Source organism: Lysobacter sp. HDW10, from assembly GCF_011300685.1.
GTDB lineage: Bacteria > Pseudomonadota > Gammaproteobacteria > Xanthomonadales > Xanthomonadaceae > Solilutibacter.
On record NZ_CP049864.1, the window covers coordinates 2,069,616 to 2,127,286 of the forward strand.

57 protein-coding genes and 1 tRNA gene (2 of these 58 cut by a window edge) are annotated in these 57,671 nt (G+C 56.9%); 19 read left to right on the top strand and 39 right to left on the bottom strand.

Translation table 11 applies throughout. The features are described 5' to 3' along the window. Nucleotides 1-380 carry the 5' end (the start) of a fumarate hydratase gene (locus G7069_RS10035; protein WP_240912580.1) on the bottom strand. The gene continues 1,144 nt to the left of window position 1, outside the view, so 380 of the gene's 1,524 nt are visible here — the first part of the coding sequence; the start codon lies at nt 378-380; its stop codon lies beyond the left edge, outside the window. Nucleotides 381-481: 101 nt separating this feature from the next. Here G7069_RS10035 and G7069_RS10040 point away from each other — a divergent pair, with 101 nt between their 5' ends. After that, nucleotides 482-2,335 carry an ABC transporter ATP-binding protein gene (locus G7069_RS10040; RefSeq protein WP_240912581.1) on the top strand — a complete coding sequence of 618 codons (1,854 nt, stop codon included), beginning with the start codon at nt 482-484 and terminating at the stop codon, nt 2,333-2,335. 118 nt (nt 2,336-2,453) lie between these two features. Continuing rightward, entirely contained in the window at nt 2,454-3,266 is an 813-nt protein-coding gene (locus G7069_RS10045) for a ferredoxin--NADP reductase (protein ID WP_166297153.1), read from the top strand. A gap of 3 nt (nt 3,267-3,269) precedes the next feature. Here G7069_RS10045 and G7069_RS10050 read toward each other — a convergent pair whose 3' ends face one another. Then, nucleotides 3,270-3,761, bottom strand: a complete 492-nt coding sequence (locus G7069_RS10050) for a glutathione peroxidase (RefSeq protein ID WP_166297155.1) — start codon at nt 3,759-3,761, stop codon at nt 3,270-3,272. A 12-nt stretch (nt 3,762-3,773) separates the two neighbouring features. Further along, nucleotides 3,774-4,202: a CBS domain-containing protein gene (locus tag G7069_RS10055; RefSeq protein WP_166297157.1), complete on the bottom strand. Its 429-nt coding sequence runs from the start codon at nt 4,200-4,202 to the stop codon at nt 3,774-3,776. 133 nt (nt 4,203-4,335) lie between these two features. Here G7069_RS10055 and G7069_RS10060 point away from each other — a divergent pair, with 133 nt between their 5' ends. Further along, on the top strand, nt 4,336-6,546 hold the full coding sequence (locus tag G7069_RS10060; RefSeq protein ID WP_166297159.1) for a M3 family metallopeptidase: 2,211 nt from the start codon (nt 4,336-4,338) through the stop codon (nt 6,544-6,546). Nucleotides 6,547-6,553: 7 nt separating this feature from the next. Next, nucleotides 6,554-6,958: a CrcB family protein gene (locus G7069_RS10065; RefSeq protein WP_166297161.1), complete on the top strand. Its 405-nt coding sequence runs from the start codon at nt 6,554-6,556 to the stop codon at nt 6,956-6,958. Nucleotides 6,959-6,977: 19 nt separating this feature from the next. Here G7069_RS10065 and G7069_RS10070 read toward each other — a convergent pair whose 3' ends face one another. From G7069_RS10070 to rlmE, 13 genes are all read right to left on the bottom strand, one after another. Next, nucleotides 6,978-8,402: an XVIPCD domain-containing protein gene (locus G7069_RS10070; RefSeq protein ID WP_166297163.1), complete on the bottom strand. Its 1,425-nt coding sequence runs from the start codon at nt 8,400-8,402 to the stop codon at nt 6,978-6,980. A 150-nt stretch (nt 8,403-8,552) separates the two neighbouring features. Then, nucleotides 8,553-8,628, bottom strand: a tRNA-Thr gene (locus tag G7069_RS10075). A 67-nt stretch (nt 8,629-8,695) separates the two neighbouring features. Then, entirely contained in the window at nt 8,696-11,329 is a 2,634-nt protein-coding gene (locus tag G7069_RS10080) for a M1 family metallopeptidase (protein WP_166297165.1), read from the bottom strand. Between the two features lie 79 nt (nt 11,330-11,408). Continuing rightward, complete coding sequence (locus G7069_RS10085) at nt 11,409-12,701, bottom strand: adenylosuccinate synthase (protein WP_166297167.1); 1,293 nt, start codon at nt 12,699-12,701, stop codon at nt 11,409-11,411. Between the two features lie 80 nt (nt 12,702-12,781). Next, nucleotides 12,782-13,651: a protease modulator HflC gene (hflC, locus tag G7069_RS10090; protein ID WP_166297169.1), complete on the bottom strand. Its 870-nt coding sequence runs from the start codon at nt 13,649-13,651 to the stop codon at nt 12,782-12,784. After that, nucleotides 13,648-14,733, bottom strand: coding sequence for an FtsH protease activity modulator HflK (hflK, locus tag G7069_RS10095; RefSeq protein WP_166297171.1), 1,086 nt, complete (start codon nt 14,731-14,733; stop codon nt 13,648-13,650). The genes hflC and hflK overlap by 4 nt, the downstream gene beginning before the upstream one ends. Nucleotides 14,734-14,795: 62 nt before the next feature. Then, nucleotides 14,796-16,097 (bottom strand): ribosome rescue GTPase HflX, encoded by a 1,302-nt coding sequence (gene hflX, locus G7069_RS10100; protein ID WP_166297174.1) that lies wholly within the window; start codon nt 16,095-16,097, stop codon nt 14,796-14,798. A gap of 59 nt (nt 16,098-16,156) precedes the next feature. Then, nucleotides 16,157-16,447: an RNA chaperone Hfq gene (gene hfq / locus G7069_RS10105; protein ID WP_166297176.1), complete on the bottom strand. Its 291-nt coding sequence runs from the start codon at nt 16,445-16,447 to the stop codon at nt 16,157-16,159. A 90-nt stretch (nt 16,448-16,537) separates the two neighbouring features. Continuing rightward, a complete protein-coding gene (gene miaA / locus G7069_RS10110; RefSeq protein WP_166297178.1) occupies nt 16,538-17,488 on the bottom strand; it encodes a tRNA (adenosine(37)-N6)-dimethylallyltransferase MiaA in 951 nt (316 codons plus the stop codon). 3 nt (nt 17,489-17,491) lie between these two features. Beyond that, entirely contained in the window at nt 17,492-18,979 is a 1,488-nt protein-coding gene (gene putP, locus G7069_RS10115; RefSeq protein ID WP_166297180.1) for a sodium/proline symporter PutP, read from the bottom strand. Nucleotides 18,980-19,033: 54 nt separating this feature from the next. Continuing rightward, nucleotides 19,034-19,933 (bottom strand): dihydropteroate synthase, encoded by a 900-nt coding sequence (folP, locus tag G7069_RS10120; protein WP_166297182.1) that lies wholly within the window; start codon nt 19,931-19,933, stop codon nt 19,034-19,036. Nucleotides 19,934-19,947: 14 nt separating this feature from the next. Next, nucleotides 19,948-21,852, bottom strand: a complete 1,905-nt coding sequence (gene ftsH, locus G7069_RS10125; RefSeq protein ID WP_166297184.1) for an ATP-dependent zinc metalloprotease FtsH — start codon at nt 21,850-21,852, stop codon at nt 19,948-19,950. A gap of 29 nt (nt 21,853-21,881) precedes the next feature. After that, complete coding sequence (gene rlmE / locus G7069_RS10130) at nt 21,882-22,511, bottom strand: 23S rRNA (uridine(2552)-2'-O)-methyltransferase RlmE (protein ID WP_166297725.1); 630 nt, start codon at nt 22,509-22,511, stop codon at nt 21,882-21,884. Between the two features lie 66 nt (nt 22,512-22,577). Here rlmE and yhbY point away from each other — a divergent pair, with 66 nt between their 5' ends. Beyond that, nucleotides 22,578-22,883, top strand: coding sequence for a ribosome assembly RNA-binding protein YhbY (yhbY, locus tag G7069_RS10135; protein WP_166297727.1), 306 nt, complete (start codon nt 22,578-22,580; stop codon nt 22,881-22,883). Further along, nucleotides 22,883-23,260: an Mth938-like domain-containing protein gene (locus G7069_RS10140; protein WP_166297186.1), complete on the top strand. Its 378-nt coding sequence runs from the start codon at nt 22,883-22,885 to the stop codon at nt 23,258-23,260. Before yhbY ends, G7069_RS10140 begins: the two co-directional genes overlap by 1 nt. Here the strand turns inward: G7069_RS10140 and G7069_RS10145 are convergent, their stop codons facing one another. From G7069_RS10145 to surE, 4 genes are read right to left on the bottom strand one after another with little or no spacing between them, the layout of a single operon-like run. Beyond that, nucleotides 23,261-24,130: a peptidoglycan DD-metalloendopeptidase family protein gene (locus tag G7069_RS10145; protein WP_166297188.1), complete on the bottom strand. Its 870-nt coding sequence runs from the start codon at nt 24,128-24,130 to the stop codon at nt 23,261-23,263. A 5-nt stretch (nt 24,131-24,135) separates the two neighbouring features. Then, nucleotides 24,136-24,741, bottom strand: a complete 606-nt coding sequence (locus G7069_RS10150) for a YqaA family protein (protein ID WP_166297190.1) — start codon at nt 24,739-24,741, stop codon at nt 24,136-24,138. Next, nucleotides 24,738-25,415, bottom strand: coding sequence for a protein-L-isoaspartate(D-aspartate) O-methyltransferase (locus G7069_RS10155; RefSeq protein ID WP_166297192.1), 678 nt, complete (start codon nt 25,413-25,415; stop codon nt 24,738-24,740). The genes G7069_RS10150 and G7069_RS10155 overlap by 4 nt, the downstream gene beginning before the upstream one ends. After that, a complete protein-coding gene (gene surE, locus G7069_RS10160; protein ID WP_166297194.1) occupies nt 25,412-26,197 on the bottom strand; it encodes a 5'/3'-nucleotidase SurE in 786 nt (261 codons plus the stop codon). The genes G7069_RS10155 and surE overlap by 4 nt, the downstream gene beginning before the upstream one ends. 72 nt (nt 26,198-26,269) lie before the next feature. Here surE and G7069_RS10165 point away from each other — a divergent pair, with 72 nt between their 5' ends. Continuing rightward, entirely contained in the window at nt 26,270-26,791 is a 522-nt protein-coding gene (locus G7069_RS10165; RefSeq protein WP_166297196.1) for a Smr/MutS family protein, read from the top strand. Nucleotides 26,792-26,795: 4 nt separating this feature from the next. Here the strand turns inward: G7069_RS10165 and truD are convergent, their stop codons facing one another. The 7 genes from truD to G7069_RS10200 are packed head-to-tail and all read right to left on the bottom strand — an operon-like array spanning nt 26,796 to nt 33,243. Further along, the gene (truD, locus tag G7069_RS10170) at nt 26,796-27,794 is read right to left on the bottom strand and encodes a tRNA pseudouridine(13) synthase TruD (protein ID WP_240912676.1); all 999 of its coding nucleotides are present in this window, start codon (nt 27,792-27,794) and stop codon (nt 26,796-26,798) included. A 28-nt stretch (nt 27,795-27,822) separates the two neighbouring features. Next, nucleotides 27,823-28,311, bottom strand: a complete 489-nt coding sequence (gene ispF / locus G7069_RS10175) for a 2-C-methyl-D-erythritol 2,4-cyclodiphosphate synthase (protein WP_166297201.1) — start codon at nt 28,309-28,311, stop codon at nt 27,823-27,825. Beyond that, entirely contained in the window at nt 28,308-29,009 is a 702-nt protein-coding gene (ispD, locus tag G7069_RS10180) for a 2-C-methyl-D-erythritol 4-phosphate cytidylyltransferase (RefSeq protein ID WP_166297203.1), read from the bottom strand. The genes ispF and ispD overlap by 4 nt, the downstream gene beginning before the upstream one ends. Continuing rightward, the gene (ftsB, locus tag G7069_RS10185; RefSeq protein WP_166297205.1) at nt 29,006-29,359 is read right to left on the bottom strand and encodes a cell division protein FtsB; all 354 of its coding nucleotides are present in this window, start codon (nt 29,357-29,359) and stop codon (nt 29,006-29,008) included. The genes ispD and ftsB overlap by 4 nt, the downstream gene beginning before the upstream one ends. 9 nt (nt 29,360-29,368) lie before the next feature. Then, nucleotides 29,369-30,652 (bottom strand): phosphopyruvate hydratase, encoded by a 1,284-nt coding sequence (gene eno, locus G7069_RS10190; protein WP_166297207.1) that lies wholly within the window; start codon nt 30,650-30,652, stop codon nt 29,369-29,371. 51 nt (nt 30,653-30,703) lie between these two features. Then, complete coding sequence (kdsA, locus tag G7069_RS10195; RefSeq protein WP_166297209.1) at nt 30,704-31,528, bottom strand: 3-deoxy-8-phosphooctulonate synthase; 825 nt, start codon at nt 31,526-31,528, stop codon at nt 30,704-30,706. Between the two features lie 29 nt (nt 31,529-31,557). Next, nucleotides 31,558-33,243: a CTP synthase gene (locus tag G7069_RS10200; protein WP_166297211.1), complete on the bottom strand. Its 1,686-nt coding sequence runs from the start codon at nt 33,241-33,243 to the stop codon at nt 31,558-31,560. Between the two features lie 291 nt (nt 33,244-33,534). Here G7069_RS10200 and G7069_RS10205 point away from each other — a divergent pair, with 291 nt between their 5' ends. From G7069_RS10205 to G7069_RS10220, 4 genes are read left to right on the top strand one after another with little or no spacing between them, the layout of a single operon-like run. Then, nucleotides 33,535-33,882, top strand: a complete 348-nt coding sequence (locus G7069_RS10205; protein ID WP_166297213.1) for a metalloregulator ArsR/SmtB family transcription factor — start codon at nt 33,535-33,537, stop codon at nt 33,880-33,882. Between the two features lie 38 nt (nt 33,883-33,920). Continuing rightward, on the top strand, nt 33,921-34,334 hold the full coding sequence (gene arsC, locus G7069_RS10210; RefSeq protein WP_166297215.1) for an arsenate reductase (glutaredoxin): 414 nt from the start codon (nt 33,921-33,923) through the stop codon (nt 34,332-34,334). Then, on the top strand, nt 34,331-35,056 hold the full coding sequence (gene arsH, locus G7069_RS10215; RefSeq protein WP_205758719.1) for an arsenical resistance protein ArsH: 726 nt from the start codon (nt 34,331-34,333) through the stop codon (nt 35,054-35,056). Before arsC ends, arsH begins: the two co-directional genes overlap by 4 nt. Nucleotides 35,057-35,074: 18 nt before the next feature. Further along, nucleotides 35,075-36,382, top strand: coding sequence for an arsenic transporter (locus G7069_RS10220; RefSeq protein WP_166297217.1), 1,308 nt, complete (start codon nt 35,075-35,077; stop codon nt 36,380-36,382). A gap of 20 nt (nt 36,383-36,402) precedes the next feature. Here the strand turns inward: G7069_RS10220 and G7069_RS10225 are convergent, their stop codons facing one another. Then, nucleotides 36,403-36,672, bottom strand: coding sequence for a hypothetical protein (locus tag G7069_RS10225; protein WP_166297219.1), 270 nt, complete (start codon nt 36,670-36,672; stop codon nt 36,403-36,405). 100 nt (nt 36,673-36,772) lie between these two features. Between G7069_RS10225 and parE the strand changes: the two genes are divergently transcribed. Continuing rightward, on the top strand, nt 36,773-38,662 hold the full coding sequence (parE, locus tag G7069_RS10230) for a DNA topoisomerase IV subunit B (protein WP_166297221.1): 1,890 nt from the start codon (nt 36,773-36,775) through the stop codon (nt 38,660-38,662). 6 nt (nt 38,663-38,668) lie between these two features. Next, on the top strand, nt 38,669-39,331 hold the full coding sequence (locus tag G7069_RS10235; RefSeq protein WP_166297223.1) for a methyltransferase domain-containing protein: 663 nt from the start codon (nt 38,669-38,671) through the stop codon (nt 39,329-39,331). A gap of 21 nt (nt 39,332-39,352) precedes the next feature. On the opposite strand, the gene G7069_RS10240 is transcribed toward G7069_RS10235, so the two are convergent. Next, the gene (locus G7069_RS10240) at nt 39,353-39,895 is read right to left on the bottom strand and encodes a peroxiredoxin (RefSeq protein WP_166297225.1); all 543 of its coding nucleotides are present in this window, start codon (nt 39,893-39,895) and stop codon (nt 39,353-39,355) included. A 140-nt stretch (nt 39,896-40,035) separates the two neighbouring features. Between G7069_RS10240 and G7069_RS10245 the strand changes: the two genes are divergently transcribed. After that, nucleotides 40,036-41,967 carry a prolyl oligopeptidase family serine peptidase gene (locus G7069_RS10245; RefSeq protein WP_166297227.1) on the top strand — a complete coding sequence of 644 codons (1,932 nt, stop codon included), beginning with the start codon at nt 40,036-40,038 and terminating at the stop codon, nt 41,965-41,967. Between the two features lie 51 nt (nt 41,968-42,018). Here G7069_RS10245 and hutG read toward each other — a convergent pair whose 3' ends face one another. The 4 genes from hutG to G7069_RS10265 all read right to left on the bottom strand — a co-directional run bounded on the left by hutG (nt 42,019) and on the right by G7069_RS10265 (nt 46,089). Next, the gene (gene hutG / locus G7069_RS10250; RefSeq protein ID WP_205758721.1) at nt 42,019-42,795 is read right to left on the bottom strand and encodes an N-formylglutamate deformylase; all 777 of its coding nucleotides are present in this window, start codon (nt 42,793-42,795) and stop codon (nt 42,019-42,021) included. Between the two features lie 22 nt (nt 42,796-42,817). Beyond that, nucleotides 42,818-44,077 (bottom strand): FAD-dependent oxidoreductase, encoded by a 1,260-nt coding sequence (locus G7069_RS10255; protein WP_166297229.1) that lies wholly within the window; start codon nt 44,075-44,077, stop codon nt 42,818-42,820. A gap of 23 nt (nt 44,078-44,100) precedes the next feature. Then, on the bottom strand, nt 44,101-45,519 hold the full coding sequence (locus G7069_RS10260; RefSeq protein WP_166297231.1) for a DUF418 domain-containing protein: 1,419 nt from the start codon (nt 45,517-45,519) through the stop codon (nt 44,101-44,103). Nucleotides 45,520-45,609: 90 nt separating this feature from the next. Further along, nucleotides 45,610-46,089, bottom strand: a complete 480-nt coding sequence (locus G7069_RS10265; RefSeq protein ID WP_166297233.1) for a peptidylprolyl isomerase — start codon at nt 46,087-46,089, stop codon at nt 45,610-45,612. 109 nt (nt 46,090-46,198) lie between these two features. On the opposite strand from G7069_RS10265, the gene G7069_RS10270 reads away from it, so the two are divergent. From G7069_RS10270 to G7069_RS10280, 3 genes are all read left to right on the top strand, one after another. Next, nucleotides 46,199-46,735: a C40 family peptidase gene (locus G7069_RS10270; protein WP_166297235.1), complete on the top strand. Its 537-nt coding sequence runs from the start codon at nt 46,199-46,201 to the stop codon at nt 46,733-46,735. A gap of 158 nt (nt 46,736-46,893) precedes the next feature. Next, entirely contained in the window at nt 46,894-47,520 is a 627-nt protein-coding gene (locus tag G7069_RS10780; protein ID WP_166297237.1) for a C40 family peptidase, read from the top strand. A gap of 213 nt (nt 47,521-47,733) precedes the next feature. Next, the gene (locus G7069_RS10280; protein WP_166297239.1) at nt 47,734-48,417 is read left to right on the top strand and encodes a transposase; all 684 of its coding nucleotides are present in this window, start codon (nt 47,734-47,736) and stop codon (nt 48,415-48,417) included. Between the two features lie 98 nt (nt 48,418-48,515). On the opposite strand, the gene G7069_RS10285 is transcribed toward G7069_RS10280, so the two are convergent. After that, a complete protein-coding gene (locus tag G7069_RS10285; protein ID WP_166297241.1) occupies nt 48,516-48,995 on the bottom strand; it encodes an acyl-CoA thioesterase in 480 nt (159 codons plus the stop codon). A 73-nt stretch (nt 48,996-49,068) separates the two neighbouring features. Here G7069_RS10285 and G7069_RS10290 point away from each other — a divergent pair, with 73 nt between their 5' ends. Further along, the gene (locus tag G7069_RS10290; RefSeq protein WP_205758722.1) at nt 49,069-49,488 is read left to right on the top strand and encodes a hypothetical protein; all 420 of its coding nucleotides are present in this window, start codon (nt 49,069-49,071) and stop codon (nt 49,486-49,488) included. Next, nucleotides 49,488-49,976 (top strand): 8-oxo-dGTP diphosphatase, encoded by a 489-nt coding sequence (locus tag G7069_RS10295; RefSeq protein ID WP_166297245.1) that lies wholly within the window; start codon nt 49,488-49,490, stop codon nt 49,974-49,976. Before G7069_RS10290 ends, G7069_RS10295 begins: the two co-directional genes overlap by 1 nt. Nucleotides 49,977-49,978: 2 nt before the next feature. On the opposite strand, the gene G7069_RS10300 is transcribed toward G7069_RS10295, so the two are convergent. The 5 genes from G7069_RS10300 to G7069_RS10320 form a co-directional block, all read right to left on the bottom strand. Further along, nucleotides 49,979-53,122, bottom strand: a complete 3,144-nt coding sequence (locus G7069_RS10300; protein WP_166297247.1) for an error-prone DNA polymerase — start codon at nt 53,120-53,122, stop codon at nt 49,979-49,981. Then, on the bottom strand, nt 53,106-54,545 hold the full coding sequence (locus G7069_RS10305; RefSeq protein WP_166297249.1) for a DNA polymerase Y family protein: 1,440 nt from the start codon (nt 54,543-54,545) through the stop codon (nt 53,106-53,108). The genes G7069_RS10300 and G7069_RS10305 overlap by 17 nt, the downstream gene beginning before the upstream one ends. 8 nt (nt 54,546-54,553) lie before the next feature. Further along, nucleotides 54,554-55,159 (bottom strand): translesion DNA synthesis-associated protein ImuA, encoded by a 606-nt coding sequence (imuA, locus tag G7069_RS10310; RefSeq protein ID WP_166297251.1) that lies wholly within the window; start codon nt 55,157-55,159, stop codon nt 54,554-54,556. A 3-nt stretch (nt 55,160-55,162) separates the two neighbouring features. Beyond that, nucleotides 55,163-55,795, bottom strand: coding sequence for a transcriptional repressor LexA (gene lexA, locus G7069_RS10315; RefSeq protein WP_166297253.1), 633 nt, complete (start codon nt 55,793-55,795; stop codon nt 55,163-55,165). A 191-nt stretch (nt 55,796-55,986) separates the two neighbouring features. After that, nucleotides 55,987-57,671 carry the 3' portion of a CusA/CzcA family heavy metal efflux RND transporter gene (locus tag G7069_RS10320; protein WP_166297255.1) on the bottom strand. The gene runs 1,429 nt beyond the window's last position, so the window shows 1,685 of its 3,114 coding nt (coding positions 1,430-3,114); the start codon falls outside the window, past its right edge; it ends in the stop codon at nt 55,987-55,989.

A 57,671-nucleotide genomic window follows, 5' to 3' on the forward strand; every position in this document is an offset into this window, starting at 1 on the left:
CCTGTGTTTTTGCGCTTGCCTGCCGGATCGGCGAGGACGGAAGCACGCAGCTTGTTGTCTTCGTTGTTATAGGCGCGTCGCACGCCTTCGTTTGCCATGTCTTCCACACCCATTGTGGCGTCAGGCCACGAGACATTCATCCCAATCTCGAGAAACACGGTGACGATGCCAGTGTCTTGGCAAATCGGGCGGTGGCCTTCGGCGCACATGCGCGAGTTAATAAGGATTTGCGCCATCGCGTCTTTCGCCGCAACGGACTCTTCGCGCTCATAGGCTGCGGCCAGACTCTTGATGTAATCCACCGGGTGGTAATAGCTGATGTACTGCAGTGCATCGGCCACCGATTGGATGAAATCTTCCTGCTTGATCTGGGTACTCACAACGCGTCTCGACGAGTTAGCTGAAACCGCTATTTTAGACGATGCACCCGCAAGAAGACCTGCTCACCCCAGCATGACGATGGCTTCTTCAGAATGCCTCGATGCCACCGCCGATGCCCCAACAGCAGCTTGATTTCCGCCAGCGCCTCGGCGCCATGCGCAATATCCCGCCCTTCCTGCGCGAAATCTGGGCCACCAGCCGGCCGCTGACGCTCCTGAGCATCGGCATTCGGCTCATTCGCGCTTTCTTGCCGATTGCAACGCTCTATATCGGCAAGCTGATCATCGATGAGGCGATTCGTCTGATTGGTGCGGGTGTCCCGCATGAGCTCATGGAAGCTTGGCATGCCGGTCATCTCAATCACCTGCTCACACTCTTAGGGTTGGAGCTTGCACTCGCGATTGGTTCCGATCTCTTGGGTCGTTTGGTGTCTTACGCCGACACGCTGCTCTCAGAGCGCTTCACGAATGCAACGTCGATTCGACTGATGGAACACGCCGCGACTTTGGATCTAGAGGATTTCGAAGACGCGGACTTGCAGGACAAGTTGGACCGTGCACGCCGACAAACGATGGGGCGCATGAGTTTGCTCTCGCAGTTGTTCGGGCAGGCGCAAGACATCATTACGGTGATCAGTTTTGCAGCCGGTTTGATTGCCTATGCCCCTTGGCTGATGTTGTTGCTCGCGGTTGCATTGATTCCCGCATTTGTCGGCGAGTCGCATTTCAATGCGCTGAACTACTCCTTGAATTTTCAATGGACGCCGGAGCGGCGACAGCTTGAATATTTGCGTCAAACCAGTGCCAGTGTTGAAACAGCCAAAGAAGTCAAAATCTTTGGCCTGCATCATTTCTTCATCGATCGTTTCCGCGTTCTCTCTGACAAGTTCTATGCGGCAAATCGCAAGTTGGCGGGGCAGCGTGCGCTGTGGGGCACCCTACTCTCTGCCTTGGGCACGCTCGGCTATTACGTGGCTTATGGCTATATCGCATGGCGCACCGTTCGCGGTGATTTCAGCGTCGGTGACTTGACCTTCCTGGCTGGCAGTTTCCGTCGTTTGCGTCAATTGCTGGAAAGCTTGTTGACGGGCTTCTCGCAAGTGGCAAGTCAGGCGTTGTACTTGGATGACCTTTACTCGTTCTTTGAAATTCAACCTGAAATTGTTTCAAGGCCCGACGCGATGGCTGTCCCGAAGCCTATTCGTAAGGGTTTTGTGTTTGACAATGTGGGCTTCAGATACGAAGGCGCTGAGAACTGGGCACTTCGACATCTGAGCTTCGAATTGCATGCAGGTGAAGTGCTCGCCTTAGTCGGCGAAAACGGTGCGGGCAAAACCACCTTGGTGAAATTGCTGGCACGCCTCTACGACCCGGATGAAGGCGTGATCTTGTTGGATGGTCGTGATTTGCGTGACTATGATTTGGATGAGCTGCGCGCCAATATCGGCGTGATCTTCCAGGACTTCGTGCGCTACCACCTGACGGCCGCAGAGAACATTGGTGTCGGCCAGATTTCGGAAATGCACAATCAAGCGCGCATTGAAGAATCGGCGCGACGCGGGATGGCCGATGAAGTGATCGCTTCACTGCCTAAAGGCTATGCACAAATCATCGGACGTCGCTTCAAGCAAGGCATGGATTTGTCAGGCGGCCAGTGGCAGAAAATCGCGATCGCACGTGCCTACATGCGCGATGCACAGGTCATGATTCTGGATGAACCCACCGCTGCACTGGACGCACGTGCGGAGTTCGAGGTATTTGAGCGCTTCAAAGAGCTCAGCGCGGAAAAGACCGCCGTGTTGATCAGCCACCGATTTTCCAGCGTCCGTATGGCCGACCGCATCTTGGTGCTCGCTGACGGGCATGTGGAAGCCTCCGGGACACATGACCAACTCATGGCGCAAGGCGGACGCTACGCCGAGCTCTTCGAACTCCAAGCCCAAGGCTACCGCTAACAATTAACGGTGACAGGTACCGTTAATTTCAAATAACGGTACCTGTCACCGCTATTGGGAATTCTTGGGGGGCGCTTTTTAGTAAAATGGGCGGATTGCGTCTTTTACGTTGTTACCCATGTCTGAATCGCCGTATTTCACCGAAACCATTCTCGAGGTTCATCACTGGACCGATGCCTACTTCAGTTTCACGACCACGCGTGATCCGGGGCAGCGCTTTGAGAATGGCCAGTTCGTGATGATCGGTCTGATGACCGAGACGGCCGACGGTCGCAGCAAGCCGCTGGTGCGCGCCTATTCAGTGGCGAGTGCCAATTGGGATGAACGACTGCACTTCTTCAGCATCAAAGTGCAAGACGGTCCGCTCACTTCCAAACTTCAGCATCTGAAGGTGGGCGACACTTTGTTGGTCAGTCGCAAACCGACCGGCACGTTGTTGATTTCAGATTTGCATCCCGGTCGCAATCTTTTCTTATTGGGCACGGGCACGGGCTTGGCGCCGTGGCTGTCAGTGGCGCAAGACCCGGAAACCTATGAGCGTTTTGAAAACGTCATCGTGTGTCACGGCGTCCGTGGTGCGGAAGATCTAGCCTACCGTGAGTTCTTTGAAGACACCTTGCCGAACCACGAGTTCCTCGGCGACCTCGTGCGCGACAAGCTGCACTACTTCCCAGCGGTGTCGCGCGAAGCGTTTGAGTTCAAGGGGCAAAATCATCACGGTCGAATCACAGACATGCTGGCCGATGGTCGCATGACGCAATTCTTAGGCCTCGACCCTCTGGACGCGAAGCATGACCGCGCCATGATCTGTGGCAGCCCTGCGATGCTGCAAGACTTCAGAGACTTGTTGGATGCACGTGGCTTTGCCGCGGCGCCCCGCATCGGAACGCCCGGCGAATACGTGTTCGAACGCGCGTTCGTAGAGAAGTAAACCCTAGCGCGCAGAAGCCAACGCAGCTTCGATATCTTGCGCCAATGACTCAGGTTTATCGGTCGGCGCGTAGCGATGCAACACGTCACCGTCGCGACCAATGAGGAACTTGCTGAAGTTCCATTTGATCGCATCAATACCCAGAAAGCCGCTCTTTTGTGCCTTCATCCATGCCCACAGCGGATGCGTGTTGGCGCCGTTGACTTCAATCTTGGAAAACATCGGGAAGTCCACGGCGTATTCGAGTTGACAGAACGAAGCGATCTCCGCTTCGTTCCCGGGCTCTTGATGCCCGAATTGATCGCATGGGAAACCCAGCACGAAGAAACCACGATCGCGATAGGTTTCCCATAACTTCTGCAGGCCTTCGTACTGCGGCGTAAATCCGCACTTGCTCGCCACATTCACAACAAGCACGACGTTGCCTTCGTAGCCAGACAATTCGTGTGCATTGCCCTTGATGTCGGTGGCTGAGAAATCCGTGAACTTAGCCATGCAGTGATCCTCTTACTTTTGCGCAGGTGCCTCGCTGACTTTCTTGACGAGTTCAGCCGTGGCTTGGTGCTTGTCCGCTTTGGCGAGATCCGCCAAGGACAACATACCCTTCAGCGTACCTTGTTCGCAGACCACCGGAATACGTCGCACGCTTTCCGCTTCCATCTGGCAGACGGCGTCTTTCAGCGGCATGTTGAAGCAAATGCTGTTCACCGGCGAACTCATAAACGCTTCGACGCTGGTATTGGCGACATCGACGCCCTTGGATACCGCGCGCACGGTAATGTCGCGATCGGTGATGACGCCTACGGGCTCGTTCTGATCGTTGACCACCGGAATCTGACCGCAATCGTTTTCCAGCATTAGCAGGGCCGCGCCCTTCAACGAGGTGCTGACATTGCATGCGGCCGGATTCTTGGTCATGACGTCTTCTACATTCATCGCCTCTACTCCTTGAAACATTTGGGGGGATGTCGACCAGCCTGAGCGTCGGGCAGTGTCATACGCGTGAAATGTCGACGCGGCGTCCACCGTGAATGGGTTAGGCTTCAAGATTCGTTCATGGGGTTCAACAATGCGAATCAATCAGTTTGCGAAATCACCGCTCGCCGTGGCACTCACGGTCGGTTTGGGTCTCTCTGTTGCGGGCTGCGCCAGTAGTCCGGCGGTTTCCGAAGCCCCCACCGAAACAGGCACAACCGATATGTCCAACCAAACCGCCAGCAATCCGTTCTTCGAGACCAGTCCGCTCGAGTACGAATACCCACAATTCGACAAGATCAAAGTCACCCATTTCGGTCCTGCGTTTGATCGCGGTATGGCCGATCAAAAGGCCGAGTGGGACAAAATTGCGAACAACCCAGACGCGCCGACCTTCGAAAACACCATTCTCGAAATGGAAAAATCGGGTCAGCTCTTGAAGCGTGCGCGTTACGTGTTCAGCAATCTCACGAGTGCCGATTCCAATGACGCGATCAACGCGCTGGATTCCGAATACGCGCCAAAGTTTGAAGCGCATAGCGATAGCAAGTTCTTGAACGACACCTTGTTCAAGCGCATCGATGACCTCTATAGCCGTCGTAAGAGCTTGGGTCTCGACCCACAAAGCATTCGACTGATCGAACGCTACGATCTCGACTTCGTGCGTGCCGGCGCGAAGCTTTCGCCTGCGCAGAAGGAACGCATCAAGGCCATCAATGGTCAAGTCGCAGCGCTGCAAACCAAGTTGCCACAAAACGTATTGGCCGAAGCCAATGATTCGGCAGTGATCGTCGATTCTGCAGACGAACTGAAAGGTCTTGATGCAGCAGCGATCAAAGTGCTTGCCGAAAATGCAAAGGCCAACGGCGCCGAAGGCAAATACCGGATCGCGCTGTTGAACACCACGCAGCAACCGATTCTGACCAATCTCGACAACCGCGCATTGCGTGAACGCATTTTCAAAGCGTCGCTGGCGCGCGGCAGCCGCGGCAACCAGTTTGACAACACAGCACCGTTCTCTGAATTGGTGAAGCTGCGTGCAGAGAAGGCCAAGCTGTTGGGCTACCCGAACTACGCCTCGTACTCGATGGCGAAGGAAACGGCGAAGACGCCCGCAGCCGTCAATGCAATGCTCGACAAAATTGCAGGGCCTGCTGTCGCCAAAGCAAAAGAAGAAGGCAAATTGCTGCAGGGTTTGATTGACCAAGCGCAGAAGGCGAAGGGCGAGCCGACCTTCAAGCTCGAACCATGGGACTGGATGTTCTACAGCGAAAAACTGCGCAAAGAAAAGTACGCGTTTGACGAAGGCCAACTCAAGCCCTATCTCGAGTGGAGCAATGTGCTTGAGAACGGCGTGTTCTTCGCAGCACATGAGCTTTATGGCATCACGCTGAAGCGTCGTACCGATCTGCCTGTGTATCACCCCGATGTGCGTACGTATGACGCGTACAACGCAGACGGCAGCAAGTTCGCCATTGTCATCGTTGACCCATTTGCACGCCCTTCCAAACAAGGCGGCGCTTGGATGTCGACCTATGTGGACCAAAACGCCCTGCTGGGTCAGCACACCGTGGCCGCATTGCACCTCAATGTGACGAAACCGGCGGCCGGCGAACCGGGTCTGATGTCTTGGGATGACGTGACAACCGCCTTCCACGAATTCGGTCACGTCTTACACGGCATTTTCTCTGACGTGAAGTACCCCTACTTCTCGGGCACCGACGTGCCGCGCGACTTCGTTGAGTTCCCGTCGCAAGTGAACGAAATGTGGGCAGAAGATCCGCGCGTGATCGCCAACTACGCCAAGCATTGGCAAACCGGTGAAGTGATGCCGCGTGCCTTGCTCGACAAAGTGGCGAAGGCCTCCAAGTTCAACGCAGGCTTCGGCATGACGGAAATCATGGGCGCCACCTTGCTTGATCAACGCTGGCACCAAGTGTCGGCAGACAAGTTGCCGAATGCTGCAGGCGTGATGGCGTTTGAAGCCAAAGCACTGAAGGATGTCGGCTTGGATTACACGCCGGTGCCGCCGCGTTACCGCACGCCCTACTTCAAACACATCATGGAAGGCTATGCAGCGGGCTACTACGCTTACACCTGGTCTGAAGTCTTTGATGCGGACACGGTGGAGTGGATGCACAAGAATGGCGGTCTCACGCGCGCCAATGGCGATCGCTTCCGCAACATGCTGTTGTCCAAGGGCGGTAGTGAAGATGCCTTGGTGCTATTCAAAAACTTCTACGGCGGCGAACCGGACATCCGTCCGTTGCTTGAACGCCATGACCTCGTGAAGGCCAAGAAGTAAGCACTCGTTGGACGCGTCACATTTGAAGTTAGCCCTGTGCGTCGCCGCTGGCGGCGCACTGGGTGCTTTGGCGCGTTATGCGTTTGCCATCGCAGCGACGTCACTCATGGGCGCGCAACGCGCCTATTTGGGCACATTGGCACTCAATGTCATTGGCTGCTTCGTTGCAGGTTTCGTGGTGGTCCTGATCACGCGGTGGTTTTCTGATCCTGCTGTCCCGCGCGCATTTCTCTTAATCGGCGTCATGGGCGGCTTCACCACGTTCTCTGCCTTCGGCTTGGAAACCGTGCAATTGATTCAAGCTGGCCTGTGGAGAACCGCCGCCGCATATGTGCTGGCAAGTATCGTCTTGGGCATCGCCGCGGCAGCAGCAGCCATGGCGTTGGCGTTTCGTTTTAGCACCGCGAATTGACTGCGATCGAATCGAACACTCAACGCTGAACCTGAGGTGTGGCTTGCAATTGCGGATCCATGAACTGACGTTCAATCCCCACAGCCACACTGTTGATGATCGATGTGCTGCGCTCCAAAGTTTGCGCCGTTGCTTGTGCGCGATCGACATAAAAGCGCCGGCTTGCCGGTGAATTCGGCGCCCCATCAAATGCGATGAGGCCACCGCGATCCTGTGTGACTTGCAACTCTGCCACGTGTTTAAAACCACTCACGCGTGCCTCAGCCACAATGGCGCGCGCCAACCGCTCCGCATCGGTCTCGGTCATGGACCCTAATTGACTGCCTACTTCTCCCGCCAGGTGCGCCTGTACTTGATGCAGAAGTCGAACGCTGTCGGTATCTGACAGGTCACAATTCGGTATGGGCACCTGTGTCTCTTTGACATGAACCGGAGGCGTCGGGACGTCGGTCCGTTTCACGGGAACTGGAATCACCGGCGCACTGATAGGCTCCGGATTGATCTGGATGGGCACATGATTGGCCATCTTGGCGATGTACTTTGCGTTGAGTGACTTCAATGCCGCATTCGGCACGGATGCGATGTCATCGACCATCTTGTCGACCGATTTCAAGATCGCGCTTTCATCCACGCTCGAAAGCAGGTCATCGATGCGTTTACTCGCGCCCTTCCCCACGATGGAATCGAGCGCAGATTGCATCGATTTGAATATCGGTATGTCTTGTAGATCGTCGAGAAGCGATGGCTCATCGTCTTTCGGCTTCTTAGTTGAAGCCGTTTCGGACGGCGCTGGCTTGGCCGGCTTCTGAACTTCGGCGACCGGATCCGGCGTACGCACAATCGTGCGACCGTCAAAGAGTCCTGCCCATGCTTCCTTTTTGCTTAAGCCTTCTTTACGCAACTGCGCGTAGTCGGCGCGCATGTCTTGCAGAAACGACCGTGTGACATCGAGATCGACTTGCGCCTTGTTGGATGTGCCCTTGCCATAGTGAGACGCGCCCGACTTGTAAGGGTCTGGCATGCCAGCCCACTCTTTAGAGAGTTCGTGCTGTGCAGCCTTTAATGAATTCTTGCCTTCGTTTTGAATGTAGGCCGCGATGCCAGGGCGTTTCTCCGTCAACAAATACTCGGAGAAGATGCGGTCTTGCAGTTCAGGTGTCAGCTTCTCAGAGCCTTTCAGTTTCAATGCATCGACGGCGTGCTTGGTTGTATCGGGTGTGAGCTGATACAGACCGACAGCAAACACGGATTCAGGGTTCGACTTTGGCAACTTCTGCAGTGCCATCACTTCTTTAAGTGTGAGCGACGAAAAGTCTATGTCGCGCGCAGCAGGCACGATACTGCGGATCCCTTGTGCATCTGTTTGTGTGCCGCGATTGAATGCGTTGTAGGCCTTAGGACCTGATTCTGCACGAACAAACAAGGCTTGGATGTCTGGTGTCATGTGGACGGTCCTTCACGCTGGCCAAAGCTCCGTGGGATGGAGCCAACATGGCCATACTGAGGCGTTCCACTTTGTCGGACTATCGGGATTCCCTGATTCTGCCCACCACAAAAACAATCAGGCCACCCGAAGGTGGCCTGATGTCGTTTCTGGTGCCGGAAATAGGAATCGAACCTACGACCTACGCATTACGAATGCGCCGCTCTACCAACTGAGCTATTCCGGCGAGCCGATAATCTTAATCCAGCTCGCTTTTTTGGTCAATTGGACGACCTTTCCGGACCCAATTCGCCTTACTTTTGCTTTGACAACCAGCGTTCAATTTGCGGACGCATGCGTTCACGCGCCTTGATGCGTGTTTCAATGCTGGTCACGGCATTTTCGGCGTCCTTACGTGAGCCCTCGGCAATGTACTTGCTGGCGAAATCACGAATCTTGGCCACCATTTCCGGCTTGCTTGAACCGCTGGCAATGCCCGGGAAGTAACGCGGCGCGGATGTCGAATCCACCAACTTGCTGACGGCTTCGCGGTTTTGCACGGCCCAATCAAAGGTCATGTCGGGATGCTCACCCGCCACGCCACGGATCATGCTGGCACTCATCGTCGCACCCGGCTCTTCGGTCAACGCCAAGGCCAACGCACGCTTAGCCAATGCTTCGTCCTTCGCGCCAGACAACATGGCGTACAACTGGCTCTTCACCAACGGATTGGTTTCGGCCTTCGCCATGGCATGCATCTTGTCCCATGTGGCCGCATCGGCGTTGTATGCCACGATGCCGAACACGGTGCGACGCAGGGCCGGGGTCAGCGGCTTGGTGTCTTGGGCGGCATAACGCGCACGCGCTTCGGCGATCACGTCTTTGTCTTCCAAACCAGCCAGTGCGCCGACGACTGTGCGACGCAAGCCCTTCACGGCATCGCTGTCACCCGGACGATCTTCGAAACCGAGCTTTGCATAGGTCGGCTTGACGCGCTTGATGGCGAATGCACGGTACTTGGCTTGTGCGGCTTTGTCGCCCGTGAAGTAGACGTCGAGGCTCGACAGCACGCCAATCACTTGCGATTGGATGGTCGGGTCGGCGCTGCTATCGATCGACAATGCGAGGTCAAGGTAGTCCGACACCGGTTGCTTGCCGTTGACGCCGAAGGCCCACGCATCGACCAAGATGCCGAACTGATCGACCGGCTTGATCGACTTGAACGACTTGTTCACCACGGCAAATTGCGCCGGTGCGTACAAGGTGCGGAAGTAGCCGGTTTGGCCCGCGTTGACGACCACCGGACCACAACCGTCGACGGTGATGCTGCCCTTGCCGTCGACAACCGTGGTACGCGCCACGGCATTGCCTGGCACCTGTGCCATCACCGGCACGCGCCACTTCAATGCGGTCTTGTCGGGCATGTCACGGCTGTACTCACCTTGCGTCAAGTCGACCGTGGTCTTGCCTGCTTCGCACTTGGCGTTGGAGACGGTGATCATCGGCACGCCGGGTTGCGTGGTGAAGTCTTGTGCAATTGCGGTGATCGGATTGGTGCCGTCAGCGTCCATTGCGGCCCACAAATCAGCCGAAGCCGTGTTGCCGTAGGCATGCTTTTTCATGTAACGACGCACGCCGTCACGCCATTCGTTTTCGCCCTTGAATGCTTCGAGCATGGTGATAACCGCTTCACCCTTCGAATAGGTGATGGCATCAAATGCTTGGCTGGCTTGCTCAACCGTTTCGATGTGTTGCACGACCGGGTGGGTGGTGGACAGCGAGTCGCGGCCCATGGCGCCTTCGCGCGCACCGACGGCGTCAAAGGTTGTGTTCCATTCCGGATGCATTTCACGCGTTGCGCGGCTTTCCATCCACGATGCAAAACCTTCGTTCAACCACAGGTCGTCCCACCACTGCATGGTGACGAGGTTGCCGAACCATTGGTGGGCAATTTCGTGCGCTGCGGTCGAGAAGATACGACGCTTGTCGTTGTCGGTCGACACCTGCGGATTCACCAGCAAGGAATATTCAAAGGTGAAGATCCCACCCCAGTTTTCCATGGCACTGAAGAATTGGCTTTGACCCGGTGCAGCCACGTTGTCGAGTTTCGGCAGCGGGTAATCCACGCCAAAGTAATCGTTGTAACGCTTCACAACTTCAGCAGATCCGTCCAATGCATATTGCGCTTGGTCGACCATGCCCTTTTGCGTGACAACACCGATTTCGGTCTTACCCGACATCTTGGTGCGACGATCGAAGTCACCCACTGCGAAGAACAACAAATAGGTGGACATCTTCGGCGAGCGTTGGAACACGACTTTCTTCAAGCCGTTACCCGTCTTGGTGCTGCTGGTTTCCGGCATATTGCCGACGACCATTTGGTCTTCCGGCACGATGGCGGTGAGATCAAAGGTGGCTTTGAAATTCGGTTCATCCCACGACGGAATGAACGCACGCGCGTCCGAGTTTTCGAACTGTGTATAGAGGGCGCGCTTCGAGCCTTCTTTGGTGGTGTAGTCCAACGCGAACAAGCCATTGGCTTGCGTGTTGATCACACCTGAATAATTGATATTGAGCGTGTATTGGCCCGGTGCCAGCGCTTTGTCGAACGCAAAGCTGGCGGTTTGATTGTCTGCATCGACCGAAACCTTCGCTGCAATGGGCTTGCCTTTGGCAGGCACGAGCGAGGCATTCGCGATCTTCAAGCGCAAGGCTTGCAGTGTGATCGTGTTGGTCGGTTGCGACACTTCAACAGTGATGGCCACTTTGCCGTCGAAGGTCATGTCCTTCGCGTGCGGCGTGATCTCAACCGCGTAATGGGTCGGCGAAACGCCACGCGGCAATTGCGTGGTGACGCCTTGTGACTGGGCTGCGGCGGTTTGCGCCGAGGCATGTGGTGCGGCAGTGACGAGCGCGAGGGCGATCGCCGTAGCGAGAGTGAGACGCATTGGAGCTCCTGATCAATGCCTAAATTGGCAGCTGAACAAGATAATGGGGCGCAATGGCCTTACGCCCCACTCCCAGAAGTCATGCAAATGGGTCTTGCAAGATGATGTTTGCGTCGCGATCAGGGCCCGTTGAGACGATGGACAGCGGGCAACCGGCCAGCTCTTCCAAGGCACGTAGATAGGCACGCGCCGCGGGCGGCAATTTATCCCATTCAGTGATGCCCGCGGTGGACTCTTGCCAACCCGGGAACTCCAGATATACCGGCGTGATGTTGTCCCAACCTGCGGCGTCAAGCGGCGCGTATTCAGTGCGCTTGCCACGGTATTCATAGGCGACGCACATCTTCAGCGTTTCCATGCCGTCAAGGATGTCGAGCTTGGTGATACACAGGCCGCTGATGCCGTTGATGGCCACGGCGCGCTTCAAGGCGACGATGTCCATCCAACCGCAGCGACGCGGACGTCCTGTGGTCGCGCCATATTCTTGGCCGCGGTCGCGGATGCCTTGACCGATTTCGTCGTGCAGTTCGGTCGGGAACGGACCGCCACCGACGCGCGTCGCGTAGGCCTTGGCAATGCCAAGCACATAATCAATATCGCCTGCACCGACACCTGTGCCTGCGTACGCGCCACCCACTGTGGTGTTCGACGACGTGACATACGGATAGGTGCCGTGGTCGATGTCCAACAACGAACCTTGCGCACCTTCAAACAAGACTTTGCGACCTTGTTTGCGCAAGTCATGCAGGATGCCGGCGACGTCGGCCTTCATCGGCTCAACGTATTCACCGAATGCGAGGGCTTCGTCCAAGGTCTGTTGGAAGTCGATCGCGTCGACTTTCAGATATTGGGTCAGCACGAAGTTGTGGTAGTCCAAGGCCGCGCGCAACTTTTCTGCGAGTTCGTCGGGGTAATGCAAATCGGCGACGCGAATGCCACGACGTGCGACTTTGTCTTCGTACGCGGGGCCAATGCCACGACCCGTTGTGCCGATGGCTTTGCCACCCGCTTGTTTTTCACGGGCTTGGTCGAGTGCAATGTGATACGGCATGATCAGCGGCGTCGCCGGGCTGATTTTCAAGCGCGAACGCACGTCGACACCGTTGGCTTCGAGTTCGGCGATTTCTTTCTTCAGCGCGCCCGGATGCAGCACCACACCATTGCCGATGAGACACAGTGCATCGTCGCGCAGCACGCCGGACGGAATCAGATGGAGGACGGTCTTTTTGCCGCCGATGACCAGGGTATGCCCGGCGTTGTGCCCGCCTTGGAAGCGAACGACGGCGCCGATGTCCTGCGTCAGCAAATCGACGATCTTGCCCTTGCCTTCGTCGCCCCACTGCGCACCCAGAACTACTACCGACTGACCCATTTTCGAACTCCAGACATGAGAAAAGCCGAGGTCTGCCCCGGCTTTTCGACATTTTACGCAGGTTCTGGCGGGTCTGCCAGTTACTTTTCAGACTTCATGTACTTCAAGAACGGATCGTCCTTGTCGAGCACGATGAGGGCGTTGCCGTCGGCGAATGAGGCCTTGTAGGCCGACAGGCTGCGATCGAAGGCAAAGAAGCTGTTGTCCTTGGCTGCGGCGTCACCGTACAGGCGTGCGGCTTCAGCATCGCCCTCACCCCGCATCTTCTGTGCATCACGTTCAGCATCCGCCAAAATCACGGCGCGATCGCGGTCAGCACTGGCGCGAATGGTCTGGGCTTGCTCCTCACCTTCTGCACGCAAGGCGCTGGCGACTTGTTGACGCTGCGCCCGCATCCGGCTGTAGACGTCTTGAATCACCTTGCTGTCCGTCGGCAGTTCAATTTGCTTGATGCGGATATCGACAATGCGCACGCCCATCGTCCTTGAGCCCGCATTGATGTTCTTTAGCTGATCGCTGGTGACCTTGGTGCGATCGCCAGACACCACTTCTTGCAAGGTGCGGCTATTGATCTCGTTGCGCAGCGCGTCTTTGATGATCGGCGCCAAACGTTCAACAGCCACGCTTTCTTGACCACCGGTGGCGCGATAGAACGCGCGCACATCTTCAATCATGCCGACGGCGAAGAAGTCGACGCTGACGTCCTTACGTTCAGAGGTCAGATAACGTTCGGGCTCGGCTTCGAGCACGTGCAAACGACGGTCGAAAATGCGCGCGCTTTCGATGAACGGCACTTTGAAATGCAAGCCCGGACCGATATCGGTGCGCGCCAGTCGTCCCAAATTCAGCACGATCGCTGTCTGGCCTTCGTTCACCACATAAACGCTGGAGAGCAAAAGCAAAATGAAAGCAGCGACGGCCGCAATACGTGTGGACCATACGGAATTCATCGGCCGGTCTCTCCTCGGTCGAGCGTGCGGCCTTGGCGCGCAGGTCGAATAGTTTCAGTGCTGGTGGGTTCGGTTGCCACGACAGCGGCAGGTGCCGTCGTTTGCGTCGGCGCGGCGGATGTCGCTGCGGCGGTCGGCAAACTGAAGTTCAAAATCTGCTTGCTGTCTGCGCCCACCACCTTGCGGTTGTTGGCCAACACGCCTTGCATGGTTTCCAGCCACATGCGTGTGCGGGTGGCTTCAGGTGCGACCTTGTACTGCGTGACGAGCGCGTTGAATCGATCCGCGTCACCGCTGGCGCGCGCGATTTCTGTGGTCTTGTAACCTTCGGCGATCGTGCGTGTACGAGCAGCCGCACCGCGTGCTTCAGGCACGACTTTCGCCGCGTAGGCGCGCGCTTCACTGATCAAGCGATCTTTATCTTGCTGTGCACTGTTGACGTCGTCGAAGGCCGGCTTGACCTCTTCAGGCGGACGCGCGTTTGGCAAGTTCAATTCGGTGACAACCAAACCGGTGCGATACGCGTCGAGCGAACGCTGCAGGTTTGCACGTGACGTCACAGCCAAAGCATTGCGTGCGCCTAGCACGGTATCGAGATCGGAATGACCGACTTGTTCACGCACGGCACTCAATGCGGCTTGTTTCAACATGTCGACGGCATCACGGGTGCCGAACACATAGCGTTCGGGATTCGAAATGCGGTACTGAACGTTGATTTCCACCGTCACGATATTTTCGTCGCGCGTTAGGATCGGCACGGATTCGCTATAGGTATTAATAGCCGTCGCGTTCACTTTGGTGACGCGTTCGAAGGGCCACGGCAATTTGAGATTGGGGCCAGGTTGCATGGTGCGCACGTACTGACCGAAACGGACGACGACGCCACGTTGTTGTTCAGTCACCAGAACGACTGAAGACATCAACAGGGCCAAAACAACAGCAATGCCGACCCAGCGACCGATACCGGCGGGGTCTCCCCCCTGCAGTCGATTGAACAAGCCGGAGAATGGATTGCCCCCCGAACCTTTGTTGCGCTTAGGTTTGTCGTTGTTGCTATCCCTACCCGGGAGATTCCATGCCATGCAGGCGATTCCTATTTGAGCGTTGCAACACCTGTTGCAAGCCTAGTTTACGGATGTCCCAGTTAAATGGGGTCTTCTTCGTCCAAAGGCAAGAGCGGAATCAGCATTTCCGCGCCGGAAGCCGCCAATTTGCGTGCATCGACCTCGTCTAAATCGACATCGATCACGCGCTGGCCATGTTCATCCATGTGTTCGCGCGTGATGGCATCCAGGGCATGTAAGCGCGCGTAGAGCTTGCCCTCGCGCGGCGCCAATTGAATTCTGCCGGTGACGCGGCGCGCACCTAGAACTTCACCGATCATCCAGTTCAGGCCCGATAAGCCTTCGCCGGTTTTTGCGGAGAGCCAAACGCTGGAACGCGCGGTGTCTGAGCGTTGGGTGTCTGCGCGCGCGCCTTCGATTTGGTCGATCTTGTTGTACACAAGGATTTGCGGAATATCACCCGCGCCGATTTCTTTCAAAACTTCATCGACTTGCCGAATGCGGATGGCGCGTTCGCTGTCTGCCGCATCAATCACGTGGAGCAACAAATCCGCTTCTCGCGCCTCTGACAACGTTGATCGGAAAGCCGCAACCAATTCGTGTGGCAGGTCGCGCACAAAGCCGACGGTGTCCGCAAGAATGACTGGGCCGGATGGAATCGTGATTCGTCGCACCGTAGGGTCAAGCGTCGCGAATAATTGATCGGCTGCATAGGCTTCTGCACCGGTCAATGCATTGAACAAGGTGGATTTGCCTGCGTTTGTGTAGCCCACCAACGCAATACGTGGCATCTCACTACGCACGCGTGCGCGACGCAGTTGGCCACGTTGCACTTCGACCTTGTCGAGCTTGCGTTGTAATTGTTCCAGTCGTGTTTGCAGCAATCGACGGTCGGTTTCCAACTGGGTTTCACCGGGACCGCGCAAGCCGATTGAACCACCGCGTTGACGTTCCAAGTGGGTCCAGCCGCGCACGAGTCGCGTCGACATATGTTTGAGCTGCGCCAGTTCCACCTGCAATTTGCCTTCATGCGATTGCGCACGCTCGGCAAAGATATCGAGGATCAAACCGGTACGATCCACCACGCGACGTTTGAACTCACGTTCAAGATTTCGTTCTTGGCCTGGCGACAACGCGAAGTTGACGAGAATCAAATCTGCGTCTGTGGCATCGGCCATGGCCTTGAACTCGTCGAGCTTGCCGCTGCCGATCAAGATGGCCGGATTCGGGCGATCGATACGTGCACGACCTTCGGCCACGACCGTAGCGCCTGCCGAACGTGCAAGTTCATTGAATTCGTGAATAACTGCGTCATCCGCGACAGAACCCCTTTGCGGATGAATCAGAAGTGCGCGTTCACCACCGCGCGAGCGTTCAAACAACGAGGCAACTCCAGCTAGTCATGCCCATCATTTTAGCGGCTTTAAGGCCGGTGCCGGCCTTAGTTGCCGTCGTCGATGGCTTGGCCTTCAGCTTCGTTTTCCAAATCGTCCGTTTCATCACTGAGGCGCACATTGCGCGACGGAACGACCGTGGAAATGGCGTGCTTGTAGACCATTTGATTGGTCACGCCGCGTAAGAGCACGACAAATTGGTCGAACGATTCAATCGTGCCCTGCAATTTGATGCCGTTGACCAAAAAGATCGATACGGGCACGCGTTCACGACGTAATGCGTTCAAGAAAGGATCTTGCAAAGACTGCGGCTTGCTGCCTGGTGCTGCTTTCGTCATGGATTGTCCCCGATTTATTGTTCTTACTTTTATGACCGCTGACGGGGCGGTTTGCAGAGTGTAGCCCAGAAACCCGCTGCTTCGCGGTTCTTAGTCCTGTTCCATGAAGTGGCGCACGTATTCCAGCAGCGCAGCCTGCTGCGTGAGCGGGTCGAAAACACGCATGTCGTGTTCGCGCTTCAGCCAAGTGAGCTGACGCTTGGCGAGACTGCGCGTGGCATAAATGGCGGCCATGCGGAATGCATCAAAGCTCAACGCGTCGTCCAGATAGGCCCAGGCTTGGCGATAGCCGACTGCGCGCATGGCCGGCAAAGACAAGGGATCTGGGTGCGCGGCGATCTCTGGAAGTGCACGCAAGCGTTCCACTTCGGCGAGGAACCCCTGTTCAAGCATTTGATCGAAACGCGCGCTGATGCGTTCGCGCAAAACGTCTTTGCTTTCCGGCATCAATGCGATTTTTAGAAACGCTGTGTCGGTGGCAGGCGCCACCGTTTCCTTTTGCAAGGCGCTGATCGTTTGGCCCGTGAGCGCGTGCACTTCAAGCGCACGCGAAATGCGCTGCGGATCGGTGGCATGGATACGCGCCGCTGCTTCTGGATCGATCACCGCCAAGCGCGCATGTAAGGCGGGCCACCCAAGTGCCTTGGCTTCTGCTTCAATGCCTGCGCGCACTGTGGCGTCTGCGCTCGGCATGGGCGCGAGTCCTTCGATGATGGCGCGTGCATAGAGGCTGGTACCGCCGGCCAAAATCGGCAAGCGGCCGCGACTGCGGATATCCGCCATGGCGTTCAGTGCATCTTCGACAAACTCGGCCGCCGAATAAGGTACCCACGGGTCGCGAATGTCGATGAGGTGATGCGGTACCCGCGCCTGTTCCTCAGCACTCGGCTTTGCGGCGCCGATATCCAATCCGCGATACACCAAGGCCGAATCGACGCTGATGATTTCACCGTTGAACTGTTCCGCCAAAGTCAGTGCAATGGCGGTTTTGCCGGACGCAGTGGGTCCGGTGATCAACAGTGCGCGTTGCTTACCGGTCACGCTTTATTTCACGCGCGCGAGTTCGGCGCTGACGTCATCGTGTGTCTTCAGTACGCGCGCGCTGGGTGAAGGCGACAGCAGACTGCCAACAACCACGGCAATGGTGGCGACAATCACGCCGGGCACCATTTCGTACAACTGGCTACCCGATAGGTTCTTCCACAGAATGACTGTGGCAGCGCCGAACAGCATGCCGGCGAGTGCGCCGACCCAAGTCATGCGCCGCCAATACAGCGACAACACAACGACCGGCCCGAAAGCTGCACCGAAGCCTGCCCACGCATAACTCACCAAGCCCAAGACTTTGCGATCGGGATCGCGCGCGAGATAAATGGCGAACAAAGCCACCGCCAAGACTGCCAAGCGGCCGAACCACACGAGCTCTTTCTGGGTCGCGCTGGGACGCACAAAGCCACGGTAGAAATCTTCAGTCAGTGCGCTCGAACACACCAACAACTGGCAGGACAAGGTACTCATGATCGCCGCAAGAATGGCGGACAGGAGCACCCCCGCAATCCAGGGGTTGAATAACAATTGACTCAGGGCGATGAAAACGCGTTCGTGATTCTCAGTCACCTGCCCCGCTTGATCCGGATGTTGCGCGAAATAGGCATTCGCCATGAAGCCGACCATCACAGCACCTAACAAGCACAAGATCATCCAGGTCATGCCGATGCGGCGCGCTGCAGGAATGGTTTCCACGCTTTCGGCAGCCATGAAGCGGGCCAAGATATGCGGCTGCCCGAAGTAGCCCAAGCCCCAAGCCAAAGACGAAATCACGGCAATCGTGCCACCGGTGCCGATCCAATCGAGCTTCTGCGGCGACACCTGTTGAATCAATTCGAAACTGGCCGCCGGCCCACCCACACTGATCACCACGATGACAGGCGTGAGCACCAGCGCAAGAATCATCAAGCTGGCTTGCACCGTGTCTGTCCAACTGACCGCCAAGAAGCCACCGACCAAGGTGTACAAGACGGTCACCGCTGCGCCCCACCACAGTGCTTGCGCATAGGGGATGTGGAATACGCTTTCAAACAAACGTGCACCGGCGACGATGCCGCTGGCGGCATAAATCGCGAAGAACACCAAGATGACGATCGCAGCAAGCACGCGTAGTAGCTTCCCGCCTTCGCCGAATCGGGTCGTGAAATAGTCGGGCAAGGTCAGCGCGTCTTCCGTGCGTTCGGTATACAAGCGCAAAGGTGCGGCCACAAAGCGCCAGTTGAACCAAGCGCCGATGACCAAACCAATCGCAATCCAGCTCTCAGAGAGGCCGGTGAGATACAGCGCGCCGGGCAAACCCATCAGCAACCAGCCACTCATGTCCGAAGCGCCTGCCGACAACGCGGTCACGAATCCACCCAGTGATCGTCCGCCCAGGATGTAGTCGTCAAAGTTCTGCGTACGCCGCCAAGCAATGAAGCCAATCACGACCATGGCCAATAGATAGAGGCTGAAGGTGATCAGCAGTGGCGTGTTTGCAGACATGCGGTGGCTCCCAGACAACAAGCCATGAGAGTACGCGGGGAGGTATCTGTCGCGCTAGTCTTCCGGCCAAACGATCTCGGGGGCTGGACGCTTGCCGTCGCGCGGCGTGGGGATCGCACGCACTGCTTCCAAGACCTTCAGTGCATCGACGGTGGCGCCGACGTCATGCACACGCACAATGCGCGCGCCATTGGACGCGGCAATCAAATGTGCGGCAACCGAGCCATGGATGCGTTCAGCGGGCACCGTTCTATCGGTCAGTTCACCGATGCTGCGCTTGCGCGATAGGCCCGCGAGCACAGGGACGCCAAGCTCAGTGAAACGACGCAAGCCTGCCAACAACTGCAGGTTGTGTTGCAAGGTTTTACCGAAACCAAATCCGGGGTCGACGACGATGTGCTGTTTGTCGATGCCGGCCATTTCACAGGCAAAAATGCGTTCCGCTAAGAACCGATGCACCTCACCGACGACATCGTCGTATTCGGGGTTCGGGTCCATCGCATGCGGTGCACCCAGGCTGTGCATGATCACCACGGGCACCTTGAGTTCGGCCGCTGCATCTAAGGCGCCCGGCTGTCGCAGTGCATAGACGTCGTTGATCATGGATGCGCCGGCCTTCACCGCCGCCTGCATCACTTCGGGTTTGAAGGTGTCAATGCTGATCGGAATGTCGACACGTGTGCGCAGCCCTTCAATCACCGGAATGACGCGTGCGAGTTCGTCTTCTAGCGTGACCGGTGTGGCATTGGGCCGCGTGGACTCGCCGCCAATATCTAGAATCGCGGCACCCTGCTCCGCCAGTTCTATCGCGTGGGCAATCGCGGCATCTACCGTGTTGTATTGCCCGCCGTCAGAGAACGAATCGGGCGTGACATTGACGATGCCCATCACCCGTGTACGGTCAAGTTTGACCGTGAAGTCGCCGCAGCGAAGTTGGGGTGTGGTGTCGAACATCGACCAGCCTCAAATCAATTGATGCTGTCGATGCTCGTTTGCGGCCCACCAATGGTCAAGCCTTCGCTCGGCGGCGGCTCTGAAGGCGGCGGTGCGTCTTTCTTGACCCAGCCGACCGGCGGCTTCGGTGTACGGCCCGCCATGATGTCTTTCACCTGCTCGGCGTCGATGGTTTCCCATTCGAGCAGCGCTTTGGCCATCGCGTCGACGATCGCGCGCTTGTCTTCCAGGATCTGCTGCGCACGCGCATATTGCGCGTCAAGGATTCGACGAATTTCCGAGTCAACCTTTTGCTGTGTCGCTTCGGAAATGGTCTTGCTCGACATGCCCCACGTGCCGTCTTGCGCATCGGCGTACACCATGATGCCCATTTCTTCCGACATGCCGTACTTAACAACCATGTCACGCGCCAAAGCCGTCGCGCGTTCGAAATCGTTCGAAGCGCCCGTCGAGACTTCGCCCATAAACAAGTCTTCAGCGATCCGTCCACCGAACAAGATGGCGATTTCTTCCAACATCTTGTCTTTGTAGCCACTGATGCGATCGAACTCAGGCAACTGCCAGGTGAGGCCCAAAGCCCAACCGCGCGGCATGATCGTCACCTTGTGCACCGGGTCGGCTTTCGGCAGCGACATGGCGACCACCGCATGGCCCGATTCGTGATACGCCGTGTTGCGGCGTTCTTCTTCACGCATCACCATGCTGCGACGCTCCGGACCCATAAAGATCTTGTCTTTCGCGTCTTCGAAGTCGAGCATGTCGACACTGTTCTTGTTGCGACGTGCAGCAAACAGTGCCGCTTCGTTTACAAGGTTGGCCAAATCGGCGCCCGAGAAACCCGGGGTACCGCGCGCCAACACTTCCGGACGCACGTCGTCCGACAACGGCACCTTGCGCATATGCACGCGCAGAATTTGTTCGCGGCCCTTGATGTCGGGCAAACCGACCATGACTTGGCGGTCGAAACGGCCCGGACGCAGCAATGCGCGATCGAGCACGTCCGGTCGGTTGGTTGCAGCAATGACGATCACGCCTTCGCCGCCCTCAAAGCCGTCCATTTCAACCAACATTTGGTTCAAGGTTTGTTCGCGCTCGTCGTTGCCGCCACCCATGCCGGCGCCACGATGGCGACCCACGGCATCGATTTCGTCGATGAAAATAATGCAGGGCGAATTCTTCTTCGCTTGTTCGAACATGTCGCGCACACGCGAGGCGCCCACGCCGACAAACATTTCGACGAAGTCGGAACCTGAGATGCTAAAGAACGGGACTTTGGCTTCGCCCGCAATGGCTTTGGCGAGCAATGTCTTACCGGTACCCGGCGGGCCCACCATCAACACACCACGCGGAATCTTGCCGCCCAGTTTTTGGAAACGCGTCGGATCGCGCAAGAACTCGACGAGTTCTGACACTTCTTCTTTCGCTTCGTCACAGCCAGCCACATCGGCGAAGGTGACCTTGGTTTGGTCTTCGCTCAACAATTTGGCTTTGGAACGACCGAAACTCATCGCGCCCTTTGCCCCACCCGATTGCATTTGTCGCATCAGGTAGAACCAGATACCGATGAACAGCACCATGGGCAACAGGTTGAACAACAGGCTCAGCAAAATGCTGCGGCCCGAAGACGCGGCTTGTTGTTCGATCGCGACTTTGTGATTCAACAAATCGTTGATCAGGTCTTTGTCGCCCGGATTTTGAGTGACGGTTTTCGAGCCGTCTTTCAAGGTCGCCGTGATCGTACCGCGATCATCGCTGATGACGACCTTGCTGACCTTGTCGGCCTGCACTTGCTGCACGAATTGGTCATAGCTGACATTGCCCGTGCTACCTGCGCTCTTCGGGCCCAAACCCTGGAACACAAGCATCAGCACAATCGCTACACCCACCCAAATCAGCAAATTCTTGACCAAATCGTTCATTCCATTCTCCGCGCAGTTGCGCGCTAAATTCACTTTACTGCTTTTTTCCCTTGCGCCAGCGCATACACCTCATTCGAGCGTTTGCGTGATGCTTCGGGTTTACGAATTGATACTTTCTTGTAACGGCTGCGCAATTCTTTGACGTAGGCATCAAACCCCACGCCTTGAAAGAGCTTGATCAGGAAGTCGCCGTTGTTTTTCAGGTGCAGATCGGCAAATTCCATCGCAAGTTCAGACAAGTGCATGGCACGGGCTTGGTCCACGGCATCCACACCACTCATATTGGGGGCCATATCCGAAAGCACAAGGTCCACCTGATCGGCGCCCAGCATCCGTTCAAGCTCGGCAGCGACGGAATCTTCACGAAAATCGCCAAGCAAGAACTCAACACCCGCCAAGGTGGGCATATCGAGGATGTCTGAAGCGATCACACGGCCGCTGTCGCCCATGGCTTGACGCACCCATTGCGACCAGCCGCCGGGCGCTGCGCCCAAATCGACCACCACCATGCCGGGGCGGAGCAATTTGTCGCGAGCGACCAGTTCTTCGAGTTTGTATGCGGCGCGCGAACGCAATCCTTCCGCCTTCGCTTTTTTGACGAAAGGGTCGGAAAAGTGTTCTTGGAGCCAGCGGGTACTGCTTTTGCTACGCGAGGCCACGGTTTTTCTCGGCCAAATGACGACCTTCATGATACCTTGCCGTCATTGAACACAGCTTACGAAACGATGGCCGACACCCTGTCCAACTCGCAAATCCGCTTCCTACGCGGCATGGCCCATGACCTCAAGCCTCTGATGCAAATCGGGAATAAGGGGCTCACCCCCGCTTTTTCAGCCGAACTGGATGCCGCACTTGAGCACCACGAATTGGTCAAAGTGAAAGTGGGTGGCGACGACCGCGAAGCGCGCGATCAGGTGATTCACGCCATGGCGGACGCCCTGCGCGCCCATTTGGTGCAGCGCATTGGTCACACGGCCGTGCTGTATCGCCCTTCCAAGGACAAGCGGACGATTGTCTTGCCTCGCGCGTAATGGATCTGATTCGCGAAGAAGCACCTGATTTCCACTTCGTTTTACGCGGTGCGAACGGGCACGAGGCGCGAATTAACGAAGAAACTTTGCATGCGAGTTTCATCGTCACCCGAGATCAACTGATCCGAGACTGGCCGGCACGTGCGCTCGCAGATTTGAACGCCGAAACACTCGAGCCTCTATTTGCCCTGAAACCCGAAGTCATTATTTTGGGCTGTGGCGATGCACAAGCCTTTCCGCATCCGAGCGTTTTGGCCGCATGTTTATCGCGCGGGATCGGATTGGAAACCATGGTGAACGCCGCAGCAGCGCGCACGTTCAACGTCTTGGCGAGTGAAGGCCGCAATGCGATTGCGGCCCTGTTGCTGTCGAACTGATTAGCGCTTCGGCAGGTATTGCTGCGGGTCGACGGGCTTACCGTCGTAGCGAATTTCAAAGTGCAGCATGTTGCGCGACGCCGCGGTACGACCCAATTCGGCAATTTGTTGGCCCGCACTGACCTTTTGACCTTCTGATACCAAGCGCTTGCGGTTGTGGCCATAGGCCGACAGCCATTCGCCGTTGTGCTTGATGATGATGAGCTCGCCATACCCCACGAGGCCGGCACCGGAATAGACCACCGTGCCATCTGATGCCGCGCGTACCGGTTGACCGGACGTGCCTGCGATATCGATGCCTTGGCGGGTGGGCTCGCCGGCTTTATAGGTGCTCAGCAGATTGCCTTCCGTCGGCCAGCGCCATGACACATTGCCCGCGGTCGGCACAGTGGCCACCGCTGCCGTGGGAGCGGCCGTCGTGGTCGGACGCGTCGTCGTGCTGCCAGGCGTGGTGGGTGATGTCACAACCGGCGGAGACACCACGCGGGTGGTTGCCACCGCAGGCGCAGGCGCGTTCTTGCCGGTGCTCGGATAAAGCTTCAAGCGTTGGCCCGGATAAATCGTGTAAGGCGGCGGAATGTTGTTCCACAAAGCCAGATCGAGCGGCGTAATCGAATTCGTCGTGGCGAGGTGATACACGGTATTGCCTTTTTCGACCATCACCGTTGCGCCGTACTTTGGCTGAGAGACGCGCTCAGACATCGGCACATAGCCACTGCTGCTACCGCTTGATTTGCCACTTGAAGCGACCGGTGTACCCGAACCGTTGCGTTGGACCACTTCCGTGCTGGTACATGCGCCGAGCCACAACGCCACACTGGCGACAGCGACAACGGCGACATTCGAGCGCGACACGTTGGCAAAATTCATACGATTTAATTCCTTAAAAACAGAAAGCCGATCAAGAGCAAAACCAGCACCAAGACAAACCAACCAATGGGTTCAATCCATTTGTGCAACAAGCGTTCTGCACGTTCACCGCCTAAACGAATGGCCAAGGCCAACAACAACACACGTTTCGCACGCCCCACAACCATCGCTGCAAGGTACTGAAGCCAAGGCACACCGACGATGCCGGACGCCCATGTAAAGACCTTCATCGGAATCGGCATGAAGCCGCCCGCCACCAAGAACCAAAACACAGCCCAAGGCGATTCGTGCATTTTGGCTTGAATCGTCTGAATGCCGCCTTCAATTTTGTCGAGCATGTGCATCGCGGCAAACGCAGGCTTCACCAGTTCCCACGCATGTTGGCCAAGCCAATAGCCGACGATGGCACCCAGCATCGAACCGAACAAACTCACCAGCGCGTAGAAAAAAGCGCGTTTCGGGCGCGCCAAAGCCATCGGTGCCAGCATCACTTCCGGCATCACCGGGAAGAAGATGGCCTCGATGAAACTTAAGCCTGCCAAGATCCAAGTCGCGTTTTTGTGCTTCGCCCAGCGCAGGGCCTTCTCGTAGATCGGCTTGAAAATTTTCATTGATCTACGACACCCGGCAGCAATGGCACAAACATCACAGGTTCCATTTCTTTGATGTCCAAACTGCCATCTGCGAGCTTACGAATACGTACGAGCGCCTGTGTCGCGCCACCCCCGACAGGGGCTACCAAAGTGCCACCGGGTGCCAATTGATCGATGAGGCCTTCGACGATGGCTTGGGCGCCTGCGGTCACCATGATGGCGTCGAAGGGGCCTTCTTCCGCCCAACCGATATGGCCATCGTCGTGTTTGCTGCGCAATGTGATGCCTTGTGCACGGAAGCGTTTGCGCGCTGTACGCAGCAACTCACCGATGCGTTCGACGGTATGCACTTGCATGCCGAGTGCCGCGAGCACGGCGGCTTGATACCCCGAACCCGTGCCGATTTCCAGAACATGCTTGGGCACCGTGTCGCCTTCCAAGATCAGTTCGGTCATGCGCGCCACCACCCAAGGTTGAGAAATCGTTTGACCAAAACCAATGGGGAGCGCGGAATCTTCGTAAGCGCGTGAGGCGAGTACTTCATCAATAAACAAATGCCTCGGCACGCTGCCGATGGCCTGCAACACATAAGGGTTACGAATGCCCTGCTCTCTCAAGCGTTCGACCAAACGATCACGGACACGCTGCGATGTGAAGCCGACACCGCTTGAATGCAAAGTCCGACCGATCACGCTGCGTCCTTGCGCTTGGGGTCCAAGCCCACGACCCAGTTCGCCACTTGTTCAAGCGCATGGAAACGGGTGAGATCGACTTGAATCGGACTGACGGACACCGCGCCGCGATTGACGCAATCAAAATCCGTGCCCGGACCGGAGTCTTGCGCGGCACCGGCAGGACCAATCCAGTAGAAATGACGGCCACGCGGATCGGGTGCGGCAATGCAGGCTTCGGCGCGATGACGATTGCCCAAACGCGTGGCTTCAAACGCCGTGATTTCATCCCACGGCAAGTCCGGCACGTTTACGTTGAGAATCGTGTCGGCAGGCAGTGGGTCTGCCACCAGTTTGGCCACAATGTCGACCGCGGCGCGAGCTGCCGTTTCGTAGTGCTGTGGTGCATGGTTGCGATTGACGCATGACACCGCCACGGCTGGCAGCCCCAAAAAGCGTCCTTCCATGGCAGCCGACACCGTGCCTGAATAGATCACGTCGTCGCCTAGATTTGCGGCATTGTTGATGCCGGACACCACGATATCGGGCTCTTCTTCGCCTGCAAACATGCCGGTCAAGGCCAGATGGACGCAGTCGGTCGGTGTACCGTGCACGCGCCAATGGCGTTCATCCATTTGAACGACGCGAATCGGCAGATCCAGCGTCAAGGAATTGCTCGCACCGCTGCGATCCCGGTCGGGTGCGACGACAAAGACATCATGCCCCGCTTCGCGCAACGCACGGGCTAAGACCTTGATGCCCGGCGCGTCTACGCCATCGTCGTTACTGACCAGAATCTTCATCTACGGTGTTTTTCTGCTTAAAGCACCATGATACCGAAAGCGTTTGTTCGACTCATCCATTAGTCTTATTGAATGTCGGAGAAAGACGATCACCATCTGTTCTTAGAGGCGATTGGCGACGTGCGTCGAATGGATGCCCCGCCCGAAGCGCCTTCGAAGCCCAAGCCGCGCGCGGGTGCCGGCATGCGTGAACGCGATGAACAGGCAGCATTGAGCGAATTCAAGCAAGTCATGTTGCAAGGCGCACTGGATCCGGGCGACGTCTCTTCGTATCGACGCAATGAGGTGAATCCGCAAGTCTTGGCGCGCTTGAAGCGCGGCGAGTATGCCGTGCAGGATGAACTGGATCTACACGGGCTTCGTTTGGAAGAAGCGAGTCAATTGTTGCGTGTGTTTTTACGCCATGTGCTCTCTGAAGGCATTGCCTGCGTGCGCATCATTCATGGCAAAGGTCGAAACTCCGAAGGCGTACCTGTGATCAAGAATCTTGTCGATCAACATCTGCGTCATCGGCGCGATGTGCTGGCGTTTCATTCTGCGCCGACCGCGCAAGGCGGTACGGGTGCCGTGTTGGTGTTGCTGAAAAAGCGCTAAGCGTTCACGCCTTGCGCATAGGGTCGATCACTTCGCCGAGTGCATGCAACACGGTGGTGGCGTAGCTGCCAGGATCGAGTGCGAATTGCAGGGTGAGCGTGGTGCCTTCTTGCGTCGCATGCAGATCACGGACGCGCAAGCGCAAACTTCTCCGTTCTTGCTTCATGCCTGCCGCTTCTAGCCCTGTGCGCAGTGCGTCATTGTCGGTCGACATCAACACCTCAGTTTCCAAAGATTGGGCGTCGGCTTGCGTGCGCAAGTCGCCACGCCCCCAGAGTGGGCCTGTTGGATGAATATCGCCAGATTCAAGGCGTGCATGGATACTTTCGTCGTCTTCGACGGGACCAAAAATACTTTGAGAGCCGTCCAACATGAAGACATCGCCCGCGAGCGCTGCGCGCCACGTACCGGCTTCGACACGTTGCGCAAGGACTTGGTTGAACATGTCGGAACGTGCGGCAGAGAGCAATAGACTGCGTGTTTCGCGGGCTACGCGCTTGCCCGCAAACATGTCGCGCGCCTGCGCAACATTGTCACCGAAACGACCGAATCGTTGTTCACCGTAGTAGTTCGGCACACCATGCTGCGCGATGTCTGACACGCGCGCTCGGATCGCCTCCGGATCACCCGCCACGTCACGCAGCACCAAGGTAAATCGATTGCCTTTCAACGCACCGGTCGACAACTTGCGGTTGTGCCAAACGGCTTCGATCACTTCAATGGCATCGGTATTGAGCGTGGCTATGTCAGGTGACTTGCGCTTCGGCAACCACACGGTGAGACGCTGTGTCGTAACCGCATGTTTGTCTTTCAAGCCCGCGTAGCCAATCGCGCTCGTGGGAACGCCGGCCCACGTCGCCACGTGTTCGATCAATGCGTGTGTGCTGAGGCCGCGCTTACGCAGCGTGAGCAGCAAATGTTCGCCGCTACCGAATGCATCGAATGACGACACTTCCTCAACGATGAAATCATCCAACTCGTTTCGGATCGATGCCTGCGTAATCACAGGCGCTGCGCTTCGGGGCAATACCTCAGGCACGGCGAACCAAGAGACAGCCCGCTTGTGCCGCAATGCCTTCTTTGCGCCCGGTGAAGCCGAGCTTTTCAGTGGTCGTCGCTTTGACGCTGACGTCTTCGATGTCGGCCTGCAAACCCGCTGCAATCGAGGTTCGAATCGCCAAAAGATGCGGCGAGACTTTCGGTTGTTCGCAAATGACCGTGATATCGCAATTGCCTAAACGCCAACCGCGTTCGTGCATCAGCGCGTGTGCATGTTTCAAGAAATCCATGCTGTTGGCGTCTTTCCAGCGCATGTCTGACGGCGGGAAGTGCACACCGATATCGCCCATCGCCAACGCGCCAAAAATCGCGTCACACAATGCATGCAGCACCACATCACCGTCACTATGTGCTTCAACGCCCGCGCTGTGTTCAATTCGTACGCCGCCGAGCATGACGTGGTTACCTTCCGTGAACGCGTGCACGTCAAAACCGCTGCCAATGCGAATATCGGTACTCATGATCGGATTGACCTCTTTGCCAACTGCGCTTCGAACCACGCCAGATCGGGTTGCGTTGTGATTTTCAAATTGTCCGCGCGCCCTGCCACCAGCTTGGGGTGGTGACCCGCCAACTCCATGGCCATCGATTCGTCAGTGATTTCAACACCGGCGTCAAACGCGCTTTGGAGTGCAGCCATCAAGGGGCCTTTTGCAAAGCATTGCGGCGTCATCGCGCGCCAGTACTGTGCTCTAGGCACTGTCTGCTCGACTTCCATCGCTCCATTGGATTGCTTCAAAGTGTCACTGACGGATGCAGCCAGAAGCGCACCCGAAGGCGCCTTGTTCGCTGCATCGAGCAACGCTGAAATGTCTGAGACCTGCACGTTGGGGCGTGCCGCATCGTGAACCAACACGAGCGCCGACGCATCAAGCGTGTCTGGCAATGCATGTAAGCCGTTCAACACCGAGTGCGCGCGCGATGCGCCGCCGACGCAGCGAATAATTGGCTTTTCAAACACCGTCTCGGGCAACTCGGGGCACGCGTCTTCGGCAAGGATCACCACCAAGCCTTCGACAGACGCGTGCACGGCAAGCGCCTCGAGGGTATGCATCAGAATCGACTTGCCTTCAATCTCAACAAACTGCTTGGCAATGGGCCCGCCGAAGCGTTGGCCGCTGCCAGCGGCCGGTACCACGCACCAGGTCGCGGTACTCAAGGGGCCTCGTCCGCTGCCGCCGTTGGTGCAGGCGGTGGTGCATCGGCGGCGGGCGCGGGTTTGTCATTGATCACGCGATAGAAGGTTTCACCCGGCTTGATCATGCCGAGCTCGTCGCGCGCACGTTCCTCAACCGCAGCACCGCCAGAAGCCGGATCGGTGAGATCTTTGACTTCGGCGGCGAGTGCATCGTTGCGTTGCTTGCGCGCTTCGTTGTCTTTTTCTTGCGCGACGACTTTAGCCTTCAACTCGGCGACGTCCTGTCGCCCACCCGTGCCGAACCACCACCGGTATTGCAGAAGTATGAGCAGCAATACCAGCAGCAATGTCGCGATACGGACAGCCTTCATGTAGTCGGATCAGCGCTTCAAAGACACAAACGCAGAACGGCCTGCGTACTTCGCGGCCGCTCCCAATTGCTCTTCAATGCGGAGCAATTGGTTGTACTTGGCGACGCGATCACTGCGGCACAACGAGCCCGTCTTAATTTGCGTTGCCGTGGTTGCGACTGCGATGTCCGAGATCGTGGTGTCTTCGGTTTCACCCGAACGGTGCGAGACGACGGCCGCGTAGTTGGCAGCGTGCGCCATGGCGATGGCCTCAAGCGTTTCAGACAAGGTGCCGATTTGGTTGACCTTGATGAGAATCGCGTTGGCGACGTGCTGATCAATGCCTTCTTTGAAGATCGACGGATTGGTCACGAACAAATCGTCGCCCACCAATTGAACTTTGTCGCCGAGACGTTCGGTCAGCATTTTCCAACCCGCCCAATCGTCTTCGGCCATACCGTCTTCAATCGTGATGATCGGATATTGCTTGCACCAATCGGCCAAGAAGTCGGTGAACTGCTCGCTGGTCAGACGCTTGCCTTCGCCGCTCAGGTTGTACTTGCCGCTTTCAAAAAACTCGCTGGAGGCCACATCGAGGCCCAACAGAATGTCTTCACCTGCGGTGTAACCGGCTTTACCGATGGCTTCGAGAATGGTGTCGAGGGCTTCTGCGTTGCTGCGCAAGTCAGGCGCGAAACCGCCTTCATCACCGACTGCAGTAGAAAGACCACGCGACTTCAAGACCGACTTCAGCTCATGAAACACTTCGGTGCCTGCGCACAATGCGTCGGAGAACTTGTCGAAGCCCACCGGCAGAATCATGAACTCTTGCAAGTCGACGTTGTTATCTGCGTGTGCGCCGCCGTTGATGATGTTCATCATCGGGACCGGCAGTTCCGGCGCATTGCCGTCCGCCAAGTATTGCCACAAGGGCAATTTGCGCGATGCCGCAGCAGCGTGCGCAACAGCCATCGACACACCAAGCAAGGCATTTGCGCCGAGACGGCCTTTGTTTTCCGTACCGTCCAAATCGATCAAGCGTGCGTCGACACCTTTTTGGTCGAATGCGTCCATGCCTTGCACGGCATTGGCAATCGTGGTGTTGACGTTTTCTACTGCTTTGCGAACACCCTTGCCCAGGTAGCGGGTCTTGTCACCGTCACGCAGTTCAACGGCCTCTTTCGCGCCTGTGGACGCGCCCGAAGGCACCGCTGCGCGGCCAAAGCTGCCATCGGCGAGGGTCACTTCCGCTTCGAGCGTGGGATTGCCACGTGAGTCGAGGATTTCGCGGGCGTGGATTTTTTCGATTTGCACTTCAAGCACTCCAGAGGGTGATTTCAATTTTTTTAAACACAGTTCGATGACTTACAGCGCACGACCATCGCGTTTGACTGCTTCGTCAATGGTCATCAGCGTTTCCAGCAAGCGCTTCATTTCGCCGAGCGGCCATGCATTCGGGCCATCCGACAAGGCTTTGGACGGATCCGGATGGGTTTCCATAAAGATGCCCGCAATGCCCACGGCCATGGCCGCACGTGACAGCACCGGCACGAACTCGCGCTGGCCGCCACTGCTATTGCCCTGCCCGCCCGGCAACTGCACCGAGTGCGTGGCGTCGAACACGACCGGACACCCTGTATCGCGCATCACGGCCAATGAACGCATGTCACTGACCAAGTTGTTATACCCGAAGCTCGCACCGCGCTCGCAGACCATGATGTCTTGATTGCCGGTCGACTTGGCCTTCTCGACCACCGGTTTCATGTCCCACGGCGAGAGGAACTGGCCTTTCTTGATGTTGACGGGCTTGCCCACCGCACACACTTTGGTGATGAAATCGGTTTGGCGTACCAAGAAGGCCGGCGTTTGTAGCACGTCGACCACCGAGGCCACTTCGTCCATCGGCGTGTATTCGTGCACGTCGGTCAGCAAAGGCACATTGAGCTGACGTTTCACTTCAGCGAGTACACGCAAGCCTTCTTCCATGCCCGGGCCGCGAAAACTGTTCACGGAGGTTCGGTTCGCTTTGTCGAAGCTGGATTTGAAGATGAAAGGAATCCCCAAGCTTTGGGTGATTTCTTTCAAAGTGCCTGCGGTATCGACCTGCAATTGTTCGGATTCGACAACACACGGGCCCGCAATGAGAAAAAACGGCTTGTCCAGCCCAACTTCAAAACCGCAAAGATTCATTCAAATATCCTTTTCGCGAGCTGCAGCGATTACGCCGCAGCTTCGTTGAGCAACTGACCGCCGGCTTTCTTTTCACGCGCGGCGCGGATGAAGCCGACAAACAAGGGGTGTCCCTTCCGTGGCGTCGACAAGAACTCAGGATGCGCTTGGCAAGCCACAAACCAAGGATGGTTCGGCCATTCGATCATTTCGACCAAGGTGTCGTCCATGGACTTGGCCGAGAACACCAAGCCTGCCGCTTCCAGGGGTGAGCGGTAGTGATTGTTGAATTCGTAGCGATGGCGATGACGCTCGCCGACGACGTCTGCACCATACATTTGATGTGCGCGCGTGCCCGGCTTGATGCGTTGATCTTGCAGGCCTAGGCGCATGGTGCCGCCCAAGTCACTGGCTTCATCGCGGCGTTCTACGTCACCGGATGATGTGCGCCATTCTGTAATCAGGCCGATGACCGGATGCGGGGTGTTTTTATCGTTCTCGGTGCTGTTCGCGTTTTCGAGACCTGCCAAATTGCGCGCTGCATCGACGATGGCCGCTTGCATGCCGTAGCAAATCCCGAAATACGGCAAGTTATTTTCTCGCGCATATTGCGCGGTGGACACTTTGCCGGCAAAGCCGCGGTCGCCGAAGCCACCGGGCACAAGCACACCTTCGACGTCTTTCAACATGGCTGCTGCACCATGGCGCTCAATGTCTTCTGACTCGAGCCACTTGATATTGACGCGTGTCCGTTGACGGATGCCGCCATGCTTCAGCGCTTCAGCCACCGATTTATACGCGTCTTTATGGTCGACATACTTGCCGACCATCGCAATCGTGACTTCATCAATCGGGTTTTGCGACGCGTCGACGACAGCGTCCCATTCCGACAGATCCGCATCTTTCGACGCCGCCGCATCCAAACGCAGTTGTTCAACCACCAATTGGTCGAGACCTTGGTCACGCAGCCATGCAGGAATCTTGTAAATGTTGTCCAAGTCGATGGCCGTGATGACAGCGCGCTCAGGCACATTGGTGAACAAGGCAATCTTGCGCTTCTCGCCTTCCGGCAAGGGCTGCTCTGAGCGGCAAATCAGCACGTCGGGCTGAATACCGATCGATCTCAATTCTTTCACCGAGTGTTGCGTCGGTTTGGTTTTGAGCTCGCCTGCTGCCGCAATGTAGGGCACCAAAGTGAGGTGCATGAACATGGCATTGGCCGCGCCGCGTTCCGTACGAATTTGGCGAATGGCTTCCAAGAAGGGCAAGGATTCAATGTCGCCGACCGTGCCGCCGATTTCCACCAAGGCCACGTCGAAACCCTGGGTCGCGACGTCGATGCGCAATTTGATTTCGTCGGTGATGTGCGGGATGACCTGCACGGTGCCACCCAGATATTCGCCGCGGCGCTCCTTGCGGATGACAGCGTCGTAGATCTTGCCGGTGGTGATCGAGTTCTTGCCGGACAAACGCGTCGAGACGAAACGCTCGTAGTGACCGAGGTCGAGGTCGGTTTCAGCGCCGTCGTCGGTGACATACACCTCACCGTGCTGGAACGGACTCATGGTGCCGGGATCGACGTTGATGTACGGATCCAACTTCATCATCGTGACGCGTAGGCCACGGGCTTCAAGGATGGCGGCAAGCGAAGCTGCGGTGATGCCTTTGCCCAGCGAGGAAACCACACCGCCGGTCACGAAAATTAAAGGGGTCTTGGCAGCAGCGGGGGGAGTCATGAGGGCGTCGGCTCGCTGGAAACCCGTATTTTACCGATTCGTACCGGGAGTTGCTCGCCTTTCTGCAAAGGCAATAGAAAAGTCCGTCAACACCGCGTGAGCCACATCATGAAAGCGGGCTACTAAAAGCGGAGACGATTCGCCGACGTGTTGGCTTGCCTTCGTGCATGTGGTGATCGCGAGGACTAAACCACGGAAGATTTGTTGCTTGTCGTGTCCTGAGCTAACGCAACAGATAACAAACGCCCATCTACTATTGCATTCTACAAATATCTTTGTAGAATTGCATTTATGAACGATGATGCTGCCATATCCGCTTTATCCGCCCTTGCGCACGCAGACCGGCTGACCGCCTTCCGACTTTTAGTGAAGGCGGGTCCCAAAGGTGTTGCATCGGGCGACATTGCCGAGCGTCTCTCGATTCCGCCGACGCGAATGAGTTTTCACTTGGCCACGCTAGAACGGGCTGCGCTTGTGCGTTCGTGGCGTGACGGTCGGCGGGTGCTCTATGCGGCCAGCTACGAAAATATGCGCCAGCTCCTGGCCTTTCTCACCGCGGACTGCTGCTCAGGGAACCCTGAAATCTGCGGCGACCTCATCAAACTCGCGCCCGTCTGCACTTCGGATGCTTGCCCATGAGTAATCGCACGTCCGCACATGTCCAATGTGGCCCAACCATGACCGTCACCATTTACCACAACCCTTCCTGCGGCACGTCCCGCAACACACTAGAAATGATCCGACAGTCGGGCGAAACACCCGAAGTCATAGAGTACCTGCAGGTGCCGCCGACTCGGGCAAAGCTCGCGGAGTTGATCGCCGACATGGGCATGGTCCCGCGCGACCTGTTACGTCAGAAGGGCACGCCCTACGTTGAGCTTGGATTGGAGAATCAGGCGTTGACCGACGACCAGCTCTTGGACGCGATGATGGCGCATCCCATCCTCATCAACAGGCCGATCGTCGTGACCGAAAAGGGCACGGCACTGTGCAGACCTTCGGAGAAAGTTCTGGACCTCCTAGCCAAACCAATCGCGACGTTTATGAAGGAAGACGGCGAAGTCGTGGGGACATTCGGGACCTTCGCGTGAACGAAAATCTGTTGAACGATTTGCCGAATATCGACTCGGCCCAACTCCATCCTATCGATACCGGCATCCTAGCCGCGCCTAGCGATCCGACCCATCCACCGCGCATCTTGGTGCTCTACGGCTCCATACGTGAACGCTCTTACTCGCGTTTTCTCGCGCAGGAGGCGGCGCGGTTGTTGCATTGGTATGGCTGCGAAGTGCAAATTTTTGACCCACGCGACCTACCGCTTCCCGATGGCGCGGCTCCGGATCATCCCAAAGTTCATGAACTGCGCGAGCTGGCCAATTGGTCTGAGGGCATGGTGTGGGTGAGCCCGGAGCGCCATGGAGCAATGACCGGGACTATGAAGGCGCAAATCGATTGGATTCCGCTGACGGAAGGCGCGAAGCGGCCAACCCAAGGCAAGACTTTGGCCGTCATGCAAGTTTCCGGCGGCTCGCAGAGCTTCAACGCGGTCAACCAACTCCGTGTCCTCGGCCGCTGGATGCGCATGGTGACAATCCCCAACCAATCATCCGTCGCCAAGGCGTTCCAAGAGTTTGACGAGGCCGGCCGCATGAAATCTTCGTCCTACTACCAGCGCTTGGTCGATGTCTGCGAAGAACTGGTCAAGTTCACGTGGCTCGTGCGCGGTCGATCCGCTTATCTCACGGATCGATATTCCGAACGTGTGGAGAGCGCCGAGGCGCTTTCCGCACGCGTCAACCAGCGCTCAATCTAAAGTTTTCCGGCGCGTGCAATGCTAGCCCTCGCGATCTTTGTCGTCACTCTCATATTCGTCGTTTGGCAACCGCGCGGCTTGGGAATAGGCTCGTCCGCGATCACCGGCGCGGCTGTCGCACTTGCGACAGGTGTGGTTGGCTGGAATGACATCGGCACGGTATGGGGGATCGTGTGGGACGCCACGTTTACCTTCGTCGCCTTGATCGTGATTTCACTGATTCTCGATGAGGCTGGGTTCTTTGAATGGGCTGCGCTGCACGTCGCGCGCTGGGGCGGCGGCAATGGTCGAAAACTTTTTCCGCTGGTAGTGCTGCTAGGCGCAGCGATAGCGGCCGTGTTCGCCAACGACGGTGCCGCGCTGTTGCTGACGCCCATTGTCCTGGCGATTCTATTGCGCCTCGATTTCCCGCCTGCGGGTGCTTTGGCGTTCACAATCACCTGCGGCTTCATCGCCGACTCCGCAAGCCTGCCGCTGGTGGTATCCAACCTGGTAAACATTGTCACCGCTCATTACTTCGGCGTTCCGTTCGACCGCTATGCCGCGATTATGGTGCCAGTCAATCTTGTGTCGGTCGCCGCAACTCTACTGGTGCTCTGGCTTTGGTTCCGTCGCGATATTCCGGCCAGCTACACAGTAGGCGCGTTGGAGCAGCCCCGAGACGCGATCAGCGATCCAATCGTGTTCCGTGCGGCATTTCCGCTGCTGGCGTTGTTGCTGATCGCCTACTTCGTCACCGGCCCGCTTGGCATCCCTATCGCACTGGTGACAGGCGCGGCAGCGTTGATCTTGATGACAATCGCGGGGCGCTGGCTGACTGGCGGCCGAGGCGCGACAGTCGCACTTGGCAAGGTGTTACGCGGCGCGCCATGGCAGATCGTGTTGTTCTCGCTCGGTATGTACCTGATCGTTTACGGCCTTGGAAATGCTTGGCTCACAGTGGTTGCTACCCGCGTTCTCACTTGGTTGGCTGCGCAAGGTACGTTCGTTGCCACGATCGGGACCGGCTTTGGTGTCGCCGCGCTCGCATCAGTGATGAACAACATGCCTTCGACTCTCGTAGGGGCCTTGGCCATCGACGCGGTCAACGTTCCACCGCTTACACGGGAGCTGATGATCTATGCAAACGTGGTGGGCAATGATCTCGGCCCTAAGTTCACGCCCATTGGATCGCTGGCGACGCTGTTGTGGTTGCACGTGCTCGCAGGTAAAGGCCAGCGGATTACTTGGGGCCAATACATGAAGGTCGGGCTCATTCTCACTCCGCCCATTTTGCTAGCCACCTTAATAGCGTTGTGGCTCTGGCTTCCAATTGTGACCTCTTGATGCCTGTGGGCGCGCTGTCCTCAAGGACGGCGCTGCTCCTCTTCTTCCTCTTCATCGCCGGTCTTTGACGACTTTTTAGCCTTCTTGGCGTTGGCGTCGGCCTTGGCCTTCGCCGCCGTATCGGCATGCTGGCTATGATCCATTTGACTATGGTCCATCTTGCTGTGGTCCATGGTTTCTGATGCTTGCTGTTTGGTCTTGTCGACCTTGGCCTGTGCGAAGGCACCGCCCGCGACAGCCATTGCCGCAGTGCCTACTGCCATCAACACGACCCATTTTTTGAGTTTCATGCTTTGCTCCACGGTCCTGAATTAGGACACCCTTATTTTCGCAGCTTTAGCTGAACCGCGCCTGCCCGTACACTGTTTGAATCGACTGACTTGGTTATTCATGAATACTCGCTACAACGCTTCCGATATTGAAGTCCTATCCGGCCTGGATCCCGTCAAACGCCGTCCGGGCATGTACACCGACACCACGCGGCCGAACCATTTGGCCCAAGAAGTCATCGATAACGCGGTCGACGAAGCCCTCGCCGGTCATGCCTCACGCATTGACGTCGTGCTCCACGCAGACGGCAGCTGTGAAGTGTCAGACGACGGCCGCGGCATGCCGGTGGACATTCACCCCGAGGAAGGCATTCCCGGCGTCGAATTGATCCTGACGCGTTTGCATGCGGGCGGCAAATTCAGTAACCGCAACTACACCTTTAGCGGTGGCCTGCATGGCGTCGGTGTTTCGGTCGTCAATGCCTTGTCGACACGCGTGGATGTGTTCATCAAGCGCGACGGCAACGAATACAAGATGTCTTTCGCCAACGGCGATCGCACCTCGGCATTGGAAGTGGTTGGGACGGTCGGTAAAAAGAACACAGGCACACGTGTGCATTTCTGGCCGGACGGCAAATATTTCGATACACCGAAGTTTTATCTTCGTGCGCTCAAACACCTCTTGCGCGCCAAGGCTGTGCTCTGCCCTGGACTGACCGTCACTTTGTTTGACGAAGCCAGTGAAGAGAAAGTGCAGTGGTACTACGAAGACGGTCTGAGTGATTATTTGAATGGCGAGTTGGGCGATATCGAACGCTTGCCACCTGACCTGTTTGTCGGTCAGCTTAAGAAAGACACAGAAACCGTTGACTGGGCGATCGCATGGTTGCCGGAAGGCGAGTTGGTGCAGGAAAGCTATGTCAATTTGATTCCGACAGCGCAGCACGGCACCCATGTGAATGGTTTGCGGACTGGGCTCACCATGGCCTTGCGCGAATTCTGTGAATTCCAGAATTTGCTGCCGCGTGGTGTGAAGTTGGCACCGGAAGATGTGTGGGACCGCGTGGCGTTCGTGCTGTCTTTGAAGATGCAAGAACCGCAGTTCTCCGGCCAGACCAAAGAGCGCTTAAGTTCACGCCAAGCAGCGGGCTTTATTGAAGGCGCCTCGCACGATGCGTTCTCATTGTGGTTGAACACACATACCGAACTCGCGACGCGCATTGCGCAACTCGCGATCGAACGTGCGTCCGCGCGTTTGAAGACCGAGAAGCAAATTGTTCGTAAAAAAGTCACGCAAGGTCCTGCCCTGCCCGGCAAGCTCGCGGATTGTATTTCTCAGGACTTGTCACGCACCGAATTGTTTTTGGTCGAAGGTGACTCTGCAGGTGGCAGTGCACGCCAAGCACGCGACAAAGACTTCCAAGCAATCTTGCCGCTGCGCGGGAAAATCTTGAACACTTGGGAAGTTGCCTCCGGGCAAGTGCTTGCGTCAGATGAAGTGCATAACTTGGCGATTGCAATTGGGTGTGACCCCGGCAAAGACGATATCTCTGGCTTGCGTTACGGCAAAGTCGTGATCTTGGCCGACGCGGACTCGGACGGCTTGCATATCGCCACTTTGTTGGCTGCCTTGTTTGTGCGCCACTTCCCTGCATTGGTCAATGCAGGCCATGTATTCGTCGCAATGCCACCGCTGTTCCGCGTCGATGTGGGCAAGCAGATGTTCTATGCGCTGGACGAAGAAGAAAAGCGCATTCTGCTTGAGCGCGTCGAGCGCGAAAAAATGAAAGGCGTCGTCAGTGTCACGCGCTTTAAAGGCTTGGGTGAAATGAATCCCATGCAATTGCGCGAGTCCACAATTCATCCGGACACCCGTCGCTTGGTGCAGTTGACCGTTGATGACGAAGAAGAAACCCGTAGCTTGATGGATATGCTGCTTGCGAAAAAACGCGCTTCCGACCGCAAGTCGTGGCTCGAACAAAAAGGCGACTTAGCGACGTTGGAGGTTTGAGTGCGTATGGCAGACGATCGACACCTTGACTTGGGTTGCGGCAAATTTCCGCGCAACCCGTATGACCGCAAAACGCTGTGTGGCGTCGATATTCGCCCCTTACAGATTGAAGGTGTCGACTATCGACCCGCCAATCTCACGCTTGACCCGATTCCGTTTGACGACGACTACTTCGCGTCTGTGTCTGCGTTTGATTTCATTGAACATGTGCCGCGCATTTTTCCGACCACCGATGGTCGCGGCACCCGAGCACCTTTCATTGATGTCATGAACGAGGTGTGGCGCGTGCTGGCACCGGGCGGACGCTTCTATGCCATCACGCCGGCTTGGCCACACCCGCAAGCATTTGCGGATCCGACACACGTCAACATCATTACCGAAGACACCGTGAACTATTTCTGCGGTGACAATCCGCTGGGTCGCATGTACGGGTTCACCGGCACCTTCAAGTTGCTGAGGCAAGACTGGGTCAATCCCGAACAATCGCGTCACGCCGACGCCGATAACGAAGCCAATGCGCTGCGCGTCAAACGCTACGCATCAGGCGGGAAGCAATTGGCACAGCGCTGGCGTCATTGGTCTCGACGCATGCGCGGCAAACCAGAAGAGACCTTTGTGGATCAGTTCTGGTTGCGTTGGGAACTCGAAGCGGTCAAACCCGGACGCTAAACTGCGCCGAATCTGTCCGGCTTACATCGCCTTCAGCGCGTCGAGTGTGGCTTTGACGTGGCCGTTGGGGCTCATTTCTGAGTGCACATGCACAATTTTTCCGCTGGGCGCGATCACATACGACGTCCGGCTGGACCAGCCCGGCTTCAACGCCAGAACCGCATCATAGGTCTTGGCAATCTTCGCCCCCGGATCCGCAGCGACTGGAAATTTACCGCTGCACAGCTTCGTGTCTGCGGAGAACTTTGAGAGTTGATCAAGATTGCCCGCAGTGACCCCGATCACCGTGGCCTTGTAGGTTTTGAATTGATCAATCGCCTCAGAGAACAAGTGCGCTTCTACATTGCAGCCCGAGGTATAGGCCGCGGGGAAGAAATACACAACTACCGGCCCCTTCTTCAGGGCGTCTGCGAGGGTGAATGTGAACGCCTTACCGCCTAAATAGGCCTGTGCTTTGAAGCTCGGCGCGGTGTCGCCCGCTTTCAATTCCGCGTTGGCAGGTGCAGCCATGAAGACGACTGCAGCAACGGCTGCGACCAATGTGCGCTGAAGGGCAGTATTCATGTGCATACGTCTCAAAACCGAGTGAGCCCAGAGCATACGCGCGTGCCGTCATGGATGCGAGAAGGCGACGACACTGGACGGCATGCAGGTCATCGCGGTAGCGTAGTCAAGTTGCATTTCAGACACTTTTTGGGGACAACATGTTTAAACGCATTCTCGTAGTTGCGGGCGCTATTGCCTGTGGCTCGGCTTTCGCGCAAGCGCCATCTGCAATGGATCTTTCGCGCCATGCAGAAATCAATCAGGTCGCGCTTTCACCCGACGGCAAATACGTCGCGATGACGGTACCGACGGCCGACGAAAAAGAAACCCAATTGCAAATTGTTTCGTTGGATGGCAGCGGCAAAACGCAAACACTCCGTTTCGGCCGACTCGAACACGTCAGCGACATTATTTGGACCGCCGATGATCGCGTGACCTTGGCACGTGCACGCACGCTTCCACTGCGTCCGTTGCCGGTCAGCATGGGTCAACTGTTCTCGACCAACCTGGATGGCACCGATCAAGAGACCCTCTTCGGCTATTTCCGTGACAGCGGGTCGACAACGGGTCGCCGCAAAGACCAAGGCTTCGCGAAGGTGGCGCAGGTCATCGACAAAGAGCCGGGCGCAGCACTTGTCCAGTTCACCTGCTGGGACTGCGGCGAAACCCCGGACACCGTGGTGTACAAAGTCGATACACGCACAGGTCATCGCTCCGAAATTGAGCGTGTCAAAGGCTCAGCGGCAATCTTCTTCGATCAAGACGGCAAATCACGCGCTCGCGTGTTGTATGACGTTGATGGCGAACCCAAGAAAATCGAATGGCGCAAAGTGCAGGACGGTGCTTGGTCTGAAATGCCGCGCGCCATTGCGGGTCGCGACATTGACCACGCCTTCTTTTCGAAAGACGGCAAAACGATGTTCGCTGTATTGACCAACAACGGCGAAGCAACCTCGTTCTACAAGATCGATGTAGCCAGCGAAACTCGAACTGAACTCCCCAGCCGTGCAGGTTTTGACGTATCGGGCATTTTGCGCGCGGGTCGCGGTGGTGAACCGTTCGGCTCGATGACCGATGCAGGCAAGCCGACCATCAAGTATTTCGATCCGACCTCTGAGTACGCGAAGCTACATGCCGGCATGTTGAAGGCGTTTCCGGGTCAGCTGGTTGAGATTCTGAACTTTACCCGCGACAACAAGAAGGTGCTCATTTATGTGCACTCAGATCGCAATCCCGGTGCTTGGTATGTCGTCAATCGCGACGACAACAGCTTGCAATTGGTGGCTGAAGCAATGCCGTGGATCAAGTCGCAAAACTTGGCGCCGATGATGCCGATCGAATTCAAGTCGCGTCATGGCGAAACGCTACAAGCCTTTGTCACGCGTCAAGGCAGCGGCCCACAGCCCATGATCGTGTTGCCGCATGGCGGTCCGCACGGGCCGTACGATAGATGGGGCTTCGACCCCGACGTGCAGTTCTTTGCGACCCGCGGTTACACGGTGATTCAAGTCAACTATCGCGGCTCAGGTGGCCAAGGCAAGAAGTTTGAAGAGCTTGGGTATCGCGAATGGGGCGGCAAGATGCAGGACGATCTTGCAGATGCCGTCAAGGTGGCGATCGACAACAAGTGGGCGGACGCCAAGCGCGTCTGTACGTTTGGCGCAAGCTACGGCGGCTACGCTGCGTTGATGCAGCCGATCCGTTTTCCAGAGCTGTATCGTTGCGCCATTGGTTATGTCGGCGTGTACGACCTCACCGTGATGAACAAGGCGGGTGATATTCCGGACACCGAATCGGGTCGTCGCTATTTGAAGCGCGTCCTCGGCGACGACAAGGCTGTGTGGATTGCTAATTCACCGGCACGCAACGTCGACAAGATCAAGGTGCCGGTCTTCCTTGCGCAAGGTGCCATCGATAACCGCGTGCCGATGGACCAGTTCAATGCGATGAAGAGCGCAATGAGCGCGAATGGCATCAAGGTCGAAACCATGGTCGCTGCGGGTGAAGGCCACGGCTTCTTTGATCCGAAAAATCGTGAAACCTTGTATTTGAAGATGGAAGATTTCTTGAAGCGTAATAACGCGCCTTAAGCAAACGCTGATTTGAGCGCTAAAAAGCCCTTCCACATGGAAGGGCTTTTTTTATCCGAGTGCGGCTTCGATCATTGCGCGCACGAGCTGTTGAATGCGCTCGGCTTTGTTGGCGTCCCAAATGCCCTTCGCTTCATCCATGTAAACGCGCTGACTCATTTCGAGCTGTATGGCTTCGATACCGGTTGCGGGTTTGCCATAGTTTCTTGTGATGTAACCGCCTTTGAAACGGCCGTTGACGACGAAGTCGAAGTCCTCTTGTGCGGCCAGCACAGCTTCGATGCGTTGCTGTGTTTCGGGCGTACAGCTTGTGGTGCTTGCGGTGCCTAAATTCAGATCGGGCAATCGACCGTCAAACAAGAACGGCAATTCACCTTTGATGGAATGTCCCTCCCACAAGATGACGCGGCCATGCAGGTCTAGCAGTCGCTGCAATTCTGTCGACAGGGCGTTGTGATACGGACGCCAGTAGCGTTCAACACGCGCACGCACTTCGGTTTCATCCGGTTCTGCTTGCGGTAGATACACCGGTGCGCCCGAGAATTGAACGGTGGGACACAGGCCTGTCGTGTTTTGCCCGGGATACAAAGAGACATCGTCTTCGCCGCGATTCAAATCGATCACGTAACGCGAATGCTCTGGCACGATCAATGAGCCGCCCGCTTCGATCACCCACGCATACATGCGCGCCATATCCCAATCGGTATCCGGCACTGCACGCGCCTCGGGCGTCAGCCGTTGCGCGATGTCATCTGGTACGCGTGTGCCGTTGTGCGGCACGCTGACCAAGAGCGGCAAGCTGCCTTGGTGCAAGTTAAAAATTGTCATGTCTATGGTCCCTTCCTCAACATCAGACAAAGCGCGCAGGCGCATACGGGCGGGGATCAATGACAGGTGGCGCGCCGGTGATCAAATCCGCCATCAACTGACCGGTGCCTGCACTCATGCTGACACCCATCATGCCGTGACCTGTCGCAAGCCACAGGTTCGGTTTGCCGGGCACCGGCCCAAGTAAGGGCATGTCATCCACCGACATGGGGCGCCAACCGAACCAGCGTTCTTGTACGCGCGGGCCAACCGGCGCATGTAAGAACGCATGCGCGCCGCGTGTGAGGGCATTCAAACGTTTTTCGTTGAGGTCGGTGTTGTAGCCGCTGAACTCCATCGTGCTGCCTAAGCGATAGCCGCCCTCCCACGCGGTGACGCAGACCGAACAATCGCGCAACACCAAGGGCCGCTTGGGCACAATTTCCGGCGGATCGTAGGTAATTGAATAGCCTTTGCCAGGTTGGATGACGCCGCGTAGCCACGGGCTATCGAGCATCTTCGACATCAAGGGTGACCAAGCACCGGTTGCGATCACGACATCTTTTGCGTTGAAGTTTGTCTCACCACTTTGGGCTTGCCATCCATCACGGATTTTCGACAGTGATTGCAGTGGTGTGTGTTCGAGAATGCGTCCGCCTAAACGCGTGACTTGTGCGGCGAGACACGACAACCATTGGTCGGGTCGGAGCATGGCATCACTGTCAAAACGGAGTGCGCCTACAAGGCCTGGGCGAAGCGCGGGTTCCATCGCTTCGTAGGTGGGACCATCGATCACTTCGGGCCTTAAACCGAGTGCTTTCAGCAAGGGCACTTCTTTCATCTCATGCTGCATCGCGTGTTCGCTGCGAAACACATAGTCTTCGCCGCTTCGTTCGAACTGACAGTCCATGGCGTAGCGCGCCACCCAGTCTTCAATACGTGCGCGTGAATCCGTGAGCAGCGCGTATTTGCCGCGCGCACTCGTTTCCCAATCGCGCGTGTTCGAGCGCAGCGCAAACCTGAGCAACCAACGCCAACGCTGGAAATCAAACTTCGGCGACACGTACAATGGTGCATCCGGATGCAACAGCGACCGCAAGGCTTCGGTCACAACGCCGGGTGCGGCCAACGGCGGCGCATGACTTGGCGTGAGCGTGCCGCAATTGCCATGCGAGGCGCCGGCACCCACATACGTGGCTTCAATCACACACACGCTGCGTCCCGCCTCGAGCAAAGCCAATGCAGTGGCGAGACCGATGACCCCGCCGCCTACTATCAGTACATCGGTGTTTTCGTTTGGCATACGCACATTCTAAATGCGCGGCTTCAAGCCGTCTGCGGATCCGGCGTTGCGCGCAGGGTCGGCGCACGCCCGTACGTCATCCAACGCCATAGCCATTCCATCGGGCCGTATTTGAAGTAGCGCAGCCACGCGGCACTGAGCCCTAACTGCACGAGCCAAAGCACGCACACGAATAGGATTTGTTGGAACCGCGGCATGCCCCATTGCTGCAGCCCCCAGCCGTAAAAGACGAAAGCACACACCAGCGATTGCATGAGGTAGTTGGTGAGCGCCATGCGGCCAGCGGGCGCCATCCAGTTCATGACCGCGCGTAGGCGGGAACACTGCAACGCGCGCACGACCAATGCGATGTAAGCCAGCGCCATGAAGGGCGCAGCGATGGTGCGCATCGCGGCAGCCACGATCGGGCGACCCATCGCGACGCCCTCGCCCTTTGGCACCCAGTCGCTGACCCACATCGACGCAGCGGTGAGCGCCAACGCAAATGGAAACACCCAGAGCCACGTTCGCCAGAAGCTACGGTAATTTTCTGCGTTCACCATCAGGCCGGATTGGATAAACCACATGCCAATGAGAAACATGGGAATCGCCAAGATTGAAAACCAGGCGTAGTTCGGCATGTGGTGTTCGGTGAAGGATGTGTAGCGCTGCGCGAGGCCCACTTGGAAACTTGGCGATTGAAACGCAATCGTTTCATCGTGTTCGAATTGCGCGGTGCGTTGATGCTGCTTTCGTTCTGCCGTCTTTTGTTCGGTCGTTTGCGCTGTAACGTGTGCTGGCATGGTGACGAGCATGAGCCCACTGACCAGTTGCCCCAAAGCAAACACCGCATAGAGCGCGACGCCTGCGCGCCAGAAACGCCAACGTTTATCGGGTGAACGCAGATACGGCGCGAGTATGGCGGCAATGCATAGGGGCGCGGCGTAGCCCGCCCAATTCATGTTGTTCGTGACTAAACACGCGGCTGCAACGACAGCAGCCGCTAGAAACCAATGCCAGGGGCGCCCGAATAGGGTCAACAGCAACATCAACGCGATGATTGCGTAGCCATACAAGATGTCGCCATTCCACAACACTATGGCGTGCGTGATGCCGAACAACGCCAATGCAAAAGTGCGGCGCAAATAGGGCCTGACGAACGGTGCATTGCGCTTGCGTGCACGCGCGAGCATCAGCGCGAAGCCCATGCCGAACAACAAGGCAAACAGCAGCCAAAATTTCCCTGTGACAAAGACCATCACGCACCAACCTGCAAGGCGATCGATGCCCGTGAGGTCCGGCGAGAGTCCGGGATTAAATTTGTACGTCGGGCCGTTGAAGAATTCGACATTCATCAAGCAGATGCCGAGCAAGGCAAAGCCACGTAAAACATCCATGCGTTGAATGCGCTCGGTTCGTTCCACCGGGCCCAAGCTTTGGTTCGCGTCCTTGGAATGTGGCATGCGTGTGCTCTGTCTCTGATTCAAGGGGTATAGCACCAAAAAAAAACGGCCGCACTAGGCGACCGTTCTTAACTTCGTTGACGCGGCAGCTTAGTGCTGATGACCGCCGTCGCCGTGCACGTGACCGTGCTCGAGTTCTTCCGCTGTGGCTTCGCGCACTTCCAAGATTTCGATGTCGAAATGCAGGTCTTTGCCGGCCATCGGGTGGTTCAAGTCGACGTCAACCGTGGTCAGACCCACTTTCTCTACGGTCACTGCGCGCGGACCGAAATTGGTTTGCATGACAACTTGCATGCCCGGTTCGACCTTGGCATCACCGAAGTGCTTCTTCGGAATGCGTTGGCTCAGACCTTCGCGGCGTTCGCCATAGGCTTCAGCGGACGGCACTTCGACGCTGAAGTTCTCACCAGCTTCGCGATTGTCCATCGCTTTTTCCAAACCCGGAATGATGTTGCCGTGGCCGAACAAAATGGCCAGCGGCTGGCTGTCTTTGGAGGTTTCCGAGGCCGGTTGACCTGCTTCACCCACCGAATAATGGAAGCGCACGACGCTATCTTTCGCAATTTTCATTAAATTCTTCTTCTAAGGTGTTGATTTTTGGTTGCTGGTGGGTGCAGACTTCACCCGTTAACTACAAAGTTGTTCCACTTCGTAGCTGCATTATCCGGGGAGCGAGGCGATGAAACCAGTGCATATTCGGAATTCATGCGTAAAAACCTTGATTTTCCTGGCGCTCTGCACGCCTTTGACGGTGCTTGCCGCACCCGGGGAAGACAACAACGCCGAGCCGCCTTCCACCGCACAGGGCTGGAATGTCCGCATGATTCACGGTCAGGACGCGGTCAATGCGGTTCTGATTCGCGCAATTAGCCTTGTGGGGACGCCTTATCAATGGGGGGGCGCGACGCCGGGCAGCGGTTTTGACTGCAGCGGGCTGGTGAACTTCGTCTTTAAGGACATGTTGAATGTCCAATTGCCGCGCACATCTCGTGAGCTGGCCGAGGCGCAGGGCCCGCGGATCGACTTCGACGACCTGAAACCCGGCGACCTGGTGTTCTTCGGGGCGAACGGCGTGGTCAGCCATGTCGGCATCTATATCGGCGAGCGCCGCTTTATTCACGCGCCGCGCACGGGCACGGTTGTGCGCTTGGAACAGATCGATAAAAGCTATTGGACCGGCCGCTATACCGGTGCCCGCCGCGTCATCGAGACGTGATCGGCGAGTGAACTGAATGTGATGGCCATGTGAGGCAATGCCGCGTTTTGTGCATTCAGGTCACACTTTTAATGCCTTTTTAACGTTATCTGAACGCTTTTGACCCTTGGATTCGGCAAAATCACTTTCACGTTTAGCCGAATGAAGAAATCGTGACGATGACTGAGACGACCGCAAGCCGCCTCCGCCGTCTGCCCAAGCAGACCGCTACGACCTCACTACTGATTTTTAGCCTTGTTTGTGCCGCACCGGCTTTTGCCCGTGATGCGATTGCAAACAGCACGTCTAATCCGGATCAACGTACCAGCGTCACCGACGAATTCAGCGCTACTGCGCTTTCTGATGCACAAGCCCTGCTCGATCTGACCAATGGCCAAAACGCCATGCTCGCAGGCAAGACTCAAGATTCCAGCCGCATCCAAAAGCTCCTCTCTGGCGCGATGGCGCTGATTGGCACCCCGTATCGTTGGGGCGGCACTTCGACCAGCGGCTTCGATTGCAGCGGCTTGGTGGGCTACGTGTTCCGCAATGCCTTGGGCATCAACCTGCCGCGCGTCTCGCGTGACATCGCGCACGAAGGCAAGGCCGTGAGCCGTTCCGAATTGATCAAAGGCGACTTGGTGTTCTTCTCCAAGGGCCGCGTGATCGACCACGTTGGCATCTATGTCGGCGAAGGCAAGTTCTTGCACGCCCCGCGCACCGGCCGTGACGTCACCATCTCCAATCTCGACGGCTACTGGGGCGCCCGCCTCGTCAGCGCCCGCCGCATCGCCGTCGAAGGCTAATTCCCCCGTATCCTCGTAGTAAGAAATCGGGTCGCCCAAAAGGCGGCCCGCTTTCTATTTAACGGTACCAGGTTCAGTTAATTCCCTTTAACGGTGACAGGTACAGTTAATTCCGCTTAACGGTGACAGGTTCCGTTAATTGGGATAAGTCTGGGTGTGGGGCGCGATTGAATCCGATAGGCGCGGCGGTCGTCAGTTCGCACACTTCGGTGCATGGCGAGACTTCCACGATTAGATATTCCAGGTGTGCCGCAGCATGTTGTTCAACGCGGGCACAATCGGCTTCCGTGCTTTCTGGACGATATCGATCGTCACCACTACAAGAAGTTGCTTGCGAAGTACGCGACGCGGATGGACTGCGCAATCCATTCGTATGTGTTGATGAGCAACCATGTGCATCTGTTGGTGACGGCGTCTGAGCCGCACGGCGTTTCACGCATGATGCAGGGGCTGGGTCGTAATTTCGCGGGGTACTTCAATTTGAAGTACGAGCGCACCGGGGCGCTGTTTGAAGGTCGCTTCAGATCTTGCTTAGTGGACAGTGAAGCCTACGTGCTGGAGTGCTATCGGTATATCGAGCTCAATCCCGTGCGAGGACGAATCGTCGCGTCGCCTGATGCGTACCGATGGTCGAGCTATGCACACAATGCATTGGGATATACGGATCCCCTCATTACGCCCCACGATTGCTACCTGAGACTTGGTGAATCCGATGTTTCTCGAAGGCATCGTTTCGAAGCGTTGGTGGCGCAAGGCTTGCCTGCGCACATCGTCGATGAAATACAAACCTATTTACGCCAGCAACGTGCGCTGGGTGGCGATGCGTTTCGCAGCATGGTCGAGCAGAAGACCCAACGCTTCGCGGGTGTGCGTCCGCCGCACCGGCCCCATAAGTGAACCTGTCCCCGTTAACTCCAATTAACTGTACCTGTCCCCGTTAACTTCAATTAACTGTACCTGTCACCGTTAAGTGGGGATAACTGTACCTGTCACCGTTATTTGGTTTTGTAGCGTTCGATGGTTTGTTCGATGCCTTTGCTTAGGGCTAGGACTTTTAGGGCGTATTCGGAGAGTTGGCGGTCTTCTTCGGTTTGGGGTTGCCATTGGGGGGCGGCGGTGGGGGTGCCTTCGGGGTCGACAGAGACGAAGACGATGACGCAGTGTGTGCAGAGGCGTTCTTCGCCGCCCATGGGGTCGGCCGCGGTCACGTCGATGGAGAAGTGCATGCTCGTGTTGCCGGTGTAGATCAATTTGGCAGTGATGGTGACCAAGTCGCTGGTTTTGATCGGGGCGACGAAGCGGATGCCGCCGACGGCGACAGTGACCGAGTACATGCCGCTCCAACCGACGGCCGCGGCGTAGCCGGCTTGGTCGATCCACTTCATCACCACACCCCCGTGCACCTTTCCGCCGTAGTTGACGTCGGTGGGTTGTGCGAGGAATCGCATCACTAATTCGCGGCGTGTGCCACTCATGATTTATCTCCGCTGCGTGAGCTGCCATTATGTGCAGGTATTTGGTGAAGGCGCATTGCGTCGGGAGCACAACATGTTGCGCAGTATTGCAGGGGCACTCGCAGGCGTGATCACAGCATTTGCCACCATCTTTGCGGTGGAAGCCATCGGACATCAGTTTTTCCCGCCGCCGCCAGGCATCGCCGCGAACACACCCGCAGCCATGGCTGAGTTTATGAAAGCAGCACCGGTGGGTGCATTGTTGTCGGTGTTAATCGCATGGTGCCTCGGCGCACTCGTGGGTGGTTTTGTGGCTGCATGGATCTCGCAAAAGAACCGCGCCATGGTTGCGCTGTTTCCCGCAGGCTTGGTCCTCACGGGTGTCATCGGCATGCTGACGATGGTGACGCATCCGCTTTGGATGGCCATTCCTGCCGTCGTGTTGCCCATTCCACTCGCCTTCCTGGGCGCGCAACTTGCACCGAAAGGTAAAGCCGCAAAGGAACTGAGCTAATGCCGTATACACCGATCATCGGAACCTTGGGCTACATCCTGTCTCCCGAAGGCGACAAGGTCTTGATGGTGCATCGAAACGCACGCAAGGACGATGAACACCTGGGCAAGTACAACGGTCTCGGCGGAAAGCTCGAGGACGATGAAGACGTCATGGCCGGGATGATTCGTGAAATTCGCGAAGAAGCCGGTATCGAATGCACAGCCCTGCAACTCCGTGGCACGGTGAGCTGGCCGGGCTTTGGCAAGAACGGTGAAGATTGGCTGGGCTTCGTATTCTTGATTACCGAATTCGAAGGCACACCGCATTCTGAGAACCCCGAAGGGCCCCTCGAGTGGATTGCCATAGACAAGCTAGACACCCTACCGATGTGGGAAGGCGATCGCTATTTCTTGCCCCTCGTATTCGATAAAGAACTCCGTCCATTCCATGGCGTCATGCCATACAAAGATGGACGTCCAGTGCGCTGGCATTGCACGCGTCTATAGGCTCAGTGGAAATCGCGCGACTCAATGCGCAAGCGCCCTAACAACTCGCTTTGGTCTTGAAGCTGCCCCGCGATGACATGGCATACGCCATCGATCTTCTCCCAACGGCCATAGACCACCATCAAGTTTGAAGCCAACAGCTCACGGCGCTGGCGCATCGCATGCGCGGGCCACACCACCACATTGACCAAACCGAACTCGTCTTCCAAGGTGACGAAGGTCGTGCCCTTGGCCGTCGATGGTCGTTGACGCATGGTCACCAAACCCGCCACACGTACATACCCGCCGTGTGCACGTTCTTGCAGCGTGCGCGAGGACAGCACACGCTGTCGATCCAGCATGCGCCGTAACAATGCCATCGGATGCTTCTCAAGCGTCAGCCCCATGCTGCGGTAATCCGCCGTGGTCTCTTCTACGCAATCGGGCGCCGCCAATTGCACCACCTCTTCCGCAGGACTGTGATCCAACAAAGGCATGGGCTTCTCAATACCCCACATCGCCCAACGGCCTTCATTGCGATGCCCCACAAGACTCCGTAACGCACCCGCCTCGGCCAAGAGATGTCGCGCCCGCGCATCCAAACCGGTGCGCCGACATAAATCCGCCACATCCCGGAACGGTGCTTGCATTCGTGCCGCCACAATCGCTTCCGCTTGCCGCGTAGACAGCCCGTTAATCGCGCGCAACCCCACACGAATATCAGGCTGCGCTTGTGCATCACGCGCATCGACCAAGGTGTAGTCAACCGCACTGTATTGCACATCAATCGGCAACACCTGCACAGAAGCACGCTCAGGGCTACCCCGTTTGGCGTCTTGAATAATCTGACTAGGTGAATAAAACCCCATCGGCTGCGCGTTCAACAAGGCGCACGCAAAAGCCGCAGGCTCATGACGCTTCAACCAACAACTCGCATACACCAACTTCGCGAATGACGCCGCATGACTTTGCGGAAATCCGTAAGACCCAAACCCCTTGATCTGTTCAAAAATCTGTTCGATGAATGTGTCGTCATAGCCCTGCCCCCGCATCAAGTCACGAATACGGATACGATGCGATTCCATATCACCTCCCCGTCGCCACGCAGCCATCGAACGACGCAGATTGTCAGCCTCACAGGCGGAATAGCCCGCGTGTATCACCAGCTCCATCACTTGCTCTTGAAACAACGGCACACCGAGTGTCTGTTTCAAGATCGCTTCCACACCGGGCGAAGGATACGTCGGCGTTTCACGCCCCATTCGACGGCGCAAATACGGATGCACCATGCCGCCTTGAATTGGACCCGGCCGCACAATCGCCACCTGCACAATGAGGTCGTAAAACGTGGCTGGCTTCAAACGCGGCAGCATGCTCATCTGCGCGCGAGATTCTATTTGGAACACACCAATCGTGTCAGCCCTTTGCACCATCGCATAGGTCTGCGGATCTTCACGCGGAATCGTGGCGAGCTGAAGCGTGCGTCCGCGATGCTGTTTGCATAGATCGAACGCTTTGCGAATACAGGTCAACATGCCCAAAGCCAAGCAATCGACTTTCAGCAGTCCCATCGTGTTCAAGTCATCCTTGTCCCATTGAATGATGGTGCGATCAGCCATCGCCGCGTTTTCAACGGGCACCACCGTACTCAGTGCGGCTTCTGAAATAACAAAACCACCCACATGCTGTGAAAGATGACGCGGGTGCCCCTTCAATGCCGAGGTCAGCCGAACAATGCGTTGAATGATGGGGCTGTCAGGATCAAACCCCGCTTCTCGCAAGCGATCTTCCATCGGTGTGTCATTACGCCCCCAGCCATGACACCCCGATAACCGACTGCATTGCTCTTCAGGCAAACCGAAAGCCCGCGCCACATCACGCACCGCACTGCGACCGCGATAGCAAATCACCGTAGCTGCCAATGCCGCACGATCACGCCCGTACTTGTTGTAGATGTACTGCAACACCTCTTCACGACGTTCGTGCTCGAAGTCCACATCGATATCGGGTGGTTCATCGCGCGCCTTAGAGAGAAAACGCGCCATCAACAAACGGGTCTCTGCCGGATTCACCGCCGTAATCCCCAGCGCGAAACACACTGCCGAATTGGCCGAAGACCCACGCCCCTGACAGAGAATGTTGCGACTTTCAGCAAAACGCACGATGTCAGCCACTGTCAGGAAGAATGGTTCGTACGCAAGCTCAGCAATCAGTTCGAGCTCGGCTTCAATCGTGGCACGCACCTGCACAGGCACGCCTTCAGGCCAGCGCCGTTGAATACCTTGCTCAGTCAAAGCACGTAGATGCGTGGTGGCGGTTTCACCCGCAGGCACCAACTCGCGTGGATAGGCGTAATGCAAATCACGCTTCAGATCGAACACGCAACGTGCTGCCAAATCGACCGTGGCTTGCAGCAATTTGGGCGGATAGATATTGCCCAATGCACGACGCCCACGCAGATGACGCTCGCCATTACGAAACAAACTCGCACCGCATTCGCTCAAAGGCTGACCCACACGAATAGCAGTGACCACATCTTGCAAAACGCGGTCAGTGCGCAAAGCCATATGCACATCGCCGCAGGCAATCGCAGTCATCCCCAGATGCACCGATACACCCAGCAATTGCACCAAGCGTGCGTGGTCGTCTCGGTCGCGGTGCAGCTCGACTGCAAGATGTGCATCGTCACGAAACACCTTGCGCACCCACGCGCCTTCTGCAGGCTTCGCTTGCACATCGGGCAACCACACCGCGAACACGCCCCGATCGGGATGCGGCGCAAAAATAGCTTCAACATCTGCGCGATGCAAAATGTAACTGCCCTTCTGGCCCGCCCTTCGCCCACGCGTGATGAGTTCGCACAAACGTGCATAGCCTTGCGCATCCCGCACCAATAAAACGAAACGCACACCGCATTGCAATGTGAACTCGGCGCCTGTGATCAATCGCACCTGTGTGCTTTGCGCGGCCTCCCATGCACGTACGATGCCGGAGAGACTGCACTCGTCGGTGATGGCTAAGGCTTGATAGCCACAGTGTTGCGCACGCTCGAACAAAGCCTGCGCCGACGACACGCCGCGCAAAAAGCTGAAGTCGGAGAGGCAATGCAGCTCTGCGTAGGCGGGTAAGGACGGCGACTGCGCCGCCTGTTCAAGCGAACCAGCCATGCAGCATCCAATGCGTCTGCTCACCTGGCGCTGTGAAAACCCACGCTCGCTGACCCATCCGCGTTTCCACTACGTAGTAGTCGCGACGCGCGTCTTCGCCATCCCACCAACCACTTTCCAGACGCTCAGGGCCCGACAGAATGCGCGCATGTGTATCGCGCAAAGGGATGGGCCTAGGCAACAACCACAAAGGCCGCGGTGGCCGCGGTGGCCGCGCCGGCGCCGGCTTCAGACAAGGCGCATCCTGTGCACCTTGCACACGCTGCCATGCACGCTCAGGACGCGGATCGTCACCCGCCGCCACACGATGCACAGCACTGTCGCCTAAGCGTGCACGCAAGCGTTCGCGCAACTGCGGCCATGGCAGGCTGCAACTGTTTTTCAGATCGAAGAGATCACGCACACTGGGCGTGAAAGCCGGCAACTCACGTGCGATCAATCGCACACCCACCACAGGTGCAGGAATCTGCACGCGCTCCAAACGACTCTTGGCAATATCAAACAAAATCGACGGCTCGCGTTCCGAAGTGATGAGCCCCACTTGCATGTCGGTGTGTTGCCCCTGCCCTTCATGCTCTAACCGCAACAGAAAATGCTGCACACCGCCATCACGAATCGACAGATGCACCGCCAAGTCCTGAATCAAACGACGTATCGGAAACAACAAGGCCTGCTGCGCACTCACTTCGTACTCAAGCGCCACACGCGCATCAAAATGATCGGGCGGCGCATACAAAGGTAAAGCTTCAAAGGCCTGCCCCTGCATCTTTGCCAATAACTCAGGCACCTCTGCCCCTACGCGTCGACGCAAACCGTCAGAAGGCAAAGCCATCACCTGGCCCAACTTACGAATGCCCATGTCCTTCAAACGTGCTGCGGTTTTTTCAGGCAAACCCGCGCAGTCCACCGGCACTTGTTTCAAAGCACGCAGCATCACTGCTTCTTCGGGCACCGCAAATCCATCTTGTAGCTGTGCAAATACATGGGCTGCGCGCGCCACTGGCGCCATCGCAATCCGGTGTTCGAAACCGAGTTCAGACAACTCACTGCGCAAGCGCGACTCGATCACAGGCCAAGGCCCGAATAACTGGAAGCTCGCCTTCACTTCCAACACGATGGCATTCGGCCACACCGCGCTCACCTGCGAACTATGCCGGTACGCCCACGCAGCCAAAAACTGCTGCCAGTTGGACTCACTGGCCGCGTCATAAGGCATGCATTTCAACTCCGGCAGGATTGCCTGCGCCGTGGCTAAACGCATGCCTGCTGAAATCCCCCGTGTTTGTGCAGCGTCATTCACCGAATGAATCAAACGCGATTGCATATGCCCCTCGACCAAGGCCACAGGCGCGTCGGGGGTTTGCACTTGTCGTAATGCCGCGTCGAGCGCCAAACGAGGTAGATGGATGCAGGCCCACAACATGCGTCAGCTCAACAACGCACCACGGCTTGCGGCACAGCGGCACCTTTGCACTTACGCACTTGCCATGTCGCTTGTGCCACGCATTCCAAACGCAGCGTGGCCGGCGAAGGATTTTGCAAATGCTTGCGATCACGCAAAGCAAAGCCCATGCAGGCCCCACTGTCTGCAGCCACTTGCAAACGACGCAAGGTCGCCATGTCTGAGGCTTGCGGCCAGCCCACCACCACTTGGCAGCATCCACTGCGCAAGGTTTGCTCAAATGCCCACGCCGCATGCTTAGCATCGGCTTCAATCACATGCAGATGTTTCAGATTTACGCCCATCGCTTGCCATGCAGGCGCATAAGGCAAATACGGCGGTGCCACCAAAGCCACATCACCCCCTGCTTGGGTGATACGTGCCACCACCGGCGCCAGCAAAGACAATTCGCCGACCCCATCGCCTGGCAATAACAACTCGGTGAGGGCGCCACGCGGCCAGCCCCCTTGCGGCAAAATCGCATCCAGCGCAGCAAAGCCTGTGTCTTCGCCTTCGTGATCGGGCACACGGGTTTGCCCGGCATGCCAAACGCGGCGATCGGCCAACAATTCGGGGATAGAAGCCACTTGTGCCATGACTTACTCGGGCCGCACTAAACCGCAGTACAGACCTTCAATAGCGAAGTCGCTGCCTGGCGGAATTTCGATGGGTGGGTAATCCGGATTACGCGGCAGTAAGCGAATGTGATGCGCACTGCGTTCCAAACGCTTGATCGTGATCTCACCTTCGATACGCGCCACCACAATTTGTCCATTGCTTGCATCGTTGGCGCGCTTCACAGCGACCAAGTCACCTTCGAAGATGCCGTCGTCTCGCATTGAATCGCCGTAAACGCGCAAGAGGTAATCGGGTGCTTGCGAAAACAAGGCGCGGTCAAGCAAGACATGTTTATGCACATCGGCATCCGCACCGATCGGCGCACCAGCCGCCACCCGCCCCAACACCGGCAGATTCAGACGGTCTTCGCGAACCCGTTCGCGTGAGCCGCCACGTCGCGTTTTAGACATGCGAATGCCGCGTGCTTCATTGGCGCGGACTTCCAGATAGCCCTGCGCCTGCAAACGCTTTACATGCTTATGCGCCGCACAGGCTTGGGCGAAACCGAAGGCATCCGCAATTTGCTGCAGGCTGGGTGGCACGCCTTCGGCCTCAATATGGGTTTGGATCCAGGCGAGAACTTCACGTTGGCGAGGGGTGAGATCTGAGGTCATGGGTAAAAATCTATTTACCTTGAAAGGCGAATGCAAGGACTTTCCATGCACCATTTGGGCACGGCAATATCTCAGAGCGTGAGACGGTTTCAGATCAAACGCTTGGGGCGCAGATTTGAGAAATGACTGAATTCAGTCAGGGGGCGATGAAGCCCCCTTGTGGCAAAAATTCCGCCACAAGGGGGTGTCCCTTACACCTGAGAGACACCGGCCTTACGTTCAGACCGCTCCGCCAACCACTCGTACAACACCGGCAGCAAGACCAAGGTCAGCAAAGTGGCGCTGATCAACCCGCCCACCACCACCGTTGCCAACGGTCGCTGCGTTTCAGCACCCACACCACTCGAAAACAACATGGGCACCAAGCCAAGAATGGCCACGCTCGCTGTCATCAACACAGGCCGCAAACGCAATGTCGTCCCTTGAACCACCGCATCACGCACGGACAATCCCTTGCCGCGCAACTCATTCAAGAAACTCACCAGCACGATGCCATTGAGCATGGCTACACCAAACACGGTAATGAATCCGATGGCCGAAGGCACCGATAAATACTGACCCGTCACCCACAAAGCCACCAAGCCACCGATCGTGGCAAACGGCACATTCGCAAGGATTAACAAGGCGTACTTCAAAGAGTTGAACGTCGTAAACAACAACACGAAAATAAAGAAGATTGTGACCGGCACAATCAAAGCCAACTTTGCCAATGCGCGTTGTTGGTTTTCAAAAGCACCGCCCCACTCGATCCAATAGCCCGGTGGCAATTTGATCTTTTGACCTAGCGCGAGATTCGCATCCCTCACGAAACTATCAACGTCACGTCCGCGCACATCCATTTGAATCACGGCATGACGTTGCAACTGCTCACGACGCACAAACGAATAGCCCTCCACGATAGTCACTTCCGCCACTTCAGACAAAGCCACCACCGCACCTGTCGTGGCCCGCAGCGGAATCTGTCGCAAAGCCTCAATCGAACTGCTAGAGGCTTCGTCCAAACGCACCGCGATGTCGAAACGCTTCACCCCATCCAACAACACACTGACCGGTTCGCCACCCACCCCATTACGAATAATGGTCAGCACTTCTTCTGCATTCATGCCATGTCGTGCCAGTGCTGCCCGATTCACAGCAATGCGAATTTGTGGTTTGCCCACGTTCGCTTCCAGCGATAGATCCGCCACGCCTTCAACACCCGCCAACACGGATTTGATCTGACCGCTAAGTTTGTCTAACTGTTCCAGATCTTGACCATAGAGTTTGAGCGCCAATGTAGCGCGCACACCCGAAATCAACTCTTCCACCCGCATTTGAATCGGCTGCGTAAAGCCAGGCAAGACGTTAGGCACCGTTCTTTCCAAGGTTTCTTGCATTGCATATTCAAGCTGTTTTATATCGCGGCCGGTGGTCCATTCGTCTTCAGGTTTGAGCGCCGTGTAGATCTCCATGTAATTCACATCGGCAGTTTCGCCTTTCTCGGCACGACCAATCATCGAGACCGTCGTTTCCACTTCGGGAAATGTCTTGAAGGCCTCAGCAATGACATGGCTTGTTCGAATCGACTCATCCAATGAAGTCGAAGGAATGCCCGTCACACGCCACATGATTGACCCCTCCTGCAGCTGTGGCATGAACTCTTTTCCGAGGAAAGGAAACAGTGCCAAGCTCGCTACCAATGCAGCAACCGCACTGAGAACGACCGCCTTCTTGTTCACCAATGCTCTGTCTAACAAAGGGCGATACAGTTTCTTGACGTGTGTGACGAGCCAGGTGTCTCGCTCTTCTCGAGGCTTCAAGATCAAAGCGGCCAAGATAGGAATCAACGTCAGACTCAAAACCAATGACCCCGCCATTGCGAACGCAATGTTGAAAG

Coding starts and splice junctions, on each gene's coding strand:
- G7069_RS10040 (WP_240912581.1), top strand. CDS start 482: ATGCCACCGCCGATGCCCCAACAGCAGCTTGATTTCCGCCAGCGCCTC.
- G7069_RS10045 (WP_166297153.1), top strand. CDS start 2,454: ATGTCTGAATCGCCGTATTTCACCGAAACCATTCTCGAGGTTCATCAC.
- G7069_RS10050 (WP_166297155.1), bottom strand. CDS start 3,761: ATGGCTAAGTTCACGGATTTCTCAGCCACCGACATCAAGGGCAATGCA.
- G7069_RS10055 (WP_166297157.1), bottom strand. CDS start 4,202: ATGAATGTAGAAGACGTCATGACCAAGAATCCGGCCGCATGCAATGTC.
- G7069_RS10060 (WP_166297159.1), top strand. CDS start 4,336: ATGCGAATCAATCAGTTTGCGAAATCACCGCTCGCCGTGGCACTCACG.
- G7069_RS10070 (WP_166297163.1), bottom strand. CDS start 8,402: ATGACACCAGACATCCAAGCCTTGTTTGTTCGTGCAGAATCAGGTCCT.
- G7069_RS10080 (WP_166297165.1), bottom strand. CDS start 11,329: ATGCGTCTCACTCTCGCTACGGCGATCGCCCTCGCGCTCGTCACTGCC.
- G7069_RS10085 (WP_166297167.1), bottom strand. CDS start 12,701: ATGGGTCAGTCGGTAGTAGTTCTGGGTGCGCAGTGGGGCGACGAAGGC.
- hflC (WP_166297169.1), bottom strand. CDS start 13,651: ATGAATTCCGTATGGTCCACACGTATTGCGGCCGTCGCTGCTTTCATT.
- hflK (WP_166297171.1), bottom strand. CDS start 14,733: ATGGCATGGAATCTCCCGGGTAGGGATAGCAACAACGACAAACCTAAG.
- hfq (WP_166297176.1), bottom strand. CDS start 16,447: ATGACGAAAGCAGCACCAGGCAGCAAGCCGCAGTCTTTGCAAGATCCT.
- putP (WP_166297180.1), bottom strand. CDS start 18,979: ATGTCTGCAAACACGCCACTGCTGATCACCTTCAGCCTCTATCTATTG.
- folP (WP_166297182.1), bottom strand. CDS start 19,933: ATGTTCGACACCACACCCCAACTTCGCTGCGGCGACTTCACGGTCAAA.
- ftsH (WP_166297184.1), bottom strand. CDS start 21,852: ATGAACGATTTGGTCAAGAATTTGCTGATTTGGGTGGGTGTAGCGATT.
- yhbY (WP_166297727.1), top strand. CDS start 22,578: ATGGCCGACACCCTGTCCAACTCGCAAATCCGCTTCCTACGCGGCATG.
- G7069_RS10140 (WP_166297186.1), top strand. CDS start 22,883: ATGGATCTGATTCGCGAAGAAGCACCTGATTTCCACTTCGTTTTACGC.
- G7069_RS10145 (WP_166297188.1), bottom strand. CDS start 24,130: ATGAATTTTGCCAACGTGTCGCGCTCGAATGTCGCCGTTGTCGCTGTC.
- G7069_RS10150 (WP_166297190.1), bottom strand. CDS start 24,741: ATGAAAATTTTCAAGCCGATCTACGAGAAGGCCCTGCGCTGGGCGAAG.
- surE (WP_166297194.1), bottom strand. CDS start 26,197: ATGAAGATTCTGGTCAGTAACGACGATGGCGTAGACGCGCCGGGCATC.
- G7069_RS10165 (WP_166297196.1), top strand. CDS start 26,270: ATGTCGGAGAAAGACGATCACCATCTGTTCTTAGAGGCGATTGGCGAC.
- ispF (WP_166297201.1), bottom strand. CDS start 28,311: ATGAGTACCGATATTCGCATTGGCAGCGGTTTTGACGTGCACGCGTTC.
- ftsB (WP_166297205.1), bottom strand. CDS start 29,359: ATGAAGGCTGTCCGTATCGCGACATTGCTGCTGGTATTGCTGCTCATA.
- kdsA (WP_166297209.1), bottom strand. CDS start 31,528: ATGAATCTTTGCGGTTTTGAAGTTGGGCTGGACAAGCCGTTTTTTCTC.
- G7069_RS10200 (WP_166297211.1), bottom strand. CDS start 33,243: ATGACTCCCCCCGCTGCTGCCAAGACCCCTTTAATTTTCGTGACCGGC.
- G7069_RS10205 (WP_166297213.1), top strand. CDS start 33,535: ATGAACGATGATGCTGCCATATCCGCTTTATCCGCCCTTGCGCACGCA.
- arsC (WP_166297215.1), top strand. CDS start 33,921: ATGACCGTCACCATTTACCACAACCCTTCCTGCGGCACGTCCCGCAAC.
- G7069_RS10220 (WP_166297217.1), top strand. CDS start 35,075: ATGCTAGCCCTCGCGATCTTTGTCGTCACTCTCATATTCGTCGTTTGG.
- G7069_RS10225 (WP_166297219.1), bottom strand. CDS start 36,672: ATGAAACTCAAAAAATGGGTCGTGTTGATGGCAGTAGGCACTGCGGCA.
- parE (WP_166297221.1), top strand. CDS start 36,773: ATGAATACTCGCTACAACGCTTCCGATATTGAAGTCCTATCCGGCCTG.
- G7069_RS10235 (WP_166297223.1), top strand. CDS start 38,669: ATGGCAGACGATCGACACCTTGACTTGGGTTGCGGCAAATTTCCGCGC.
- G7069_RS10240 (WP_166297225.1), bottom strand. CDS start 39,895: ATGAATACTGCCCTTCAGCGCACATTGGTCGCAGCCGTTGCTGCAGTC.
- G7069_RS10245 (WP_166297227.1), top strand. CDS start 40,036: ATGTTTAAACGCATTCTCGTAGTTGCGGGCGCTATTGCCTGTGGCTCG.
- hutG (WP_205758721.1), bottom strand. CDS start 42,795: ATGACAATTTTTAACTTGCACCAAGGCAGCTTGCCGCTCTTGGTCAGC.
- G7069_RS10255 (WP_166297229.1), bottom strand. CDS start 44,077: ATGCCAAACGAAAACACCGATGTACTGATAGTAGGCGGCGGGGTCATC.
- G7069_RS10260 (WP_166297231.1), bottom strand. CDS start 45,519: ATGCCACATTCCAAGGACGCGAACCAAAGCTTGGGCCCGGTGGAACGA.
- G7069_RS10265 (WP_166297233.1), bottom strand. CDS start 46,089: ATGAAAATTGCGAAAGATAGCGTCGTGCGCTTCCATTATTCGGTGGGT.
- G7069_RS10270 (WP_166297235.1), top strand. CDS start 46,199: ATGAAACCAGTGCATATTCGGAATTCATGCGTAAAAACCTTGATTTTC.
- G7069_RS10780 (WP_166297237.1), top strand. CDS start 46,894: ATGACTGAGACGACCGCAAGCCGCCTCCGCCGTCTGCCCAAGCAGACC.
- G7069_RS10280 (WP_166297239.1), top strand. CDS start 47,734: ATGGCGAGACTTCCACGATTAGATATTCCAGGTGTGCCGCAGCATGTT.
- G7069_RS10285 (WP_166297241.1), bottom strand. CDS start 48,995: ATGAGTGGCACACGCCGCGAATTAGTGATGCGATTCCTCGCACAACCC.
- G7069_RS10290 (WP_205758722.1), top strand. CDS start 49,069: ATGTTGCGCAGTATTGCAGGGGCACTCGCAGGCGTGATCACAGCATTT.
- G7069_RS10295 (WP_166297245.1), top strand. CDS start 49,488: ATGCCGTATACACCGATCATCGGAACCTTGGGCTACATCCTGTCTCCC.
- G7069_RS10300 (WP_166297247.1), bottom strand. CDS start 53,122: ATGGCTGGTTCGCTTGAACAGGCGGCGCAGTCGCCGTCCTTACCCGCC.
- G7069_RS10305 (WP_166297249.1), bottom strand. CDS start 54,545: ATGTTGTGGGCCTGCATCCATCTACCTCGTTTGGCGCTCGACGCGGCA.
- imuA (WP_166297251.1), bottom strand. CDS start 55,159: ATGGCACAAGTGGCTTCTATCCCCGAATTGTTGGCCGATCGCCGCGTT.
- lexA (WP_166297253.1), bottom strand. CDS start 55,795: ATGACCTCAGATCTCACCCCTCGCCAACGTGAAGTTCTCGCCTGGATC.